Annotated in this window: 53 protein-coding genes (1 of these 53 running past the window's edge); 34 read left to right on the forward strand and 19 right to left on the reverse strand. The window is 64.5% G+C overall.

The window, feature by feature from the left end; translation table 11 throughout:
• The first annotated feature begins 83 nt into the window (after nt 1-83).
• Nucleotides 84-500: a GFA family protein gene (locus QUG01_RS13965; RefSeq protein WP_500830666.1), complete on the forward strand. Its 417-nt coding sequence runs from the start codon at nt 84-86 to the stop codon at nt 498-500.
• Nucleotides 501-575: 75 nt separating this feature from the next.
• Entirely contained in the window at nt 576-1205 is a 630-nt protein-coding gene (locus QUG01_RS13970; RefSeq protein ID WP_500830667.1) for a glutathione S-transferase, read from the forward strand.
• Between the two features lie 48 nt (nt 1206-1253).
• Here the strand turns inward: QUG01_RS13970 and QUG01_RS13975 are convergent, their stop codons facing one another.
• The 3 genes from QUG01_RS13975 to ptsP are packed head-to-tail and all read right to left on the reverse strand — an operon-like array spanning nt 1254 to nt 6404.
• Nucleotides 1254-2921 (reverse strand): PTS fructose transporter subunit IIC, encoded by a 1668-nt coding sequence (locus QUG01_RS13975; protein WP_500830668.1) that lies wholly within the window; start codon nt 2919-2921, stop codon nt 1254-1256.
• Nucleotides 2922-2949: 28 nt separating this feature from the next.
• Entirely contained in the window at nt 2950-3906 is a 957-nt protein-coding gene (gene pfkB, locus QUG01_RS13980) for a 1-phosphofructokinase (RefSeq protein WP_500830669.1), read from the reverse strand.
• Complete coding sequence (gene ptsP / locus QUG01_RS13985; protein WP_500830670.1) at nt 3903-6404, reverse strand: phosphoenolpyruvate--protein phosphotransferase; 2502 nt, start codon at nt 6402-6404, stop codon at nt 3903-3905. The genes pfkB and ptsP overlap by 4 nt, the downstream gene beginning before the upstream one ends.
• A 189-nt stretch (nt 6405-6593) precedes the next feature.
• Between ptsP and QUG01_RS13990 the strand changes: the two genes are divergently transcribed.
• On the forward strand, nt 6594-7580 hold the full coding sequence (locus tag QUG01_RS13990) for a LacI family DNA-binding transcriptional regulator (protein WP_500830671.1): 987 nt from the start codon (nt 6594-6596) through the stop codon (nt 7578-7580).
• 3 nt (nt 7581-7583) lie between these two features.
• Here QUG01_RS13990 and QUG01_RS13995 read toward each other — a convergent pair whose 3' ends face one another.
• The 3 genes from QUG01_RS13995 to aroA form a co-directional block, all read right to left on the reverse strand.
• Nucleotides 7584-8129, reverse strand: a complete 546-nt coding sequence (locus tag QUG01_RS13995; RefSeq protein WP_500830672.1) for a cytochrome b — start codon at nt 8127-8129, stop codon at nt 7584-7586.
• An 83-nt stretch (nt 8130-8212) separates the two neighbouring features.
• On the reverse strand, nt 8213-8641 hold the full coding sequence (locus QUG01_RS14000) for a pyrophosphohydrolase domain-containing protein (protein WP_500830673.1): 429 nt from the start codon (nt 8639-8641) through the stop codon (nt 8213-8215).
• 64 nt (nt 8642-8705) lie between these two features.
• Nucleotides 8706-9995: a 3-phosphoshikimate 1-carboxyvinyltransferase gene (aroA, locus tag QUG01_RS14005; protein WP_500830674.1), complete on the reverse strand. Its 1290-nt coding sequence runs from the start codon at nt 9993-9995 to the stop codon at nt 8706-8708.
• A 191-nt stretch (nt 9996-10186) separates the two neighbouring features.
• On the opposite strand from aroA, the gene cmk reads away from it, so the two are divergent.
• The 10 genes from cmk (at nt 10187) to rfaD (ending at nt 19374) form a co-directional block, all read left to right on the forward strand.
• Nucleotides 10187-10855 carry a (d)CMP kinase gene (gene cmk / locus QUG01_RS14010; RefSeq protein WP_500830727.1) on the forward strand — a complete coding sequence of 223 codons (669 nt, stop codon included), beginning with the start codon at nt 10187-10189 and terminating at the stop codon, nt 10853-10855.
• Between the two features lie 95 nt (nt 10856-10950).
• Nucleotides 10951-12642 (forward strand): 30S ribosomal protein S1, encoded by a 1692-nt coding sequence (gene rpsA / locus QUG01_RS14015; protein WP_500830675.1) that lies wholly within the window; start codon nt 10951-10953, stop codon nt 12640-12642.
• A 7-nt stretch (nt 12643-12649) separates the two neighbouring features.
• Nucleotides 12650-12964, forward strand: coding sequence for an integration host factor subunit beta (locus QUG01_RS14020; protein WP_103316901.1), 315 nt, complete (start codon nt 12650-12652; stop codon nt 12962-12964).
• 130 nt (nt 12965-13094) lie between these two features.
• Nucleotides 13095-13388 carry a LapA family protein gene (locus tag QUG01_RS14025; RefSeq protein WP_103317006.1) on the forward strand — a complete coding sequence of 98 codons (294 nt, stop codon included), beginning with the start codon at nt 13095-13097 and terminating at the stop codon, nt 13386-13388.
• Between the two features lie 56 nt (nt 13389-13444).
• On the forward strand, nt 13445-14602 hold the full coding sequence (lapB, locus tag QUG01_RS14030) for a lipopolysaccharide assembly protein LapB (RefSeq protein ID WP_500830676.1): 1158 nt from the start codon (nt 13445-13447) through the stop codon (nt 14600-14602).
• A 69-nt stretch (nt 14603-14671) separates the two neighbouring features.
• On the forward strand, nt 14672-15409 hold the full coding sequence (gene pyrF / locus QUG01_RS14035) for an orotidine-5'-phosphate decarboxylase (RefSeq protein ID WP_500830677.1): 738 nt from the start codon (nt 14672-14674) through the stop codon (nt 15407-15409).
• Nucleotides 15406-16725, forward strand: coding sequence for a UDP-glucose dehydrogenase family protein (locus QUG01_RS14040; RefSeq protein ID WP_500830678.1), 1320 nt, complete (start codon nt 15406-15408; stop codon nt 16723-16725). The genes pyrF and QUG01_RS14040 overlap by 4 nt, the downstream gene beginning before the upstream one ends.
• Nucleotides 16726-16736: 11 nt before the next feature.
• Nucleotides 16737-17699 (forward strand): D-glycero-beta-D-manno-heptose-7-phosphate kinase, encoded by a 963-nt coding sequence (gene rfaE1 / locus QUG01_RS14045; RefSeq protein WP_500830679.1) that lies wholly within the window; start codon nt 16737-16739, stop codon nt 17697-17699.
• Between the two features lie 31 nt (nt 17700-17730).
• A complete protein-coding gene (locus tag QUG01_RS14050; RefSeq protein ID WP_500830680.1) occupies nt 17731-18321 on the forward strand; it encodes a DUF924 family protein in 591 nt (196 codons plus the stop codon).
• Nucleotides 18322-18372: 51 nt separating this feature from the next.
• Complete coding sequence (gene rfaD / locus QUG01_RS14055) at nt 18373-19374, forward strand: ADP-glyceromanno-heptose 6-epimerase (RefSeq protein WP_500830681.1); 1002 nt, start codon at nt 18373-18375, stop codon at nt 19372-19374.
• Nucleotides 19375-19432: 58 nt separating this feature from the next.
• Here rfaD and QUG01_RS14060 read toward each other — a convergent pair whose 3' ends face one another.
• Nucleotides 19433-20239: an FCD domain-containing protein gene (locus tag QUG01_RS14060; protein ID WP_500830682.1), complete on the reverse strand. Its 807-nt coding sequence runs from the start codon at nt 20237-20239 to the stop codon at nt 19433-19435.
• A 94-nt stretch (nt 20240-20333) separates the two neighbouring features.
• Between QUG01_RS14060 and QUG01_RS14065 the strand changes: the two genes are divergently transcribed.
• From QUG01_RS14065 to zapE, 10 genes are all read left to right on the forward strand, one after another.
• A complete protein-coding gene (locus QUG01_RS14065) occupies nt 20334-21287 on the forward strand; it encodes a chemotaxis protein (RefSeq protein ID WP_043622451.1) in 954 nt (317 codons plus the stop codon).
• A gap of 244 nt (nt 21288-21531) precedes the next feature.
• Nucleotides 21532-22275: a (Fe-S)-binding protein gene (locus QUG01_RS14070; protein ID WP_500830683.1), complete on the forward strand. Its 744-nt coding sequence runs from the start codon at nt 21532-21534 to the stop codon at nt 22273-22275.
• Nucleotides 22272-22970: a LutC/YkgG family protein gene (locus QUG01_RS14075; protein WP_500830684.1), complete on the forward strand. Its 699-nt coding sequence runs from the start codon at nt 22272-22274 to the stop codon at nt 22968-22970. The genes QUG01_RS14070 and QUG01_RS14075 overlap by 4 nt, the downstream gene beginning before the upstream one ends.
• On the forward strand, nt 22967-24424 hold the full coding sequence (locus QUG01_RS14080; protein ID WP_500830685.1) for a LutB/LldF family L-lactate oxidation iron-sulfur protein: 1458 nt from the start codon (nt 22967-22969) through the stop codon (nt 24422-24424). The genes QUG01_RS14075 and QUG01_RS14080 overlap by 4 nt, the downstream gene beginning before the upstream one ends.
• The gene (locus tag QUG01_RS14085) at nt 24421-27237 is read left to right on the forward strand and encodes an FAD-binding and (Fe-S)-binding domain-containing protein (RefSeq protein ID WP_500830686.1); all 2817 of its coding nucleotides are present in this window, start codon (nt 24421-24423) and stop codon (nt 27235-27237) included. Before QUG01_RS14080 ends, QUG01_RS14085 begins: the two co-directional genes overlap by 4 nt.
• A gap of 127 nt (nt 27238-27364) precedes the next feature.
• The gene (locus QUG01_RS14090) at nt 27365-28999 is read left to right on the forward strand and encodes a lactate permease LctP family transporter (protein WP_500830687.1); all 1635 of its coding nucleotides are present in this window, start codon (nt 27365-27367) and stop codon (nt 28997-28999) included.
• A 123-nt stretch (nt 29000-29122) separates the two neighbouring features.
• Nucleotides 29123-30013, forward strand: coding sequence for a cysteine synthase CysM (gene cysM / locus QUG01_RS14095; RefSeq protein WP_500830688.1), 891 nt, complete (start codon nt 29123-29125; stop codon nt 30011-30013).
• Nucleotides 30014-30090: 77 nt separating this feature from the next.
• Nucleotides 30091-30702 carry a glutathione transferase gene (gene yfcF, locus QUG01_RS14100; protein WP_500830689.1) on the forward strand — a complete coding sequence of 204 codons (612 nt, stop codon included), beginning with the start codon at nt 30091-30093 and terminating at the stop codon, nt 30700-30702.
• An 88-nt stretch (nt 30703-30790) separates the two neighbouring features.
• Nucleotides 30791-31534 (forward strand): substrate-binding periplasmic protein, encoded by a 744-nt coding sequence (locus tag QUG01_RS14105; RefSeq protein ID WP_500830690.1) that lies wholly within the window; start codon nt 30791-30793, stop codon nt 31532-31534.
• Nucleotides 31535-31621: 87 nt separating this feature from the next.
• On the forward strand, nt 31622-32785 hold the full coding sequence (gene zapE, locus QUG01_RS14110) for a cell division protein ZapE (RefSeq protein WP_500830691.1): 1164 nt from the start codon (nt 31622-31624) through the stop codon (nt 32783-32785).
• Between the two features lie 15 nt (nt 32786-32800).
• On the opposite strand, the gene QUG01_RS14115 is transcribed toward zapE, so the two are convergent.
• Complete coding sequence (locus QUG01_RS14115) at nt 32801-33550, reverse strand: MgtC/SapB family protein (RefSeq protein ID WP_500830692.1); 750 nt, start codon at nt 33548-33550, stop codon at nt 32801-32803.
• 290 nt (nt 33551-33840) lie between these two features.
• On the opposite strand from QUG01_RS14115, the gene rbsK reads away from it, so the two are divergent.
• The 6 genes from rbsK to QUG01_RS14145 all read left to right on the forward strand — a co-directional run bounded on the left by rbsK (nt 33841) and on the right by QUG01_RS14145 (nt 39661).
• Nucleotides 33841-34731, forward strand: a complete 891-nt coding sequence (gene rbsK, locus QUG01_RS14120) for a ribokinase (protein ID WP_500830693.1) — start codon at nt 33841-33843, stop codon at nt 34729-34731.
• Nucleotides 34728-35126: a D-ribose pyranase gene (gene rbsD / locus QUG01_RS14125; RefSeq protein WP_500830694.1), complete on the forward strand. Its 399-nt coding sequence runs from the start codon at nt 34728-34730 to the stop codon at nt 35124-35126. The genes rbsK and rbsD overlap by 4 nt, the downstream gene beginning before the upstream one ends.
• Nucleotides 35127-35137: 11 nt before the next feature.
• Nucleotides 35138-36646: a sugar ABC transporter ATP-binding protein gene (locus QUG01_RS14130; protein WP_500830695.1), complete on the forward strand. Its 1509-nt coding sequence runs from the start codon at nt 35138-35140 to the stop codon at nt 36644-36646.
• Nucleotides 36643-37581: an ABC transporter permease gene (locus tag QUG01_RS14135; protein WP_500830696.1), complete on the forward strand. Its 939-nt coding sequence runs from the start codon at nt 36643-36645 to the stop codon at nt 37579-37581. The genes QUG01_RS14130 and QUG01_RS14135 overlap by 4 nt, the downstream gene beginning before the upstream one ends.
• A gap of 49 nt (nt 37582-37630) precedes the next feature.
• Complete coding sequence (gene rbsB / locus QUG01_RS14140) at nt 37631-38566, forward strand: ribose ABC transporter substrate-binding protein RbsB (protein WP_500830697.1); 936 nt, start codon at nt 37631-37633, stop codon at nt 38564-38566.
• A gap of 84 nt (nt 38567-38650) precedes the next feature.
• Nucleotides 38651-39661, forward strand: a complete 1011-nt coding sequence (locus tag QUG01_RS14145) for a substrate-binding domain-containing protein (RefSeq protein WP_500830698.1) — start codon at nt 38651-38653, stop codon at nt 39659-39661.
• Here the strand turns inward: QUG01_RS14145 and QUG01_RS14150 are convergent.
• From QUG01_RS14150 to QUG01_RS14160, 3 genes are all read right to left on the reverse strand, one after another.
• Nucleotides 39658-40851, reverse strand: a complete 1194-nt coding sequence (locus QUG01_RS14150; protein WP_500830699.1) for an MFS transporter — start codon at nt 40849-40851, stop codon at nt 39658-39660. The two genes, QUG01_RS14145 and QUG01_RS14150, sit on opposite strands and share 4 nt — an antisense overlap.
• A 65-nt stretch (nt 40852-40916) precedes the next feature.
• Nucleotides 40917-42311, reverse strand: a complete 1395-nt coding sequence (locus tag QUG01_RS14155) for a CoA transferase (RefSeq protein ID WP_500830700.1) — start codon at nt 42309-42311, stop codon at nt 40917-40919.
• A gap of 124 nt (nt 42312-42435) precedes the next feature.
• Nucleotides 42436-43701, reverse strand: a complete 1266-nt coding sequence (locus QUG01_RS14160) for a S10 family serine carboxypeptidase-like protein (RefSeq protein WP_500830701.1) — start codon at nt 43699-43701, stop codon at nt 42436-42438.
• 204 nt (nt 43702-43905) lie between these two features.
• Between QUG01_RS14160 and QUG01_RS14165 the strand changes: the two genes are divergently transcribed.
• The 3 genes from QUG01_RS14165 to QUG01_RS14175 all read left to right on the forward strand — a co-directional run bounded on the left by QUG01_RS14165 (nt 43906) and on the right by QUG01_RS14175 (nt 47201).
• The gene (locus QUG01_RS14165) at nt 43906-44781 is read left to right on the forward strand and encodes a flagellin N-terminal helical domain-containing protein (RefSeq protein ID WP_500830702.1); all 876 of its coding nucleotides are present in this window, start codon (nt 43906-43908) and stop codon (nt 44779-44781) included.
• A 195-nt stretch (nt 44782-44976) separates the two neighbouring features.
• Complete coding sequence (locus QUG01_RS14170) at nt 44977-45471, forward strand: putative pterin-binding protein (protein WP_500830703.1); 495 nt, start codon at nt 44977-44979, stop codon at nt 45469-45471.
• Nucleotides 45468-47201, forward strand: coding sequence for a sensor histidine kinase (locus QUG01_RS14175; RefSeq protein ID WP_500830704.1), 1734 nt, complete (start codon nt 45468-45470; stop codon nt 47199-47201). Before QUG01_RS14170 ends, QUG01_RS14175 begins: the two co-directional genes overlap by 4 nt.
• Nucleotides 47202-47268: 67 nt before the next feature.
• Here QUG01_RS14175 and QUG01_RS14180 read toward each other — a convergent pair whose 3' ends face one another.
• From QUG01_RS14180 to QUG01_RS14215, 8 genes are all read right to left on the reverse strand, one after another.
• The gene (locus tag QUG01_RS14180; protein WP_103317795.1) at nt 47269-48150 is read right to left on the reverse strand and encodes a helix-turn-helix domain-containing protein; all 882 of its coding nucleotides are present in this window, start codon (nt 48148-48150) and stop codon (nt 47269-47271) included.
• Between the two features lie 242 nt (nt 48151-48392).
• The gene (locus QUG01_RS14185; RefSeq protein WP_500830705.1) at nt 48393-50483 is read right to left on the reverse strand and encodes a flagellar biosynthesis protein FlhA; all 2091 of its coding nucleotides are present in this window, start codon (nt 50481-50483) and stop codon (nt 48393-48395) included.
• A complete protein-coding gene (gene flhB, locus QUG01_RS14190) occupies nt 50480-51619 on the reverse strand; it encodes a flagellar type III secretion system protein FlhB (protein WP_500830706.1) in 1140 nt (379 codons plus the stop codon). Before flhB ends, QUG01_RS14185 begins: the two co-directional genes overlap by 4 nt.
• Complete coding sequence (fliR, locus tag QUG01_RS14195; RefSeq protein WP_500830707.1) at nt 51612-52391, reverse strand: flagellar biosynthetic protein FliR; 780 nt, start codon at nt 52389-52391, stop codon at nt 51612-51614. Before fliR ends, flhB begins: the two co-directional genes overlap by 8 nt.
• A complete protein-coding gene (gene fliQ / locus QUG01_RS14200) occupies nt 52392-52664 on the reverse strand; it encodes a flagellar biosynthesis protein FliQ (protein ID WP_011136551.1) in 273 nt (90 codons plus the stop codon). It lies immediately after the preceding gene.
• A gap of 184 nt (nt 52665-52848) precedes the next feature.
• Nucleotides 52849-53595 carry a flagellar type III secretion system pore protein FliP gene (fliP, locus tag QUG01_RS14205; protein WP_500830708.1) on the reverse strand — a complete coding sequence of 249 codons (747 nt, stop codon included), beginning with the start codon at nt 53593-53595 and terminating at the stop codon, nt 52849-52851.
• Nucleotides 53595-53936, reverse strand: a complete 342-nt coding sequence (fliN, locus tag QUG01_RS14210) for a flagellar motor switch protein FliN (protein ID WP_500830709.1) — start codon at nt 53934-53936, stop codon at nt 53595-53597. Before fliN ends, fliP begins: the two co-directional genes overlap by 1 nt.
• Before the next feature lie 17 nt (nt 53937-53953).
• Nucleotides 53954-54793 carry a FliM/FliN family flagellar motor switch protein gene (locus tag QUG01_RS14215; protein ID WP_500830710.1) on the reverse strand — a complete coding sequence of 280 codons (840 nt, stop codon included), beginning with the start codon at nt 54791-54793 and terminating at the stop codon, nt 53954-53956.
• A gap of 233 nt (nt 54794-55026) precedes the next feature.
• Here QUG01_RS14215 and fliE point away from each other — a divergent pair, with 233 nt between their 5' ends.
• The gene (gene fliE / locus QUG01_RS14220; RefSeq protein ID WP_500830711.1) at nt 55027-55368 is read left to right on the forward strand and encodes a flagellar hook-basal body complex protein FliE; all 342 of its coding nucleotides are present in this window, start codon (nt 55027-55029) and stop codon (nt 55366-55368) included.
• A gap of 11 nt (nt 55369-55379) precedes the next feature.
• Nucleotides 55380-56009 carry the beginning of a flagellar basal-body MS-ring/collar protein FliF gene (gene fliF / locus QUG01_RS14225; protein ID WP_500830712.1) on the forward strand. 1044 nt of this gene lie beyond the right edge of the window, so the window shows 630 of its 1674 coding nt (coding positions 1-630); it begins with the start codon at nt 55380-55382; its stop codon lies off the right edge, out of view.

The following is a 56009-nucleotide window of genomic DNA, read 5'->3' on the forward strand; positions in this document are numbered from 1 at the left end:
GCGGACTGTGCGCCTTGCTTCCGGCCCAAATCGGCGCAAACGCGATCCACTCACCAAACGTCAACAGCCCCTAGGGGGTGAGCATGCGAATCCATGGAGCCTGCCATTGCGGCAACCTGTCCTTTGAGCTGGATTGGCCGGATGGGATTGCCATGCCGGCTCGTCGTTGCGGCTGCGGCTTTTGCCGCAAGCATGGCGGCGTGTGGACCGCGGCCCCTGGCGCGCGTTTGACGGTGGCGTTGCGCCAGCCGCAGCGGGTGTCGCGGTATCGTTTCGGCACCGGCGCCGCCGATTTTCACATTTGCTCCGATTGCGGCGTCGTCCCCTTGGCCAGCAGCGAAATCGACGGCAGACTGTACGCCGTGGTCAGCGTCAATGCGTTTGAAACGCCCGGCCTGCCGATCAGCGACGCGCTGGATGTGTCGTTCGAGGGCGAGAGCGAGGCGGATAGGTTGGCGCGGCGGGCGCGCAACTGGATAGCCGATGTTAGCTTTGTCTGACGCTGATCCCCCGCTTGCTGAATTGACGGGGCCGCGGCCGACGGCTGCCGGTTTTTCCCACGCTGGAGAACAATCATGAAACTGATAGGCATGCTGGATTCGCCGTTCGTGCGGCGCGTCGCCATTTCGATGCAATTGCTCGAGCTGCCGTTTGAGCACCAGTCGGTGTCGGTGTTCAGCGGCTTCGACCGTTTTCATGAGATCAATCCTGTGGTGAAGGCGCCGACGCTGGTGTGCGATGACGGCACCATCCTGATGGATTCGACGCTGATTCTCGAGTATGCGGAGGGGCTGTCGTCGCGCTGTCTGATGCCGATGGAGCCGCAAGCCAGGCTGGCGGCCTGGCGCCGCGTAGGTTTGGCCTTGGCGGCTTGCGAAAAGAGCGTGCAGGTGGTGTACGAGCGCCAGTTGCGGCCGGCGCGCAATGTGTACCAGCCCTGGCTGGACCGCATTGGCGGCCAATTGCTGGCCGCCTTCGACGCGCTGGAGAAGGAGCTGGAAGTGCCGCAATCCTTGCGCGGCGACACCATCGACCAGTCCTTGCTGTCGACGGCGGTCGCCTGGCATTTCAGCAGGCAGGTGGTTCCGGACATCGTGCCGGGCGGGCCTTATCCGCGGCTGGATAAATTATCGCGGCAGGCCGAGGAGCTGGATGCGTTCCGCGCCGCGCCGTTTGGCGATGGCGTGTATCCGGTCAGCCAATGAACAATGCGGCGCCTTGGCGCCGCATTGCATTTGCGCCATGGTGTTTCTTTAGGCCGGCACTGCCGGCTTTTTCAATAGCCGCAGCATCAGCGCGGTGACAGCGGTGCCGGCGGCCAGCGCCACCAAATAGCTCAGCAGATGCTCCACCGCATTCGGGATGGGCAGCACGAATACGCCGCCGTGCGGCACTTTCAGCTCGACGCCCATGGTCATGGAGATGGCGCCGGCCAGCGCGGAACCGGTCATCAGCGCAGGGATCACCCGCAGCGGGTCGCGCGCGGCGAACGGGATGGCGCCTTCGCTGATGAAGGCCAGGCCCAGCACGCCGGCTGCCTTGCCGGCTTCCTGCTCGTCCACGGTGAAGCGGTCGCGGAACAGGCGGGTGGCCAGGGCCAGGCCCAGCGGCGGCGTCATGCCGGCGGCCATCACCGCGGCCATCGGCGTGTATACCTGGCTGGCGATCAGGCCGGTGGCGAAGGCGTAAGCCGCCTTGTTGACCGGGCCGCCCATGTCGAAGGCCATCATCGCCCCCAGCAGCGCGCCCAAGGCCAGCGCGCTGCTGCCCTGCATGCCTTTCAGCGCGTCGGTCAGCGCGGACAGCAGCGCGGCGACAGGCTGGCCCACCACGTAGATCATCAGCAGGCCGGTCAGCAGCGAGCCCAGCACCGGCAGGATCAGCACCGGCTTCAGGCCGTCCAGATGCTGGCCCAGCTGGATGCGGCGGTTCAGCTCGCGGGTGCCGTAGCCGGCGATGAAGCCGGCCACGATGCCGCCGAGAAAGCCGGAACCCAGGCTGGCGGCCAGCATGCCGCCCACCATGCCGGGCGCGATGCCTGGGCGGTCGGCGACGGAGTAGGCGATATAGCCGGCCAGTATCGGCACCATCAGCGCAAAGGCGGACTTGGCGCCGATCTGGAACAGCGACCAGGCCAGCGTGCCCTTGTGCGCGTCGTCGAAGGCGTAGATGCCGCCCAGGGCGAAGGCGAGCGCGATCAGGATGCCGCCGGCGGTGACGAAGGGCAGCATGAAGGACACGCCGGTCATCAGGTGGCGGTAAGGGCCGTCTTTGGACTTTTCCGGCGCGGCGGCTTTGGCTGCTGTTGAGCCGCTGTTCGCCTCGCCCCATGGTTGCGCCTCGGCGATGGCGCGGCGGAGCAGGCCCTTGCCGTCGCCGATGGCGGTCTTGGTGCCGCTTTTGAACAGGCGCTTGCCTTGGAAGCGGTCCAGTTGCACCTGGGTATCGGCGGCGATCACCACCAGATCGGCGGCGGCGATCTCGGCGGCGGTCAACGCGCTCTGCGCGCCGACCGAGCCCTGGGTTTCCACCCGGATGGCGTGCCCCAGGGCCTTGGCGGCCTGGGTCAAGCCTTCCGCCGCCATGAAGGTGTGGGCGATGCCGGTGGGGCAGCCGGTGATGGCCACGATCTTCAGCGCTGGGCTAGATGCGGCGGCCGGCAGTTGCGCCGTCGGATCGGCCAGCACTTGGTCCAATGTGGCGTGGCGGACCGGCAATTGGCCGAAGCGGCCGTCGTCCGGGCTGTCCACCAGCAGCACCTGGCGCGCGCCGGTCAGTCGCTCGACAGCCAGGGCGGGGCGGCCGTCGATCTCAATCTCTATGTCTTGACCGTGTTTTTGCGCGGCCTGGCGCAGCGCTTCGGCGGCAAGCCGGGCCTGGGTGCTGCGTTCGCCGGAGCGGATGATGGCGACGATGCTCATGTCTCTCCCCTTTATCGATAGGGCGGCCTCAGGCCGCCTCGAGTTTTTTCAGGCTGACGGCGGCGGCCAGCGCTTGAATTTCTTGCGGCGGCGGCAGATGAGGGCCGACGCGTTGCAGTTTGGCGGCGGCGAAGGCTACCGCCAGCCGCAGGCTGTCTTCCGCGCCCAGCGCCTGATGGCGAGCGGCGGCGAGGCCGGCGACCAAGGCGTCGCCGGCGCCGACCGTGCTCAAGGGGCGCTGCGGCGGCAGACTGGCCAGCAGTGTCTGCCCGCCGTCTGTCAGCAGGGCGCCTTGTTCGCCCAGCGACACGATGACGCGAGCGATGCCAAGTTTGTGCAAGGCCTGGGCGCACTGCGCGACGTCGTTCAGCGCGGGCAGTTTGCGGCCTGCCCATTGCTCCAGTTCCTCGCGGTTCGGTTTGACGCAGTCCGGCAGCGCTTGCGGCGGATGGGCTAAGGCGGCCGCCAGCGCCGGGCCGCTGCTGTCCAGCAACACCCAGGCGCCTTGCCGCTTCAGCTGCGCGCACAACCTGGCCCAGGCGTCCATCGGCAGGCCGGGTGGCAGGCTGCCGGCCAATACGGCGATTTCATCGGCGGCAATATGCGCCAAGCCGGCCGCCAGCGCCGCCAGTTCGGCCTCGCCGGTGGCGGGGCCGGGCAGGTTGATGTCGGTGGTGTCGTTGCGGCTCAGGTCGGCCAGCTTGATATTGGTGCGCGTCGCACCGGCCACGCGCAGCATGCGGTCGTCTATGCGTTTGTCGGCGAATAGCTGTTCGAACGGCGCGGCGTTGTCGCGGCCGAGCAGGCCGTGGGCGCAGGCGCGCAGCCCCCAGTCGGCCAGGCAGCTGGCCACATTGACCCCCTTGCCGCCGGCGTTGACCGAGGCGGCGCGCGCCAGATTGACGGCGCCTATGTTCAAGGCGTCCAGCGTGACGGTCTGATCCAGCGCCGGGTTGGCGGTGACGGTGTGGAGCGCGCCGCTCATGCCAACGCCTCCAGCAATTGCCGCACTTCGTCGGCGCTGTCGCAGGCCAGGGCTTGCTCGGCCAGGTCTTGCAGCCGGACGTGGTGGTGGCGGCGCAGCATGGCTTTGACTGCGGCGATATCGTGCGGACTCATCGACAGCTCGTTGACGCCCAGGCCGGTCAGCACCGCCGCGCCCAGCGGGTCCCCGGCGATGCCGCCGCACACCCCCACCCAGCGGCCGTGCGCCGCGGCGCCCTGCACCGTCTGGCGGATCAGCCGCAATATGGCCGGGTGCAGGCTGTCGGCCTCGGCCGCCAGTTCCGGATGCTGGCGGTCCATGGCCAGGGCGTATTGAGTCAGATCATTGGTGCCGATGGAGAAGAAATCGACGTAGGGCGCCAGTTGATCGGCCAGCAGGGCCGCGGCCGGCACTTCCACCATGATGCCGATGGGCACTTGCGGCGCGTCCAGCTCCTTGCGCAGGCCCTCGCAGATGCCCTTGAGCCGGGTGATCTCCTTCAGCGAGCTGATCATCGGGAACATGATGGACAGCGGCTTGCCGTTTTTGGCGGCGCGGTACAGCGCGCGCAGTTGCGGCTCCAGCAGTTCGCGGCGGGCCAGCAGCAGCCGCGCGCCGCGCATGCCGAGGAAGGGATTGTCCTCGCGCGGCAGGTTCAGATACGGCACCTGCTTGTCGCCGCCTATGTCCAGCGCGCGCACGATCAGCGGCCGGCCTTGCAGCGCCAGCTGCATCGCCTGGTAGGTCTGCAGCTGTTCTTCCTCGTTGGGCGCGGCGTCGCGCTCCAGGAACAGGAACTCGGTGCGCATCAGGCCCACGCCTTCGGCGCCGGCCTCCAGCGCGGCGGCGGTCTGATCCGGGCGATTGATATTGGCCGCGATCTCGATGCGCTTGCCGTCGGCGGTTTGGCCGGGCAGCTGTCGTTCCGCCTGTTGTTTCTCGCGCGCTTCGCGCTGCTGTTGCTGCCAGGCCCGGGCGGAAGCGAGATCGGCTTCGCCTGGGTTCAGGTACAGCCGGCCGCTGTCGCCGTCCAGGATGGCTGGGCTGCCGTCGGCCACGTCCAGCAAGGCCGGCCCGGCGGCGACTAAGGCCGGCAGGCCAAGCGTGCGCGCCAGGATGGCGGTGTGGGCGGTGGGGCCGCCATGGGCGGTGGCCAGGCCCTTGATGCGGGACAGGTCCAGGCTGGCGGTGTCCGATGGCGCCAGATCGGCGGCCAGCAGCAGGGTGTCCGCGCCGAATTCGGCCGGCTCATGGCCCTGCAACGATGGGTCCAGCTGGAACAGCACGCGGCGGCCGACGTCGCGCAGGTCGGCGGCGCGGGCGGCCAGGAGCGGGTTGCCCAGCGCGGAGATTTTTTCCGCCAATCGTTCCACTGCCTGGTGCCAGGCCCATTCCACACCGTGGCCGGCCACCATCAGCTGACAGCTCAGGGTGATCAGATCGGTGTCGTTCAGCAGTTCGGACTGGGCGCGGAAGATGCCGGCCTCCGCCGCGCCCAGCGTGGCCTGGGTGGCGTCGGCCAGTTGCGACAGCTGGCGCCGGGTGGCGGCCAATGCCTCGTGCAGCCGGTCGCCGCCCTCGGCCAGGCTGATCGGCCGATCCGGCACTTGCAGCTGCTGGCTGGCCAGGACGCGCACGGTGCCGATGGCGAGGCCGGGGCTGGCGGCGATGCCGGGCAGCGAGATCAATGGCCCCGCGGGCTGCCAGCCGGCGCGTGGGCGCTGCGCCGCGGCGCGTTGGGCGGCGATGGCGGCGGCGGTCTGCTCCGACAAGCTGGCTTCGCGCATCGCCCGCAGCAATTGGCGCACGCCGTCGTCGGCCTGCGGACCGCGGCCGGACACGGCGACCAGATCGCCTTGGCGCAGGCCCAGCTGCAGCAGCGAGATCAGATTCTTGGCGTCGGCCGTGGCGTTGCCGTGGCGCACCTGCAGTTGCGCCGCGCTGCGCCGCGCGGCCTCCACCCATAGCGCGGCCGGGCGGGCGTGCAGGCCATTCGGGTAGTCCAGCCGCCACTCCTCGCACACGTCCAGATCGCGGGCCTCGGCGTCCGGCGGCAGATTGTCTTCCGGCTGGCGCAGCGCGGCGATCAGGTCGTTGCTGTCCTGCGTGACGAAGAGCGGCAGCAGCTTGGCCTCGTCCTGCAGCAGCCGGGTCAACTGGCGCAGCATGGCCAGATGGTCGTCGGAACGGGCGGCGATGGCGCACAGCAGATGCGTGCGCTGGCCGGGGTTCCACTCCAATCCATCCGGGATTTGCAGAATGGCGATGCCGGTGCGCAGCACCAGCGCGCGGTCTTCCACCATGCCGTGCGGGATGGCGATGCCATTGCCCAGATAGGTATTGGCCACCGCCTCGCGTCTGAGCAGGCTGTCTAGGTAATCGGGGGCGATGCAGCCGGCGTCGGCCAGCATCTGGCCCGCCTCGCGAATGGCGGCCTCCTTGCTGGCGGGGCGGCAGCCCAGGCGGATCAGTTGCGGATTGAGCAGGGCGTCGGACACGGTGGGCCTCGTTCGTGGACTGGATATGGCTGGCATTGAAAACGATTACATTCCGACTGTCAATCCAGAGAGTTTGACCTAAGTCTGAAAAATAAAGGGTTTTTGCAAACCCAAGATCATGGCCGACTTGCCAGCGCTGCAGGACTGGTGCAGCATCGCGGCTATCGATTGAAAACGTTTTCTCATGCCATGACTACCAGCATCAAGGATGTGGCCCTGTTGGCCGGCGTATCGGTGGCCACCGTATCGCGCGCGCTGGGCAACGGGCCGGTCAGCCCGGCCTTGCGCGCCAAGGTGGAGGCGGCTGTCGCTCAGTGCGGCTACCGGCCCAATCTTTCCGCGCGTCGTTTGCGCTCGCAGCACACCCGCACCGTCGGCTTGATCGTGTCGGACATCTGCAATCCGTTTTTCACCGCCGTAGGCCGCGCGGTGGAGGATGTGGCCTATCGCGCCGGGATGCGGGTGATTTTGTGCAATACCGACGAGAACCCGGACAAGGAAGCGATGTACCTCAGGCTGATGCAGGAGGAGAGGGTGAGCGGGGTGATCTTCGCCGCCACCCGTGCCACGGCGGATGCGCTGGATACGGCCGAGCTCGGTTTTCCGGTGGTGATGATAGACCGCGCCGGCGCGGCGGCCCGCTGCGACGCGGTGCTGCTGGACAACCGGCTGGCGGCGGCGCAACTGGTGGAGCATTTGCTGGAGCGCGGCTATCGCCGCATCGGCGGCTTGTTCGGCAATACCAGCAGCACCGGGGCGGAGCGCCATGCCGGCTTCGCCGAGGCCCTGCGGCGAGCGGGGCTGCCGGTGGCGGCGCGCTTTGTCGCGCCCAGCGCCGCTGCTGCCCAGGCCGAGCTGGCGGCGTGGCTGCAGGAAGAGACGGCGCCGGAGGCGCTGGTCGCCAGCAACGGCCTGCTGCTGCTGGGCGCGGCCAAGGCGGTGCGTGCCGCCGGGGTGGCGGTGCCGCAGCGGCTGGCGCTGGCCGGTTTCGACAACGATAGCTGGACGGAGTTGGCCGAGCCGGGCATGACGGTGATCGAGCAGCCGGTGGAGGAGATTGGCCGAGTGGCGATGGAAATGCTGCTGGAGCGGCTGCGGCAGCCGGAGCGGCCGCCGCGCAAGGTGGTGCTGGCCGGCCGGCTGGTGGCGCGCGGCTCCAGCCTGGCGCGTACCTGAGCTTCAGCGCAAGGGGCCGACCAGGCGGGTGACGGTGTTGTCCTTGACCACCGCATGGTGCCAGATGGCGGCGGCGGCGTGCAGAATGCTCAGCCACAACAGCACATTGCCCAGCAGTTCGTGGAACTCCTTCAACTCCTTGCCCAGCGCCGGGTTGTTGGGCATGAGGGTTGGAAGCGCCAAGCCGAAAAAGGCGACCTCGCGGCCATTGGCTTGAATGAAGGCGATGCCCAGGATGGGCAGGGCCAGCATCAGCGCGTACAACGCCCAGTGGCCGGCATGGGCCAGCAGCTTCATCAGGGCGCTCGGCTCGGGGGTGATCGCCGGCGGCGGATTACCCAGGCGCCAGGCCAGCCGCGGGATGACCAGTAGCAGGACGATCAGCCCGGCCTGGATGTGGGCATAGCTCAGATTGCCGCGGGTGGCGCTGCCTTTGGGGAAGTTGCCTTTCAGCTCGATGAAGGCCAGCGCCAGTATCACGGCCAGCGCGCACAGCCAGTGCAAGGCGCGGGCGAAGCGGCCGTAGCTCAGCTCGGAATTGCGCAGCATGTCGACTCCTGTCTAGGTGGAAGATAGGGTCAGCATAGCGCGCCAATCTTAAATTGGACTTAATTCAACTCAAATGGATTGGTTCAGGCTGCGCCGCTTTCGGCGCGCCGGATCACCCCCAGCTTGTCGGCCGGCTGCCAGCCTTCCGGCTTCAGCACCTTGCCGTCGGCGCGGCGCGTCACCTTGCCGTCCACGCACTTGCGCAGATTGGCCTCGTGTATCGCCTGGCACATCGCTTCCAGCGGCAGTCCCTGCGACAGCAGCAGCCCGCATACCACATTGAGCACGTCCACCGCCTCAGCGGCCAGTTCGGCTCGGCTTTGCAATTGTTGCTCGGGCGATTGCGCGGGCAGTTCGCGGTAGTCGGCCAGCGCCTGGCGCAGTTCGGCCAGCTCTTCGTCCAGCATGGTCTGCCACATCGCCAGCTGCGCGGGCTGGAATTCGGGGCGGGAGGGGAAGGGGAGGTCGAAGCGCCGCATGAAATCGCGGCGCATCTGGAACAGGTCGCTCATCGATAGACTCCTTTGTAAGGCCTATATTGTGGAGTCTATCGATTTTTTCATCAATATATTGTGATTACTGCGCCTGCAGCGCCGCCAGCGCCTCGAAGTAATCGGGGAAGGTCTTGGCCACGCATTTCGGATCGTTGATGATGACGGGCGCGCCCAGCAGCGAGACCAGGGAGAAGCACATCGCCATCCGGTGATCGTCGTAGGTGTCGATCTCGGCGTTCGGCGTCAGCTCGGCCGGCGGCGTGACGCGGATATAGTCCGGGCCTTCTTCCACCACGGCGCCCACCTTGCGCAGCTCGGTAGCCATGGCGGACAGGCGGTCGGTTTCTTTCACCCGCCAGCTGGCGATATTGCGCAGCGTAGTAGTGCCGTCGGCGGCCAGCGCGGCCACCGCCAGCGTCATCGCCGCATCCGGGATGTGGTTGCAGTCCAGATCGATCGCCTTGAGCTTGCCCTCGGCGCGGGCCTCGATCCAGTTGTCGCCGCGCTGGATCGATGCGCCCATCCGCTCCAGCGCTTCGGCGAAGCGCACATCGCCTTGGATGCTGGACGAGCCGACGCCTTCCACCCGGATGGGGCCGCCGGCCAGCGCGCCAGCCGCCAGAAAGTAGGATGCGCTGGAGGCGTCGCCTTCGACATAGACTTCGCCCGGCGAGATGTAATGCTGGCCGCCGGCGATGACGAAACGCTGCCAGCCCTCGCGCTGTACCGTCACGCCAAAGCGCGCCATCAGGTTCAGCGTGATTTCGATGTACGGTTTGGAAATCAACTCTCCGGCCACCTCGATGACGGCTTGTTCGCCGGTCAGCGGCAGCGCCATCAACAGGGCAGTGAGAAACTGGCTGGAAACATCGCCCTTGACGCGAATGGGCTCGACGCAGCGCACTTGCGCCGGCTCGATCGCCAGCGGCGGAAAGCCAGGCTGGCCCAGGTACTGGATGCGCGCGCCGGCGGCGTTCAGGGCGTCCACCAGATCGCCGATCGGCCGTTCGTGCATGCGCGGCACGCCGGACAGCTGGTAATGGCCGTTCATCAGCGCCAGCGCGGCGGTCAGGGGGCGGAAGGCCGTGCCTGCGTTGCCGAGGAACAGGTCTGCATTTTTTACCGGGAAGGCGCCGCCGCAGCCGTGCACGCGGAAGTCGCGGCTGTCGCCCTGCTGCTCTATCTTCACGCCCAGCAGCTTCAAGGCCGCCAGCATGTGGCGGATATCGTCCGAATCCAGCAGGTCGCGCACCAGCGTGCTGCCGCCCGACAGCGCCGCCAGCAGCAGCGTGCGGTTGGAAATGCTCTTGGAGCCGGGAAGCTTGATGGTGCCGCAAAGGCGGGGGCGTGGGGAAAGATGCAGTTGTTCCATTGTTTGAAGTTGTGCGCTGTGGACGGAGTAAGCGAACACTGTAACCGCCCGCGCGGGCTGCGCGCAATCGCCGGCCGGCATTCCGGCCGCTCTATGGCGGCTGCTTGGGTTACAATGCGCGGTTTGGCCGTCCGCTCGTTTGTGTTTGGGGCGGCGGCTTCATCAAGATTGCACACAGGATTCAGATTGTCATGACAGTTCCGGTGATAACCATCGACGGTCCTTCCGCATCCGGCAAGGGCACGGTGGCGGCTGAGGTTGCCGCGCGCCTCGCATTTCATTACCTCGATTCCGGCTCGCTGTACCGCCTGCTGGCGTTGTTTGCGCGCCGCCATGGCATCGCCTGGGACAATGAATCGGAACTGGCCGAGGCGGCCATCGCCTTGCCGGTGGAATTCTCCGATGGCGCGGTGTGGCTGGAAGGCAACGATGCCAGCGCGGATATTCGCGCCGAGGAGATCGGCATCGGCGCTTCGAAGGTGGGCGCGCTGCCCAAGGTGCGCGCCGCGCTATTGCAGCGCCAACGCGATTTCCGGCTGGCGCCTGGGCTGGTGACCGATGGCCGCGACATGGGGTCGGTGGTGTTTCCGGACGCCGCGCTGAAGATATTTTTGACGGCCAGCGCCGAAGAACGGGCGCAGCGTCGTTATAAGCAGTTGATCGGCAAGGGGGAATCTGCTAATCTCGCACAGATTATGCAAGACATTATCGATCGGGACGCGCGCGATGCCGCCCGGCCGGTAGCGCCTCTGCGCCAGGAGCCGGACGCCTTTTTGCTCGATACCACGGAGCTGACCATAGACCAGGCGGTCGACAAGGTCCTTGTGTGGTTCGAGGAAAGACAGGTTTCCGGCCATTGATTTTTTTAGCGGCCGTTTTTGCTGCAATGCAAAAGCGGCCGTGTGTTCAACCCTAACCCCGCACGCCGTGAGGCGTGCAACCGAGAGTACGCTTGATGACTACCCTCTCCATGGAAAACTTTGCCCAGCTGTTCGAAGAAAGCTTGACCCTGCACGACATGCGCGTGGGCGAAGTGATCACTGCCGAAGTTGTGGCTGTTGATTCCAACTTTGTAACCGTGAACGCCGGCCTGAAGTCCGAATCCCTGATTCCGGCCGAAGAGTTCAAGAACGACCAAGGCGTGGTCGAAGTGGCTATCGGCGACTTCGTCACCGTCGCCATCGACGCGCTGGAAAACGGCTTCGGCGAGACCAAGCTGTCCCGCGAAAAAGCCAAGCGCATGGCCGCCTGGGTTGAGCTGGAAGAAGCGCTGGAAGCTGGCACCATCCTGTCCGGCCTGATCAGCGGCAAGGTCAAGGGCGGCCTGACCGTCATGGTCAACGGCATCCGCGCCTTCCTGCCGGGCTCCCTGGTTGACGTGCGTCCGGTGAAAGACACCACCCCGTACGAAAACAAGCAGATCGAGTTCAAGGTTATCAAGCTGGATCGCAAGCGCAACAACGTCGTGGTTTCCCGCCGCTCCGTGCTGGAAGAAACCCTGGGCGAAGAGCGCAAGGCTCTGCTGGAAACCCTGAAAGAGGGCGCAGTCATCAAGGGTATCGTCAAGAACATCACCGACTACGGTGCGTTCGTCGACCTGGGCGGCATCGATGGCCTGCTGCACATCACCGACCTGGCATGGCGCCGCGTGAAGCACCCGTCCGAAGTTCTGGCCGTGGGCGACGAAGTGGAAGCCAAGGTACTGAAGTTCGACCAAGAGAAGAACCGCGTATCCCTGGGCCTGAAGCAACTGGGCGAAGATCCGTGGGTGGGCCTGTCCCGCCGCTACCCGTCCGGCACCCGTCTGTTCGGCAAGGTGACCAACCTGACCGACTACGGCGCGTTCGTGGAAATCGAACAAGGCATCGAAGGCCTGGTGCACGTGTCCGAAATGGACTGGACCAACAAGAACGTACACCCGTCCAAGGTGGTTCAGGTTGGCGACGAAGTGGAAGTCATGATCCTGGAAATCGACGAAGACCGTCGTCGCATCTCCCTGGGCATGAAGCAGTGCCTGGCCAACCCGTGGAACGAGTTTGCCGACAACTTCCACAAGGGCGACAAGCTGAAGGGCGCGATCAAGTCCATCACCGACTTCGGTGTGTTCGTTGGTCTGCCGGGCGGCATCGACGGCCTGGTTCACCTGTCCGACCTGTCCTGGAACGAAGCCGGCGAAGAAGCCGTGCGCAAGTTCAAGAAGGGCGACGAAGTTGAAGCCGTTGTTCTGTCCATCGATGTGGAAAAAGAGCGCATCTCCCTGGGCATCAAGCAGCTGGAAGGCGATCCGTTCAACAACTTCGTTGCCATGAACGACAAGGGCGCGCTGGTCAAGGGCACTGTTAAGTCCGTTGACGCCAAGGGTGCCGTCATCGCTCTGGATACCGACGTTGAAGGCTACCTGCGCGCTTCCGAACTGTCCCGCGACCGCGTGGAAGACGCTCGCTCCATCCTGAGGGATGGCGATGCAGTCGAGGCCGTGATCGTTGCCGTGGATCGCAAGTCCCGCAACATCAGCCTGTCGATCAAGGCTAAGGACGCTCAAGAAGACAGCGCCGCTCTGAAGAACCTGTCCGTTGACAGCGCTTCCGCTGGCACCACCAATCTGGGTGCTCTGCTGAAGGCAAAACTGTCCGGTTCTAACGAGTAATCGCGTCATGACCAAATCTGAGCTGATCGCGAGGCTGTCCGAGAGACTCGCCGAGCGCAATTCTCAGTTGGTCTACAAAGATGCTGAGTTGGCCGTCAAGACCATTCTGGACGCGATGGCCAACAACCTGGCGCAGGGCAGCCGGATCGAAATCCGCGGCTTCGGTAGCTTCGACCTGAACTATCGTCCGCCGCGTGTCGGCCGCAACCCCAAGTCGGGCACCAGTGTCTCGGTTCCTGAGAAATACGTGCCTCATTTCAAGGCCGGCAAGGAACTGCGCGAGCGTGTGGATCTTTCCATCGTGGAGCAGACCCAGGTCTGAGCGCAGTTTCCCGGTTTTATGCTGAAAAGCGCCGCATGATGCGGCGCTTTTTTCGTTTTGCGTGTCCGGGCTTGGGTTGTGGCCGGCTATCGTTTAAAATTGCACTCCGGCAAACTCATTGAGCGAATCCATGCGATATTTGTTGCGTATCGTCGAACTGGCGCTGTTGCTGCTGTTGATCGCCGTCACCGTGCAGAACAGCCATGCGGTCGAATTTAAATTGTTCTTCGGCCAATCCTGGTCGGCGCCGCTCATCGTGTTCCTGCTGCTGTTTTTCGTGGCCGGCGCGCTCGTGGGCTTGCTGGCCACCTTCAGCTTCTACCTGAAAACCCGCCGCGAGTTGTCCCAGCTGAAAAAAGAGCTGCGCAACCGCCCGCCTGCCCGCAAGACGGTCAATGACCCCAGCGACGCGCTGGCTGATTGAGCTTGTCCCCCGGGCCGCTCAGCAGGCCTGGATTTCTTATCCCGAAAGGATTGCTGTTGGAACTTGATTTGTGGTGGCTGCTGCTGTTTCCGGCCTTTTTCGGACTCGGCTGGTTTGCGGCGCGCGTCGATATGCGAACCGTGCTGAAGCAGGCGAAGTCGGTGCCGATTGCCTATTTCCGCGGCTTGGACGCGCTGGTCGAGGACAAGACCGATGTCGCGGCCCAGGCGCTGGCCGAGGTGGCGCGTCAACAAGGTTCGGCGTTGGAGTTGCAGCATATCCTGGGCAAGTTGCACCGCAAGCGCGGCGAGAATGACCGCGCGATCCGTTTGCATCAGCAGATGCTGGATTCGTCCGACCTGCCGAGCGAGCAGCGCGATCTGGTGCGCAACGAATTGGCGCAGGACTTCCGCAAGGCTGGTCTGGTGGACCGCGCCGAAGAAATTCTGTTGAAGTTGCTGAACGGCAATATGGCGCTGGCGGCGCGGCGGCAGCTGCTGGACATCTACCAGCAGGACCGCGACTGGAAAAAGGCCATCGAAACCGCGCGCGAACTGCGCAGCGATGCCCACTCGTTTCAGCATGAAGTGGCGCAATTCTATTGCGAGCTGGCGCAGGGCGAGCTGTACCAGTCGCATCACGGCCTGGCCCGTCAGTATGTGGCCGAAGCCATCGCCGCCAACCGCAAATGCGTGCGCGCGAGTCTGATCCTGGGCGACATCGAGTTCGCCGAGGGCAATCTCGATGCTGCGATCGCCGCCTGGCAAAGCATAGAGAAGCAGAACTATGAATATTTGTCGATGGCCGCCGAGCGGCTGTTCGACGCCTACGAGAAGCAGGGCAGGCCGCTGGAAGGCATCGCATTGCTGCGCGGCTATCAGCGCACGTTCCCGCAGCTGGAATTGACCGATCTTTTGTACCAGAAAATCGCCACCTACGAGGGCGAGGCCAAGGCTTTGGAAGGAGTGCGCGAGGCGGTGCATGCGCGGCCCAGCCTGGCTGGCGTATACCGGATGATAGAAGCGCAGATGGACGAGTTGTCGCCGGAAGGGCGGATGGACGCCGAAGTGGCGCGCGCCTTGCTGCTGAAACATTCTCAGCGGCTCAGCGTCCATCGCTGCAAGTGCTGCAACTTCCGCTCCCGCGCCTTCTTCTGGCATTGCCCGGCCTGCGGCGAGTGGGAAAGCTTTACCGCCAACCGCTCGGAAGCCTGATACAGATTGCAGTGCCGCGCCGCCGGCGGGGACCGGCGCGCGCGGAATAGAATAAATAATGGAGCATCGATGAACCCTTTGATTGCAAGCGCGGACGCGCGTGAAGTCTCTCCGGTTGTGGTGGCGCTGGACTTCGCCGACGCCGCCGCCGCTTTGGCCTTTGCCAGCAAGCTGGACCCTGCCGAATGTCGTTTGAAGGTGGGCAAGGAATTGTTCACCTCCAGCGGGCGCAGCCTGGTCGAGTCGCTGGCTGCGCGCGGATTTCAAGTCTTTCTGGACATGAAGTTCCACGACATCCCCAACACCGTGGCGCAGGCTTGCAAGGCCGCGGCCGACTCCGGCGTATGGATGGTCAATGTGCATGCCTCGGGCGGCCGCCGCATGATGGAAGCCGCGCGCGAAGCGCTGGCGGGTTTCAGCCAGCGTCCGCTGCTGATCGCGGTGACGGTGCTGACCAGCATGGAGGCGTCCGACCTGGTTGAGATCGGCATTGACGCCGCGCCGGAGCAGCATGTGTTGCGGCTGGCCACGCTGACCCGAGATTGCGGCCTGGACGGTGTCGTGTGTTCGGCGCAGGAAGCCAAGCTGCTGAAGCAGGCGCTGGGGCAAGATTTCAAACTGGTCACGCCGGGGATTCGCCTGGCCGATGGCGCCAACGACGATCAGCGCCGCGTGATGACCCCGCTGGCGGCCTTGGAGGCCGGCGCCGACTACCTGGTGGTCGGCCGCGCCATCACCCGCGCGCAGGATCCGCTGGCGACGCTGCGCGCCATCAATCAAGATATTTTTCAGGCTAAGCAATCATGAAAATCACCGTCATTGGTTCGGGCTATGTAGGCCTGGTGACCGGCACCTGCCTGGCTGAGACCGGCTATCAGGTCTGCTGTTTGGATGTGGATCCACGCAAGATCGAGATTCTGCAAAACGGCGGCATTCCGATCTTCGAACCTGGTTTGGAAGACATGGTGAAGCGCAACGTCGCCGCTGGCCGCCTGCATTTCACTACCGATGTGGCGGAGTCGGTCGCTTTCGGCGAGGTACAGTTCATCGCCGTCGGCACGCCGCCGGACGAGGATGGCTCGGCTGACCTGCAATATGTTCTGGCCGCGGCGCGCAGCATCGCCCGCCACATGACCGATTATCGCGTGGTGGTGGACAAGTCCACCGTGCCGGTGGGCACCGCCGACAAGGTGCGCGCCGCCATCGCCGAAGAGCTGGCGGCGCGCGGCGCCGATATCCCTTTCAGCGTGGTGTCCAACCCCGAGTTCCTGAAGGAAGGCGCGGCGATCGACGACTTCATGCGACCGGACCGCGTGGTGATTGGCGTTGACGACGAGCGCGCCGCCGAGATCATGGCTCGCCTGTACAAGCCGTTCCAACGCAACCACGAGCGCGTGCTGCTGATGGATGTGCGTTCGGCCGAACTGACCAAGTATGCCGCCAATGCCATGCTGGCTACCCGTATTTCCTTCATGAACGAGTTGGCCAATCTGGCGGAAACCATGGGCGCGGATATCGAGCAGGTGCGGCTGGGCATGGGCTCCGACCCGCGCATCGGCTACCACTTTCTGTATCCCGGCGTCGGCTACGGCGGTTCCTGCTTCCCGAAGGACGTCAAGGCGCTGGTGCAGACGGCCAAGGAAAACGGCCACACGCTGCGCGTGCTGACCGCGGTGGAAGAAGCCAACGAGGTACAGAAGCTGCGCCTGGTCGAAAAAGTCGTCGCGCGTTTCGGCGAAGACTTGTCCGGCCGTCGCTTTGCGCTGTGGGGCCTGGCGTTCAAACCGAATACCGACGATATGCGCGAAGCGCCGAGCCGCGTGGTGGTGGAAGAGTTGAGCCGCCGCGGCGCCAAGGTCACCGCCTTCGATCCGGTGGCCACGCACGAGGCGCAGCGCGTGATGGGCGGCATCGCAGGTCTGTCGTTTGCCGACGATATGATGGGCGCGCTGGATGGCGCGGATGCCTTGCTGATCGTCACCGAGTGGAAGATGTTCCGCGCTCCGGACTTCAATCGTATCCGCAATAGCCTGAAACAGCCGCTGATTTTCGACGGCCGCAATATGTACGATCCGGCCTGGCTGCGCGAGCAGGGCTTTGAATACCACGCCATCGGCCGCTGAAAGATAGAATCATGGGTGTGATGCAAGATCTGGGGCTGAACGCCGCCATGCTGGCCGAAAAACTGGCGGCGGCCCGCGTTTTGGTGGTGGGCGACGTGATGCTGGACCGCTATTGGTTCGGCGACGTATCGCGGATTTCGCCTGAAGCGCCGGTGCCGGTGGCCAAGATCGCGCGCAGCGAGGAGCGGGCCGGAGGCGCGGCCAATGTGGCGCGCAATATCGCCGGGCTGGGCGGCAAGGCCAGCATTCTGTCGGTAGTCGGCGACGACGAGGCGGCCAACGCGCTGGAGGCGTTGCTGGTGCGCGACGGCATCGCCACTTCGCTGAAGCGCGACGCCAATATCTCCACCACGGTGAAGCTGCGGGTGGTGGCGCGCCAGCAGCAACTGATCCGGCTGGATTTTGAGGATGCGCCCAGCCATGAAATCCTGGCCGACAAGCTGCAGGAGTTCGCCGATATCGTGGGCGAGCACGATGTGGTCATCCTGTCGGATTACGGCAAGGGCGGGCTGACGCATGTCGAGGAGATGATCCGGCTGGCCCGCGCGGCCGGCAAGCCGGTGCTGATCGACCCCAAGGGCGACGATTACAGCAAGTACGCCGGCGCCACGCTGCTGACGCCCAATCGAAGCGAGTTCCGGCAGGTGGCCGGCAGCTGGCGCGACGAGGACACGCTGACCCGCAAGGCGCAAGATTTGCGCGAGGAGCTGAATCTGGACGCCCTGTTGGTGACCCGCAGCGAGGAAGGCATGACGCTGTTCCGCGCCGAAGGCGCGCTGCACCAGCCGACCTTGGCGCGCGAGGTGTACGATGTGTCCGGCGCCGGCGACACGGTGATCGGCACGCTGGGCCTGGCGCTGGCCGCGGGAATGACGCTGCCGGTGGCGATGAGCCTGGCCAATGCCGCCGCCGGCGTGGTGGTGGGCAAGCTTGGCACCGCGGTATGCACGCAACAGGAGCTGCTGGCTCTGTAGCGAGCGACTGATGAATCATAAAGAGGCGACGATGGCGAAGTTGACGACGGAGCAGGTGGACGCGGTATTGCAGTTCTGGTTTGGCGGGTGCGACGAAGCCAGCCTGAATACCCGGCGCGGCGCGTGGTTCGCTAAGGACGAGGTGTTCGACGCCGCCATTCGCCGCCATTTTCTCGACAACTGGCAGCGCTTGCATGCCGGAGAGCTGGCCATCGACGCCGAAGATGCCCGCGCCGCGCTGGCCTGGCTGATCGTCGCCGATCAGTTTCCGCGCAATCTGTTCCGCGGCGAGGGTCGGGCTTTCGCCACGGATGCCAAGGCGCGCGACGGCGCCCGTTTAGCCCTGGAGCGCGGGCTGGACATGCAGGTGCCTGCGGTGGCGCGCGTGTTTTTTTATCTGCCGTTCGAGCATAGCGAGGATCTGGCGGACCAGCAGCTGTCGGTCCAGTTGTTCGAGGCGCTGGAGGCGGGACTGCCAGACAGCGGCTATCTGGATTATGCCCGGCGGCACCGGGACGTGATCGTCGAGTTCGGCCGTTTTCCGCATCGCAACGCCGCTTTGGGGCGGATCAGCACGGCGGCGGAGCGGGCGTATCTGTCCCGGCCTGGCGCCGGCTTCTGAATCCATACATTTTCCGGACCTAGTAGTCCGTTGCCGAACAAGGATCAATATATGACTATCGTCGTCACCGGCGCCGCCGGCTTCATCGGTTCCAATCTGGTCAAGGGTCTGAACCAGCGCGGCATCACCGACATCCTGGCCGTGGATAATCTGTCCAGCGGCGACAAATTCCATAATCTGGTCGACTGCGAAATCAGCCATTACCTCGACAAGCACGAGTTTCTGCACCTGTTGCTGGACGGCGAGTACGAGGGAGAACTGACGGCCATTCTGCATCAGGGCGCGTGCTCCGATACGATGAACCATGACGGCAAGTACATGATGGACAACAACTATCAGTACACGCTGGCCTTGTTCGATTATTGTCAGCACGAGGAAATCCAGTTCCTGTACGCCTCCAGCGCCGCCACCTACGGCAAGGGCACCGTGTTCCAGGAGCAGCGCGAATACGAAGGCCCGCTGAATGTCTACGGCTACTCCAAGTTCCAGTTCGACCAGGTGCTGCGCCGCCGCATCAAGGAAGGCCTGTCCGCTCAGGCCGTGGGGTTCCGCTACTTCAATGTCTATGGCCCGCGCGAGCAGCACAAGGGCCGCATGGCTTCGGTCGCTTTCCATCACTTCAATCAGTACCGCGAGCACGGCAAGGTCAAGCTGTTCGGCGGCTGGGATGGCTGGGGCGATGGCATGCAGAGCCGCGATTTCGTTTCGGTCGAGGACGTGGTCAAGGTCAATCTGTACTTCCTGGACCATCCTGAGAAAAGCGGCATCTTCAATCTGGGCAGCGGCCGGTCGCAGCCGTTCAACGATGTGGCCGAGGCCACCGTCAATGCCTGCCGCCGCCACGAGGGCAAGCCGGCGCTGACCTTGGCTGAGATGGTGCAGCAGGGCATTGTCGAATACATCGCGTTCCCGGACGCGCTGAAGGGCAAGTACCAGAGCTTCACCGAGGCTGACATCGCCAAGCTGCGCGAAGCCGGCTATCACGACGCCATGCTGTCCGTCAGCGAGGGCGTCAATCGTTACGTCGATTGGCTGATGAGCCGCCAAGGCTAAGCCTAGCCAACTTGCCATTCGGGCCGCGCCGTCGATAGACGGCGCGGCCTCTTTCATTTCAACGGCCGGAAATGTCCTGCTGCAGCCGCATTTGCGCGCGTGCGTCGCGTTCGGCCTGAACCTGCTGGTTTTGCAGGGTGTCGGCGACAAAATCGATATGCCGTTCCGCCGCCCGTTGCGCGGCGTCCGGCTGGCGGTCGCGTATCGCCTGCCAAATAGCCAAGTGCTGCGCGCGCAGCGCCTCGGCCACTTCGCCGACGGCGAACAGATTGGCGATATTGTCCTTGACGTGTCGTTGCAGCATGGCCAGCAGGCTGCCGGACAGGTGGGCGAACAACACATTGTGCGAAGCCTCGGCCACGGCCTGGTGGAACGCGACGTCGGCCTGCGCCTGCTCGGCCAGGCTGCCGCCGCGATAGGCCTGTTGCAGGCGGTCCACGCAGTGCTGCAGCCGCGCCAGGTCCGCCGTCGTCGCGCGGCTGGCCGCGCAGCGCGCCACCGTGCCTTCCAATACGCGGCGGAACTCCAGCAGGTCGCCATGCAATTCCTGGTGCTGATTCAGCAACGCTTCCCAGGGATCGGAAAACGCCGTTTCCAGGCGGTTCGTCACCCAGGTGCCGCCGCCCTGGCGGCTGGACAGCAGGCCGCGCGATACCAGCTGTTGTATCGCTTCGCGCAAGGAGGGGCGAGACACGCCGAATTCTTCAGCCAGTTGCCGTTCCGGCGGCAACCGGTCGCCAGGTTTGAGCACGCCGTCGAGTATGCGTTTTTCCAATTGCTGCACGATCATGTCGGACAGCTTGGGCAGGGTGACTTTCGGATAGGCCATGGCAGGGATGATTGGTCTGACCAGATGGGCCAGCATAACAAATGCCTTATCCATTGTCATGGCGGAGAGGGCTATCTAATTTTTGAGATTTGCTATAAAGACCTAGTACTTTTATCAGAGGAATGCCGCCATGTCCGACCTTCTGAAGAAGATTGACGCCCGGACCAAGCTGGCAGGCACCAATAAACTGGAAATCCTGCTGTTTTCGCTAGGCAACGATCAGCGTACCGGGCGCAAGGAAGTGTTCGGCATCAATGTGTTCAAGGTGCGGGAAGTGATGCGCACGCCGGAGATTACTTCGGCGCCAGAAATGCCGGCCTCGGTGGAGGGCATGGTCAGCCTGCGCGGCTCGCTGGTGCCGGTGATCGATCTGGGTAAATACACCGGGATCATGTCGGAGAAGCGGCCGGAAATCATGATCATCACCGAATACAACGGCCATACGCAGGGCTTCCTGGTGGAGACGGTGGACACCATTCTGCGGCTGGATTGGGCGGCGATGCGCGTCCCGCCGGACATGATCACCAACCGCATGGCGGGCTTGGTCACGGCGGTTACCGAGCTGGACAACGGCACGCTGGTGATGATGATGGATGTGGAGAAAGTCCTGGCTGAAACCTGCCTGGTGGATGAGGCCCAGAGCTATATCGCTATTGAGCCGGTGAAGGAGGACCGCCATATCTTCTTCGCCGACGACAGCGCGGTGGCGCGCAAACAGATCGAGCGCACGCTGGAGGCGATGCATATCCGCTATACCTCGGCTATCAATGGCATGCGCGGCTGGGAAGATCTGCAAAAGATGGCGCAGCAGGCTGAAGCGGCTGGGCATAAGCTCAATCAAGTCCTGCACCTGATCCTGACCGATGTGGAAATGCCGGAGATGGACGGCTATATGCTGACCAAGATGATCAAGGACGACGCCCGCTTCGCCGGCATTCCGGTGCTGATGCATTCTTCCTTGTCCGGCATGGCCAACAAGAAGCTGGGCGAGTCGGTGGGTGTGGACTCCTATGTCTCCAAGGATGAACCGCAGAAACTGGCCAGCAAGCTGCGCGAGATGCTGTTGTTGGATAAGGCGGCGTAGGCCACTTTTTCGTTTCCAGGCTCTTTGGCAGATTAGCGCCATTCAGCATGGCAGGGTGCGTCAGTCTGACGGCGGCGCACCCTTATTGCTGCCTTCCCGCATGATGAGTCGTGCTTTTCCCGGCCACCGTCATCACATCAGGCCCGCATCTCGACAGCCCTCTTGTCATATTGACGAAATCAAGCATTCACTCTAAAGTGGTTTTCATAAGAATAATTGGTCTTACCAATTTACAAAGGAAGCCATGAAGACGCCTGCCGACGTTTACCTGTTCGGCACCTGTCTGCTCGACCTGTTCCTGCCGGAAGCTGGCCTAGACGCCATCGCCCTGCTGGAAGGCTTGGGCGTGCGGGTGCATTTCCCCCAGGCCCAGAGCTGCTGCGGCCAGCCGGCCTATACCAGCGGCCATCCCAAGGATGCGCTGGCCGTGGCGCGCGCGCAGCTGGCCTGTTTTCCGGAAGACTGGCCCATCGTGGTGCCGTCCGGCTCCTGCGGCGGCATGATCAAGCACCACTGGCCTCGCCTGTTCGCCGGGGAGCCGGACGAAATGCAGGCTTGCGACATCGCGGCGCGGGTAGTGGAATTTTCCGATTTCCTGCTCAACCACCTGGACTGGCAGCCGCAGGACCTGGGCGCGCCGGTCAAGGTGGCGGTGCATACCTCCTGTTCGGCGCGGCGCGAGATGAATGTGCACCAGACCAGCTGGGCGCTGGTGGACAGGCTGCAAAATGTCGAGCGCGTGGTCCATGACCATGAGTCCGAGTGCTGCGGCTTCGGCGGAACCTTCTCCATCAAGCATCCGGATATCGCCGGCGCCATGGTGACGGACAAGGCGCAAGCGCTTGAGGGCAGCGGCGCGGTGGAGTTCGTCACCGCCGATGGCGGCTGCCTGTTGAATATCAACGGCAAGCTGGGACAGTGCGGCAGCGGCTTCCAAGGCCGCCACCTAGCCAGCTTCCTGCTGGCGCGCACCGGAGGCAAGCGATGAGCGCCCGCGCCTCCATCTTGCAAAAGCTGCGCGCCGCGCCGCGGCAGGAACGCGCGCGGCCCGATCTGGCCGGCCATTTTCAGCATTTCTCCAAGCCGGACGATGAAGTCGCCAGGCTGCGCCACTGGGCGGCGATGATGCGCGCGGTGAAAACCGACATCCTGTGGACGTGCGAGGCGGAGTGGGATGCAGACTTGGCCGGCTGGCTGGCCGCGCATCCGCAAGATTCCATCCTGCTGTCGGATACGCCGCATGGCCGCAAGCTGGCGCAGCGCCTTGAGGGCGTGGACAAGGCGCCGCGCATCGTCTGGTTCGACCGTGAGGTGGATGGCTGGAAGCCGGAATTGTTCGACGTGGCCGCCGGCTTCACCGCCGTCCGCTGCGGCATCGCCGCCACCGGCACGCTGGCCTTGTGGCCGGACGAGGCCGAGCCGCGGACGATGAGCCTGGTCCCGCCCTTGCATATCGCCTTGTTCGACGCCGCCACCCTGTACCCGGATTTCTATTCGGCGATGAAGGGAGAAAACTGGGCAGCCGGCATGCCGACTAATGCGCTATTGGTCTCCGGCCCGTCCAAGACCGCCGACATCCAGCAGACGCTGGCCTACGGCGCGCACGGCCCGCGCGAGCTGCTGGTGCTGGCGCTGCTGCCGCCGCATATCGCTATCCATGACGTGGAAGGAGACGGGCGATGAGCGAGCACAAGATCACCGTCTATCCGTCCCGCGCCTTCAAGGAAAATGCCAGGCTGGCGCTGACCGACGGCAAACTCCGGGCCAGCCTGCGCGGCGCGATGGATTTCCTGATGGCCAAGCGGCTGGCGGCGTTTCCGGACGAGGCCGAACTGGCCGCCCTGCGCGCCTTGGGCGAGGGCATACGCCAGCGCTGCCTGTCCAAGTTGCCGGAGCTGCTGGAACAGCTGGAGGAAAAACTGACCGCCAACGGGGTCAGGGTGCATTGGGCGGAGACGGCGGAGGAGGCCAACCGCATCATCCACGGCATCGTCGCCGCCAGGAGCGGCAAGCTGGTGGTGAAGGGCAAGTCCATGGTCAGCGAGGAGATCGAGCTGAATCATTACCTGGCCGGGCAAGGCGTGGAGGCGGTGGAGAGCGATATGGGCGAGTACATCGTCCAACTGGCCGGCGAAAAGCCCACCCACATCATCATGCCGGCCATCCACAAAACCAAGCAGGACATCGCCCAACTGTTCCACGAGCAGTTGCCGGACACGCCCTACACCGAGGACGTGGACGCGCTGATCCAGATCGGCCGCCGCGTGTTGCGGCAGAAGTATCTGGAAGCCGACGTCGGCCTGTCCGGCGTCAACTTCGCGGTGGCCGAAACCGGCACGCTATGCCTGGTGGAGAACGAGGGCAATGGCCGCATGTGCACCACGGTGCCGGATGCGCACATCGCCATCACCGGCATCGAGAAGGTAGTGGAAAAGCTGGAGGACGTGGTCCCGCTGTACAGCCTGCTGACCCGTTCCGCCATCGGCCAGCCCATCACCACCTACTTCAATATGATCAGCGGGCCGCGCAAGAGCGGCGAAAAGGACGGCCCGCGCGAGGTGCACCTGGTGCTGCTGGACAACGGCCGCAGCCAGGCCTACGCCGACGAGCAGTTGCGCAAGACGCTGCAATGCATACGCTGCGGCGCCTGCATGAACCATTGCCCGGTCTACACCCGCATCGGCGGCCACGCCTACGGCACCACGTATCCGGGGCCGATAGGCGAGATCATCTCGCCGCACCTGATGGGGCTGGAAAACACCCGCGACCTGCCGACCGCGTCCAGCCTGTGCGGCGCTTGCGGCGAGGTGTGCCCGGTGCGGATTCCGATTCCGGAAATGCTGATGCGGCTGCGCGAGGAAAGCCAGCGCCCGGCGCATGAGCGGGTGGCGCATCCCTTGCGCGGCCAGGGGGCGGCGGCCGGCGGGGCGGAAGGACTTGCCTGGAAGGGCTGGCGGCTGGTCAACGCCTCGCCTAATTTGTACCGGCTATTCGGTTGGGCGGCGACGCGGCTGCGCAAGCACGCGCCCAAGAACCAGCTGGGCTGGACGCAAAACCACCTGCCATTGACGCCGGCGCGGAAAACCTTGCACGAAATGGTGCGTGAACGAGAGGCGAACAAGGGGAAATCCGCATGACGCCAGCCCACGCCGCTTTTCTGCAGGATCTGCGCCGGACCTTGCCGGACAAGCGGATCTATACCGATCCGCTGTCCACGCTGGCCTATGGCACCGACGCCAGCTTCTACCGGCTGCGGCCGCAGATCGTCGCCAGGGTGGAAAACGAAGGCGAGGTGGCCGAGCTGCTGCGGCTGGCCAGGCTGCACCGCGTTGCCGTCACCTTCCGCGCCGCCGGCACCAGCCTGTCCGGCCAGGCGGTCAGCGATTCGGTGCTGGTTTTGCTGGGCGATGGTTTCAACCATGGCCAAGTGTTGGATGGCGGCGCGCGCATCCGTCTCAAGCCCGGCATGATAGGCGCGCACGCGAACGCGCTGCTGGCGCCGTTCGGCCGCAAGATCGGCCCTGATCCGGCGTCGATCAACACCGCCAAGATAGGCGGCATCGCCGCCAACAACTCCAGCGGCATGTGCTGCGGCACCCGCGACAACAGCTACCACACCATGCGATCGCTGCGGGTGCTGCTGCTGGACGGAACCGCGCTGGATACCGCCGATCCGGCCAGTGTGGCGGCGTTTCGCGAATCTCACGCCGGCTTGCTGGGCGGCTTGGCGCAGCTGTCGCGCGAGCTGGCCGGCGATGCCGAGCTGGCCGAGCGAGTGCGCCGCAAGTACCGGCTGAAGAACACCACCGGCTACGGCATTAACGCGCTGCTGGACTTCACCGATCCGGTGGATATGCTGGCTCACCTGATGATCGGCTCCGAAGGCACGCTGGGCTTCATCTCCGAGATCACTTTCCACACCGTGGCCGAGCATCCGCACAAGGCGTCGGCGCTGGTGTTGTTCGACGACCTGGAACATTGCTGCCGCGCGGTGTCGGCCTTGAGCGCGATGCGCGATGCCTGCGGCGTGTCCGCGGTGGAGCTGATAGACAGCCGCAGCCTGCGCGCGGTGCAGGGCAAGCCGGGGCTGCCGGATTTCCTGTATCAGCCGGTGGGGCCGGGCAGCGCCTGCCTATTGATCGAGCTGCGGGCGGAGAGCGAGGCCCGGCTCGACGAATGCTCGGCCCAGATCGAAACGCTGCTGGCTGGCTTCCAGCCCAAAGTCTCCAGCGGCTTCAGCCGCGACGCGCGCGAGTGCGAAACCTACTGGGCTTTGCGCAAGGGCCTGTTCCCGGCAGTGGGCGCGGCGCGGCCGGTGGGGACTACGGTGGTGATCGAGGACGTGGCCTTTCCGATACCCCAACTGGCCGACGGCGTGGCCAAGTTGAGCGCGCTGTTCGACAAGCACGGCTACCGCGAGGCGCTGCTGTTCGGCCATGCGCTGGACGGCAATCTGCACTTCGTGTTCGCGCCGGGCTTTGAAAGCCCGGCCGAAGTCGCCCGCTACGATGCCTTTATGCAGGACGTCAGTAGCCTGGTGGCCGGCGAGTACGACGGCTCCTTAAAGGCCGAACACGGCACCGGCCGCAATGTCGCGCCTTTTGTGCGCCAGGAATGGGGCGACGCCGCCTGGCACATCATGCGTCGCATCAAGGCGCTATTCGATCCAGACGGCCTGCTCAATCCCGGGGTGATCATCACCGACAACGACCGCCTGCATCTGGAAAACTTGAAGGCGATGCCGGTGGCGGACGATTTGGTGGACGGCTGCACCGAGTGCGGCTTCTGCGAGCCGGCCTGTCCCTCGCACGGGCTGACGCTGAGCCCGCGCCAGCGCATCGTCGCCTGGCGGCGCATCCGCCAACTGGAGCGGGAAGGCGAGGGCGCGATGGAGCTGGCGGCTTTGAAGGCCGGCTACCGCTACCGCGCCATAGCTACCTGCGCCGCCACCGGCATGTGCGCCACGCGCTGCCCGGTGGGCATCAACACCGGCCTGCTGATGAAGAAGCTGCAAGGCCCGAGCCGGCGTCCCGCCCTGGCCGGCTTCGCCGCGCGGCATATGCAGTGGATGACCGCGGCGGCGCGGACCGGCTTGCGGCTGGCTCACGGCCTGGGAGCACAGCGGCTGCATGACATGACCCGACGCCAACCGGGCGAGCGCAAGGTGATTCCGCTGATCCCGGCCAGCCTGCCGCGCGCCGCCGCGCCGTTGCCTCGGCCATCTGCCGGCGGCGAGCCGGTGGTGCTGTTCGTCAGCTGCGTCAACCGAACGCTGGCCGAGGACCAGGGCGGCGAGTCGGTGGCCGCGCATACGATCAATCTGCTGCGCCGCGCCGGCTTCGCACCCATCTATCCGCCCGGCCATGACGGCCTGTGTTGCGGCCAGCCTTTCGCCTCGGCCAATGCAGCGGATGCCTTGGCTACCAGCCAGGCCTCGCTGAATGAGGCGCTGCTGCAGGCCAGCGGTCAAGGCCGTTACCCGGTGTATCTCGACAACAGCCCGTGCGCGGCGCGCGTCAAACAGGCGCAGGCCGAAGGCCTGCTCGATGCACGCTTGCAGCTGTTCGACGCCGCCGGCTTCCTGGCAGAGAAGGTTCTGCCAAGGCTGGAAATCGCGCAGCGGCTGCCGCAATTGGCCTTGCACATCCCGTGCAGCGCCACCGCCATGGGCGCGGCGGGCAGCCTGAAGCGCCTGGCCGCCAGCTGCTGCGACGAGCTGACCGTGCCGGACATCGCCTGCTGCGGCTTCGCCGGCGACAAGGGTTTCACCGTGCCGGAGCTGAACGCCCACAGCCTGAGGAGATTGAAACCCGCCTTGCCCGCTAGCTGCCGCCATGGCGTGTCGATGAGCCGCACCTGCCAGATCGGCCTGACCGAACATGGCGGCATTCCGTACCACAGCATCGAGGCGCTGCTGGATTTCTGCACCACCCCGAGCGGCCTGTCATGAAGGCCGCCTTTTCAATGCTGATGTAAACCCAAGAAACGCAAGCCAGCCCTACCATGCCGCCGCGCGACCAGCCCATCGGCAGGGGAGCGGCTGCGCCTGCGAAACCAGGAATGAGGAGAAGCCACCCATGCAAGCAATCTGGACGCAACACTATTTCCCATCCGGCAGCCTCGCGCTGTCGGCGCTGATGGCCGCGCTGCCCATCGCTTTTTTCTTCGTCGCCTTGGCGGTGCTGCGGCTGAAGGGACACGTCGCCGGCACCTTGACGGTGCTGATCGCGCTGGCGGTGGCCATCCTGTTTTACGGCATGCCGGCGCAGATGGCGTTGGCGGCCGCCGCCTTCGGTTTCGGCTACGGCCTGTGGCCGATCGCCTGGATCATCATCGCCGCGGTATTCCTGTACAAGATCACGGTCAAGACCGGGCAGTTCGACATCATCCGCGCTTCCGTATTGTCCGTGACCGAGGACCAGCGGCTGCAGATGCTGTTGGTGGGCTTTTCCTTCGGCGCCTTTTTGGAGGGCGCGGCCGGCTTCGGCGCGCCGGTGGCCATCACCGCCGCGCTGCTGGTGGGGCTGGGCTTCAATCCGCTGTACGCGGCCGGGCTGTGCCTGATCGCCAACACCGCGCCGGTGGCCTTCGGCGCGATGGGCATTCCCATCATCGTGGCCGGGCAGGTAACCGGGCTGGATCCGTTCCTGATCGGCGCCAAGGCCGGCCATCAACTGCCCATCTTGTCAGTGATCGTGCCGTTCTGGCTGGTCATGATGATGGACGGCCTCAAGGGCGTGCGCCAGACCTGGCCGGCGATTCTGGTGGCCGGGGTGTCGTTTGCCGTCACCCAGTTTTTCACCTCCAACTACATTGGGCCGGAGCTGCCGGACATTACCTCGGCGCTGGTCAGCCTGATTTGCCTGACGCTGTTCCTGAAGGTGTGGCAGCCGAGCGAGATCTTCACGTTCAACGGCCGCCGCGCGCCGACGGCCAGACTGGCCAGCGGTTTCAGCCTGTCGCAGATCGTCCGCGCGTGGAGCCCGTTTCTGATCCTGACCGCGCTGGTGACGGTGTGGAGCGTCAAGCCATTCAAGGCCTTGTTCGGCAAGGGAGGCGCACTGGAGGGCTGGGTGTGGAAGCTGCATGTGCCGGGGCTGGACAAGTTGGTAGTCAAGACTGCGCCCATCGTTGCGCATGACACGCCGTACGAGGCCTTGTACAAGTTCGACATCGTTTCCGCCGTCGGCAGCGCCATCTTCTTGGCCGCGCTGCTGTCCATGGCCTTGCTGAAGTTCCGCCCGGCCGATGGCGCGCGCGCCTTCGCCGAGACCCTGGCCGAGTTGCGCCGGCCGATTCTGTCTATCGGCATGGTGCTGGCCTTCGCCTTTGTCGCCAATTATTCCGGCATGTCCAGCACGCTGGCCTTGTGCCTGGCCAATACCGGACAGGCTTTCCCGTTTTTCTCGCCATTCCTGGGCTGGCTTGGCGTGTTCCTGACCGGTTCCGACACCTCGTCCAACGCCTTGTTTTCCGCTTTGCAGGCGGCCACCGCGCACCAGTTGGGCGTATCGGACGTACTGCTGGTGGCGGCCAACACCACCGGCGGCGTCACCGGCAAGATGATTTCGCCGCAGTCCATCGCCGTGGCTTGCGCGGCGGTGGGGCTGATAGGGAAGGAGGCGGACCTGTTCCGCTTTACGCTGAAGCACAGCCTGATTTTCTGCAGCTTTGTCGGTGCGCTGACTTGGCTGATGGCGTATATGCCCTGAGCGGCATGTGGCTTCTCCCAAACCTTGCCGGCCCCGTTACCGACGGTTATTAGATTAGAAATAACGATTTCGCATGCGCTGATAGCTAATCGATATAATGGGGCCAGCTTTGGGAGAGTCACCGTGTACAAACATCTGGAAGATTTCGTCGGCGGCACGCCGTTGGTCAAACTGAAACGTCTGCCATCCGGCAACGGCAACGTGGTATTGCTGAAGCTGGAGGGCAACAATCCGGCTGGCTCGGTCAAGGACAGGCCGGCCTTGTCGATGATCCGCCGCGCCGAGCAGCGCGGCGACATCCAGCCCGGCGACACGCTGATCGAACCCACCAGCGGCAATACCGGCATCGCGCTGGCGATGGCGGCGGCCATGATGGGCTACCGCATGGTGCTGATCATGCCGGAAAACTCCAGCGCGGAGCGGGTGCAGGCGATGCGCGCCTACGGCGCCGAGGTGATCCTGACGCCGGCGGCCGGTTCGATGCCGGCGGCGATAGACCTGGCGCGCAGCATGGAGGCGGCAGGCGAGGGCCGCATCCTGGACCAGTTCTCCAACCCGGACAATCCACAGGCGCATTACGAGGGCACCGGCCCGGAAATCTGGGAGCAGACCGGCGGCCGGATCACCCATTTCGTCTCCAGCATGGGCACCACCGGCACCATCATGGGCACCAGCCGCTTCCTGAAAGAAAAAAATCCGGCCATCCGCATCGTCGGCGTGCATCCGGAGCCGGGCAGCCAGATCGCCGGCATCCGTAAATGGGAAGATCCGTATGTGCCCAAGATCTGCGACTTCTCCCGCGTCGATGAAATCCAGCATGTCGGCCAGCAGGAAGCCGAAGACACCGCCCGCTTGCTGGCGCGGCGCGAAGGCATCCTAGCCGGGCCGTCGTCTGGCGGCGCGCTGGCGGTCGCCCTGCGCCTGGATGCCCAACTGAAGGACGCGGTCATCGTGTCCATCGTCTGCGACCGCGGCGACCGTTACCTTTCCACCGGATTGTTCGACCACGCTTGACGCTGTGTCGACAGCGGCCGGCTTGGCGGCGATCGAAGGGTTGATTAGCATGTGGGCTTTGCCAATGGAATGCCATCATGCTGCGACTGTATGTTGATCACGATTTCCTCAGCCCCTATGCCATGGCGGCTTTTGTCGCGTTGACCGAGAAGGGCCTGCCCTTTACCGTCCTCACCCGCAATCTGGACGGCGGCGAGCAGTTCGAGCCCGGTTATCGCGCGCAGTCTCTGACTTCGCGCGTTCCCATGCTGGTGGACGGGGATTTTCATCTCAGCGAGTCGTCCGCCATCATCGAATACCTGGAGGACGCCTATCCCGACACCGCCCGCGTATTGCCTATGGATTTGCAGGCCCGCGCCCGCGCGCGCCAGTTGCAGGCCTGGCTGCGCAGCGACCTCTTGCCGTTGCGCGACGAACGTACCACCGCCACCGTATTCGGACGCAAACCGGCATTGCAACTCTCGCCAGCCGCGCAAGCTGCCGCTGACAAGCTGGTCTCCGTGGCCGAGGCGGTGGTGCCGGCCGATGGCGGCAATCTGTTCGGCGACTGGTGCGTGGCTGATGCCGAGCTGGCCTTGTTGCTGCGGCGTTTGACGCAGGACGAGCTGCCGGCCCGCTTGGCGGCGTATGCAGATGTTCAGTGGCTGCGGCCATCGTTTGCGGCTTGGCGGGCGCGCCAGCCCCGGTAGTCAGTCGCATATTTTCTATAATGCCTTGATGACAAGGCAGGGAATGGCGATGGCGCGATCACGGATCTGCAGGCGGCTGGCCTGTATCATGTTGGCCTGGGCTTGCGCGCAGCCAGCATGGGCGGCGCCTCGCGATCTGTTTTTCGTCACGCAGCTGTTCCCCCCCTTTATTACTGAGGATGCGGCGGGCAAGCCGGATGGCGGGCTGGTTGCTGTGCTGCAGGAGGCCTGCCGGCGCTTGTCCTGGCGTTGCACGGTGCAGGTGATGGTATGGAAGCGCGCCTTGCTGATGATCAGCCTGGGCGAGGCCGATGGCCTGGTCCTGGCGCAGGATGCGCCGGAGCGGCGCGCGGTGATGGAGCTGTCCCGGCCTGTCTTGCTCAGCAGTTATGGCCTGTATGCGCGCAATGGCAATCCTTTGCGCTATCGGCAGCCGGCCGATCTGTCTGGGCGGCGGCTGGCAGTGTACGGGCCGTCTTTGTCGCAGACCAATTGCGAAAAGCTGGTGCATGGCGTGCCGGGTGTCGAACTGGCCGTGGAGCTCGATCCGCAAACCGTATTGCGCAAGCTGTCTGCTGGCCGTTACGGCAACGAGGGGCTGGCTTTTTCCAATGATGATGTGGCGCGCTACTGGATCCGTCGCGATGGCTTATCCAATTTGCATCAGGCGGCTGAGGTGAAGACGCTGGCCTATCTGTACGGCTTTACGCGCAGCCGCGTGCAGCCCGGCATGCTGGATGAATTCAACCGCGCGCTGGATGAGATGTGCCGCGATGGCAGCTTGCAGAAGCTGGCCGCGCCTTACGGCATCCGCCCTGCTGCCTGCCGCTGAATGCGCGTTGAGCGGGCAAAGCGGTTATCATAAGGGCACATTCCGCCGCCACCACGGCGTCCCACGCAGCGCAGAACAAGCAAAACCATGTCGCAACATACATTTTCCCCGGACGAGAATGTCCATTGCAGCCCCAAGGGTTGGTATCAGTTGGCCAGCGAGCGGCCAGGCTTCATTCACGACGCGGCGCAGGCCGCCGCCATCGAACAATTGGACCGGCTGTGGCACCAATTGGTGGATTTCAAGGCCAAGCGCAATCGCTTTCTAGGCCGCAGCTTGCGCAGCCCGGAAGTGCCGCGCGGCCTGTATTTCTGGGGCGGCGTCGGGCGCGGAAAAAGTTTTCTGATGGATGCCTTCTACGCCTGCGTGCCTTACCGCCGCAAGCGCCGCATCCATTTCCACCACTTCATGGCGGAGACGCATCGCGAGCTGCGGAAGTTCGCCGGCAACAAGGACCCGCTGCTGGCGTACGCCGACCAGATCGCCAAAGCCACCCGGCTGCTGTGTTTCGATGAATTCCATGTGTCCGACATCGCCGACGCGATGATACTGGGCCGACTGCTGGGGGCCTTGCTGGAGCGCGGCGTGGTGGTGGTGACCACCTCCAATTACGCGCCGGACGATCTGTACCCTAACGGTCTGCAACGGCAGAACTTTCTGCCGACGATCGCGCTGATCAAGCGCGAGCTGGACGTGCTGAACGTGGACGGCGGCCATGATTACCGTCTGCGCGAGCTGACGCGCGAGCCGCTGTTCATGGTGCCGGCGGATGAGGCCAACGAGCGGCGGATGGAGCAGTTGTTTGTCAAAGTCGGCACCGGCGCCGAACTGCCGCAAAAATCCATCACCGTGCTGGACAGAGAGATCGCGGTGAAGCGGATGTCGCCCGGCGTGATCTGGTTCGATTTCATGGCGCTGTGCGACGGCCCGCGCGCGCAGACCGACTATCTGGAAATCGCCAGCGAATACCACACCGTGTTCCTGTCCGGCATACCCAAGCTCACTGCCAAGCAGGCGTCCATCGCCCGCCGCTTCACCTGGTTGGTGGACGTGTTCTACGATAATCGTGTCAAGTTGATCGCTTCGGCCGAGGCTCTGCCGGAGGACATCTATACCGAAGGCCTGCAATCCGGTGAATTCTTCCGCACCGCCAGCCGGCTGACCGAGATGCAGTCCAAGAGCTACCTGGAACTGCCGCACCAGTCGATGGCGCAAAGCCACGACCAGCCGCCGCCGGGCGTGGCCCTGTAAGGGGCCCGCGCGCGCTCAGTTGCGCGCCGGCTGCAGGTCCAGCTCTAGGATGTGGTCGGCGATCATGATGTCGCGGGCCAGATCCACCACGCTGATGTAGCTGCGGCGGTCCTGGGCGGACACCAGGAAGCTCCAGCTGGCGCCGGACTGGTCCGCGCGGACGCTGATGCTTTCCTCGTGCAGTCTCAGCCCGGACGGCGCCAGCCGCTCCGCCAGCCGCTCCACCGTCCAGTCGTGCTCCGGGCTCAGCTTGACGCTGACGAACAGACTGACCCGGCGCGGCAGCATGCTTTCAATCCGATTGACCACGGTGACGAAGACCATGCACAGCACGGTCAGCGCGATGGCGGCCGCGTAAAAGCCCACGCCGATCAGGATGCCGATGACCGACGACATCCACACCGAGGCGGCCGACGTCAGGCCGCTGATGCTCAGGCCTTCCTTCATGATCATGCCGGCGCCCAGAAAGCCGATGCCGGTCAATACCCCCTGCGCCACCCTTGTCATATCGGGGTGGACGGCGTCAGGCGACGCGCCGCCGTACCAGTAGCCGGAATAGCCGATGATGGTGATCGCCGCGGCCGATGCCATGCACACCAGGCCGTAGGTGCGCATGCCGGCGGCGCGGCCGTTGTACCAGCGCTCGTAGCCGAGCAGGCTGCCCAGACACAAACCGCCCAGCAGATTGCCGATCACCAGCAGATTGATCTGCCATTTGGACGCGCTCCAGTACAGATCCGACAATTGCGACCAGCTCCACTCCATGCATGCCTCCATGAGAGCCGCGCAAGCCGGCGCGGCGCAATGGCTTAAATCTCGCATGATGGCATATCCGCTGTCTTTGCCCAAGCATGCGTCCACGCAGGGCTGGCGCGCGAAGTGCTTACGCAGCGTTATTTCTTCACGTGAAAATATGTAGTGTGTGGACTACATATTTGCGTTTTCCCCCTTCCCCTATGCGGTGGCACTCTGCTATAAATCGATGCTGATCACGTTTTAGCAGGCATTCAGCGATTTTTGCGCTGCAATGTAGCAAAGGTACACAAGGAGAGCGCATGACTCGGGTACTGGTAGTCGGCAGTATCAATATGGATCTGGTGACCTCGGCCAGGCGCCTGCCGCAGCTCGGGGAAACGCTGCTAGGGGAAGGCTTCGCCACCTACCCGGGCGGCAAGGGCGCCAACCAGGCCGTCGCCGCCGCGCGCCTGGGCGCGCAAGTGGCCTTGCTGGGCTGCGTGGGCAATGACGCGTTTGGCCGCGAACTGCTGGCGCATCTGGCGGGAGAGGGGGTGGACATCCGCCGGGTGGCGACCGTGGACGGCCCGACCGGCATCGCCGCCATCACCGTCAGCGGCGGCGACAACGCCATCGTGGTGGTGCCGGGCGCCAACCACCAGCTGACGCCATCGCATCTGGATGCCGCCGAGCAGGCGTTTGCAGAAGCCGATGTGGTGCTGACCCAGCTGGAAATCCCGCTGGAGACGGTGCGCCATGCCGCGCTGCTGGCCCAGCGCCATGGCAAGCCGCTGCTGCTGAATCCCGCGCCGGCCGTGGCGCTGCCGGAAGCGCTGCTGCAAAGCGTCTCCTTGCTGACGCCCAACGAACATGAATTCCTTACCCTGCTGGCCCAGCCCGACGCCGACTGGCGTGCCCAACTGGCGGAGCGGCCGGGCAAGCTGGTGATGACGCATGGCAAACATGGCGCCTACTTCGCGCTGAAGCGCGGCGAGCTGCGCCACCAGGCTGGCTTCGAGGTGCAGGCGGTAGACAGCACCGGCGCCGGCGACACTTTCAATGGTGCGCTCGCCACCTTCCTGCCGCTGGGCCTGGAAGAGGCGGTGCGCCGCGCCAATGCCGCCGGCGCGCTGTCGGTCACCCGGCCCGGCGCCCAGGGCGGCATGCCCACGCAGGCCGAGCTGGAAGCCTTCCTGGAGAGCAAAGCATGAAGAAGCATGGCCATCTGAACCGCGACATCGCGCGCATTCTGGCATCCATGGGCCATACCGACAGCCTGGTGATCGCCGACTGCGGCCTGCCCATCCCGCCCGGCGTCGAATGCGTGGACCTGTCGCTGCAACTGGGCCGGCCCGGATTTCTGGAAACGCTGGACAGCGTGCTGGCGGATTTCCAGTGCGAGCGCGCGGTGTTTGCCAGCGAATGCCAAGATCGCAATCCGCCGGTAGCCGCCAGGGCCGCCGCCATGGCGCAGGATGGCGTGGCGCTGGAGTTCGTCAGCCATGAAACATTCAAGGCGCGCTGCCAGGCCGCGCGCGCGGTGATCCGCACCGGCGAATGCACGCCCTACGCCAATGTGATCCTGCACTCCGGCGTGATTTTCTGAGGACCCGCACCATGCAAGTAACCATGCGCGGCATCAGCAAGGCCTTTGGCCCGGTGAAGGTGCTGCAGAACGTGGAGTTCACGCTGCGCGGCGGCGAGATCCACGCGCTGATGGGCGAGAACGGCGCCGGCAAGTCCACGCTGATGAAGATACTCAGCGGCGTGCACCGCGCCGACGAGGGCGAGATACTGCTGGACGGCCGCAAGGCCGAACTGAGGAGCACCGCCGCCGCGGAAGCGGCCGGCATCGCCATCATCCACCAGGAACTGAACCTGATTCCGCAACTGTCGGTGATGGAGAACCTGTTTCTCGGCCGCGAGCCGTCCCGCTTCGGCGTCATCGACTTTGCCGCGATGCGTCGGCAGGCCAGGGCGCAGCTGGCGGCGCTGGGCGCGGAGGGCATCGATCCGGATGCCGAAGCCGGCAGCCTGTCCATCGGCCAGCAGCAGATGGTGGAAATCGCCAAGGCCTTGGCGCTCAACGCCCGCGTGCTGATCATGGACGAGCCGACGGCCGCGCTGACCGAGCGTGAGATTGATCGGCTGTTCGGCCTGATGGCTCAACTGAAAGCCGATGGCGTGGCCATCGTTTATGTCTCGCACCGCATGGAAGAGATCTTCCGCGTCTGCGACAAGATCAGCGTGCTGCGCGATGGCTGTTTTGTGGGCGAGCGCGCAATCGAGCGCACCGATTTCGACGAAGTGGTGCGCATGATGGTGGGGCGCGAGATCGGCGAGCGCTATCCGCGGCGCGATGTCGCGCCCGGCGCGGTGCGCCTGAAGGTGGAGAATCTGGCCGACGAGGACATGATCGCCGGCATCGGCTTCGAGGTGCGCGCCGGCGAGGTGCTGGGCATTGCCGGCCTGATGGGTTCCGGCCGCAGCGATATTCTGAAAACGCTGTTCGGCGCCAAGCGCCGCACCGCCGGCCGCGTCGAGCTGGACGGCGAGGCGCTGCGCGTGGCCGCGCCTGGGGATGCCATCGCCGCCGGCTTCGGTTTTGTGCCGGAAGACCGCAAGAGCAAGGGCCTGGTGCTGGGCATGTCGCTGCGCGAGAACGCGACGCTGGTGCACCTGGACCAGTACGCTCGGCTGGGAGTGGTGAACGCCGGCGAGGAGAGGCGGGCGGTGGACGGCATGATAGAACAGTTGCGCATCCGCACGCGCGACGCCGAGCTGGACGTCAAGTCATTGTCCGGCGGCAACCAGCAGAAAGTGGTATTCGCCAAATGGCTGGCGAATCCGCCCAAGGTACTGCTGCTGGACGAGCCGACGCGCGGCGTCGACGTCGGCGGCAAGGCCGAGATCTACCACATCGTCAACCAGCTGGCCGCGGCCGGCGCCGCCATCGTCATGGTGTCGTCCGAGCTGCCAGAAGTGCTGGCTTTGAGCAACCGCATCCTGGTGCTGCACGAAGGCCGCCAAGCCGGCATCTTCGACGCCGCCGGCTGCAGCCAGGAAACCCTGATGGCCGCCGCGACCGGCGGCGCCGTTCACTCCGAAACCAGGAAGCAAGCATGACCCCGCAACAGAAAGCCAATTTGCAACGCCTCGGCCCCTTCATCGCCCTGGTGCTGGTGGCCGTCGGCCTGTCCGTGATGAGCCCGGACTTTCTCACCGTCAACAACCTGCTGAACGTGATGCGGCAGGTGTCGATCAACGCGCTGATCGCCTTCGGCATGACCCTGGTGATCTTGCTGGGCGGCATCGACCTGTCGGTCGGCTCCATCCTGGCGCTGTCCTCGGTGCTGACCGCCACCCTGCTGCGCGCAGGCGTGGATCCGATGCTGTCCACCCTGCTGGGTATTCTGGCCGGCGCGGCGATGGGCTTGGTCAACGGGCTAGTGATCAGCAAGGGCAAAGTGGCGCCGTTCATCGCCACCTTGGCGACGATGACTATTCTGCGCGGCCTGGCGCTGGTGTTTTCCAACGGCAGCCCGATCACCGGCTTCGACAGCGAGTTCTTTTCCATGCTGGGCGGCGGCTATGTGGCCGGCCTGGTGCCGGTGCCGGTGGTATGGATGCTGCTGCTGTTTGCCGGCTTCTGGTTCCTGCTGAAGAAGACGGTGTTTGGCCGCCACCTGTACGCCACCGGCGGCAACGAGGAAGCGGCGCGGCTGTCCGGCGTCAAGGTGGACCGCGTCAAGCTGTGGGTGTATACGGCTTCGGGCGCCATGTCGGCCATGGCCGGCGTGGTGCTGACTTCGCGCCTGAATTCGGCGCAGCCGACGGCCGGCACCGGTTACGAACTGGATGCCATCGCCGCGGTGGTGCTGGGCGGCACCAGCCTCAGCGGCGGCCGCGGCTGGATTTTCGGCACCCTGATCGGCGCGCTGCTGATCGGCGTGCTCAACAATGGCCTTAACCTGCTGGGCGTGTCCTCGTTCTACCAGCAGGTGATCAAGGGCGCGGTCATCCTGCTGGCCGTTTTGCTGGATAGAAGCAACAAGAAGTGAGTCCGCGCGGCGCAAGCCGCCATCCGTTCATTTTTCTGGGAGTCTCAGCATGAATCGTATTCTCACCCCGCTGCTGGCCGGCGCGCTGGCATTCGGCATCGCCGCCTGCTCCAAACAGGGTCCGGGCGCCGCGCCGGCCGCCGAGGCCAGCGCCGCCGCGGCTGATGGCAAGATCACTGTCGGCCTGGCGGTGTCTACTCTGAATAACCCGTTCTTCGTCGAGCTGCGCGACGGCGCCGCGGCCGAAGCCAAGAAGCAGGGCGTCAACCTGATCACGGTGGACGCGCAGGACGACCCGGCCAAGCAGCAGTCCAGCGTGGAAGACCTGATCCAGAAAAAGGTCAATGTGATCCTCATCAACCCGACCGATTCCTCCGCCGTGGCCAATGTGGTGAAGGAAGCGACGTCCAAGGGCATCAAGGTGGTGTCGCTGGACCGCAGCGTCAACGGCGCCGAAGTCAGCGCCCATATCGCCTCCGACAATATCGCGGGCGGCATGATGGCCGGCAAGTACCTGCTGGACAAGCTGGGCGGCAAGGGCCGCATCGTCGAGCTGGAAGGCATAGCCGGCTCTTCCGCCGCCCGCGAGCGCGGCGAGGGTTTCCACCAGGTGGTGGACAAGAAGGAGGGCGTGAAGCTGCTGGCCAAGCAGCCGGCCGACTTCGACCGCGCCAAGGGCCTGTCGGTGATGGAAAACATCATCCAGGGCAACAAGGACATCCAGGGCGTGTTCGCGCACAACGACGAAATGGCGCTGGGCGCGGTGAAGGCGATCCAGACCGCCGGCCTGAAGAATGTGGTGGTGGTGGGCTTCGACGCCACGCCGGACGCCGTGGCCGCGGTCAAGGCCGGCACGCTGTCCGCCACCGTGCAGCAGCAGCCGGCGCTGATCGGCCAGTACGGCGTGCAGACCGCCAAGAAGCTGGCAGACGGCCAGAAGGTGGACAAGTTCATCCCGGTGCCGCTTAACCTGATCAAGCAGTAAACGTTCGACGGGCCGGCCGGCATGGCCGGCCCTGGTTCTTCCGTTTATCATCCCTGGCGTCGCCCACCTCAACCATCCTGATCCATGAGCAGTTTCAAGCGTCTCACCATAGACGACATCGCCGCCCTGGCCGGCGTGTCGCGCACCACCGCCAGCATGGTGCTGAACGGCCATGCCGAGCGTTACCGCATCTCGCCGGCCACGGTGGAGCGAGTGCGCCAGGTGGCGAGCGCGCATCATTTCAAGCCTTCGCAGCAGGCGCGCAGCCTGCGCAGCCGCAGCAGCAATAGCATAGGACTGGTGATTCCCGATCTGACCAACTCCACGCACGCCGAGTTGGCCCAGGCGCTGGAAAACGGCTGCCGCGCGCGGGATTACCAACTGCTGATGGTGACGAGCGACGAGGATCCGGAGCGCGAGAGCGCAGGCATCGGGCAACTGGCGGCGCGCCAGGTGGATGGGATGATCGTGGTGCCGTGCAGCGGCGACGCCGCACGCTACCAGCCCTGGACCGAACGGCTGCCGTTTGTTTTTGCCGACCGGCATATCCCAGGCAGCGGCATTCCGTCAGCCGTGACTGACGCCGAAGACAGCGTCCAGCGCTTGCTGGCCCCGGTGCTGGAAACCGGCGTGGACGAGCTGGTGTATTTCGGCGGCCAGCCGCAGTTGTCGGCCAGCCGGGAACGTCTGGCCGGCTTCCGCCGTGCTCTGGCGGCGGCGGGACTGGCAGAGGAGGAGGACTGGGTGGCGGAGCGCGATTTTCAGCGCGAGTCCGGCTACCGCATGCTGGCGGACTGGCATGCGCGGCGAGGCCGCTATCCGCGCGCGCTGTTCACCGCCTCCATCACCCTGCTGGAAGGCGTGCTCTCCTTCCTAAGGGAGCGTCACAAGCTGCGCGAGGCGCCGCAATACCTGCTGACGTTTGACGATCATACCTTGCTGGACTGTCTGCCGCTGCCGGTGGATGCCATATGCCAGGACAGCCGCGCGCTGGCCGAGGCCAGCCTGGGCCAGGTGCTGGCGCTGTTGCAGGGCGAAACGCTGGCCGAGCGCGATCTGCGCGTGCCGGCCAGCCTCAACTTGCGCCGGGTCTAAATGCCCTGCGTTGCCTGGCGCGCGGCGGGTTCGCGCGCATCGCGCATCAGCAGCGAGCCGATGAGGAAGGTGGACGACAGCAGCGCGGCGAACGCCGTCGCCAGCCCGTAATCGCCGCCGCGCAGGTCCACCAGTTTGCCGAACACATAGGGCGCCACCGTGGCCAGCAGATAGCTGAGAAACCAGAACAGGCTGAAGGTGACCGCCGCCTTGTCCGGCGTCATGCCCGGCTGTTCCTGCGCCAGCGTCACCAGGCTGGTGATGGGCAGGAAGATGAAGAAGCCGGCCACCAGCGCCGCGGCGGTGACCAGCCCCGCGTCGTCGCTCCATCCCCAAACCTGGGCATGCAGGCCGATCACCGCCAGCAGTTGCAGCAGCCCGGACAGCCGCAGCAGCGGCAGCCGGCGCGTCATGCGCCTGGCCAGCCAGATGCCGGCCACCGTGCCGGCCAGTCCGGCGAGCACCACGTATTTCGCCTGCTGGATGCCGGCGTTCTGGTAGAAGCTGAACAGGATCACGTAGAAGGACAGCGTGCCGCTGTAGGTGAAGGCCAGCAGCCAGTTGAAGCGCTCCTTCAGGCCCTGTCCCAGCGTGTGGCGCGGCCCTGAATCGGCCTGCTTCGCCTCCGCCGCGCCGTCCGCGCCGAAAACCAGCCACAGCGCCAGGCACAGCACGCTGCCCAGCGAAACGGCGAGCAGCGTGGTCTGCCAGTCATGAAACCAGCCCAGCATGACCGGCAGCCCGAACAGGATGGCGGCGGTGCCGATGTTGAAGGCCACCGAATTCAAGCCATTGACGAATGGGCGTTCGCTTGGCGCGAACCATTGCATGACGATGGGCGAGAAATAGACGATGACCAGCGCACCGCCCAGGCCCATCAAAAAACGCACCAAGAGCAGCCAGGGATAGCTGTGGACGAAGGGCGTCAGCGCGCCCAGCGCCATCAGCGCCATCGCCAGCGTGACGGCTTTTTTGGCCAGCAGGCGCGACAGGATGCCGGCGGCGATAAAGGTGCCCAGCAGTTTGGCGGCGGCCACGGCGTTGCTGATGTGGGAGCCGGCCGCCAGGTCGTGCACGCCCAGTTCGCGCATGATTTGCGGAATGAAGGCGCTGCCGCCGGCCCAGCTCATGCCAAACAGAACGTAGCTGGAGAACAGCAGCGTTTCAATCAGGTATTTGTTGGTTCGCATAGCGCTCTCGACCGAGATCAAAACCGCCAGTGTCAGCGAGCGCTTTGGCGATGAAACCTGTCCTTTCAGACAGTCCAGCTGGCGGCATGGCTGCCCAGGGGCATCGCCGGCAGCGGCCAGCGCGCAGGCGTCAGCGATAGTTCGGCCGCATGGCGCACGGCGAGCAATCGGCCAAAGCCCGAGTCGGTTTCCTCCAGCCAGGGGCGGACGTCTTCCAGCGTGGGCACGCGTAGGTCGATCGCGCCTTCGACCCTGCCGAGGCCGCGCAACCAGTGCGCGGCCTGCGCCAGCGACACTTCCACATGCCAACTGCCGCCTTGCTGCCGCTGGTGGTGCAGCGCGGCCATCGCGCCCAGCGCCGCCAGATAGCCGGCGATATGGTCCAGCGCCTGCGCCGGAAAGGCGCGCGGCGTCTCGGAGCCGGCGGCCTCGGCTTCGGCCAGGTTGAAGCCGCTGGCGGTTTGCGTCAGCGAATCGAAACCGCGTCGCCCGGCCCATGGGCCTTGATTGCCGTAGGCGCTGAGCGAGACATAGACGATGCCGGGCCGCATCCGGGCCGCGTCGTTTGGCGAGAAGCCAAGTCCGGCCAGCCCGCCTGGACGATAGCCTTGGATGAAGACATGCGCGTCGGCCAGCAGTCGGCGCAGTATGTCGCGATCCGACTCGCGCGTCAGATCCAGCTGCGCATTGCGTTTGCCGCGTCCCATGTCCATGTCCAGCGTGGGAATGGTCGGCAGTCTGGGCGAAGTGATGTGCAACACGTCCGCGCCATGCGCCGCCAGCACGCGCCCGCCCACCGGGCCGGCGATGATGCGCGTCAGGTCCAGCACTCGCACGCCGCCAAGGGGGCGGTCCGCATCCGTCAGCGCCTGCGCTTGGGCATGGTCCAGGCGGGTCAGCGAAAAAACAGCTTGCGCCGCCACCGCCCGGCCCTGAGGGTGGGTATCCCATTCCGCGAAGCTGCGCAGCGCGGTGGCCACCAGGCCGCGGGCGGCGGCGGCATCTTCAAAATCAAAGGCTGTCCATTTTTGCAGCGCCGCCGTTACCGCGGCCTTGTCGTACTCGCATTGCAACAGCTGCAGCACGCCCTGGCAGTGATGCGGGAAGTTGGTGTGGATGCGCAGCCAGCGGCCGTCGCCGCAGCGATAGATGCCGGCGATTTTGTCCCATGGGTCGCTCGGTTGAACGCCATCGACCCGCAGATAATGCTCGCTGCGAAATTCCGCGACGGCATGATGCAGATTGACGCTGACCGTTTGCCGTTCCCCGCCTCTTGCGTGCCAGAACGCCGCCGCGGCCAGACCGCTTGCGGCGAGGCAGGCCTGGGCAGCGGCATCCAGCGCAAAGGAAGAGGGCAGCACGGGGCCCTGGCCTTGGAGGCGCAATTGGCCGAGCCAGGCGGGATCCAGCAGGCTGTGCCGCCATAGTTGTCGAATGGCCTGCCCTGCAATGCGGTTCATGGCGCTTCTCTTGATTGAAAATGACATTTAAATGCAGCGGCCAGAAAAGGTCAATTTATAGCCGTTACTGTAGCTGGTTGGCATGGGGAAACTTCGCTGTCGCCGTCATGCTAAAGAGGAGGGCTTACCGTGCTTGGGATTCGCTGGCCTCTGTCGCCGCCAAGTGTTGCTGCAGCATGGCCAGGGAACAGGCCGGCTGGGTGCGCGCGACATGCAGACCGGCATCATGGATGATCAGATGGGATAGCTGATTGAGGCGGCGAAACTGGCCTGCGGGCAGGCCGTAAGGCTGCCAGGTTTCGCGCTTTTGCTGGCGGAATACTGCTGCATCGCTCCAGTAGAGAGTATTGAGCCACGCCTCCATGCCGTGGTGGTTCCCCTGCAAGCTGTACTCACCATGAAAGAACAGCAGCTTCAGCTTTTCCATCAGTCTTGGAAACAGGTGGGAAGAGGATTCCTGCCATGCCGCCTGTTGCATGGCGAATGGCGAGGGCGGCTTGAGCGCGCGCGGGTCGATATGCAGAGCTTGCTGTACCGCAGGTTTGGCCAGGTAATCGTCAAGCTGCGGGAAAGCAGGATTGGGAGGGAGGCGGATGTCTTTCGAATCTCGGCCGCTGCATTGCTCGATATAAAGCTCCAACTCCCTCGCCAACTGATTTGCGCGCTGGCGCTGCAGCGGCGACGGCGAGGCCTGGGCCTGGCGAAAATCCTGTAGCAAGGCTTCGGCATGGCTCTTTTCTTCGGTATGGATCAGCCGGTGCTGGCTGGCAAATTCGATGTGGCTCTGCAACTGGATCTCGGGCGCGATCAGCGCATTGCCCAAACCCAGCCCTCGCAAGCGGATCTCGGGCTGGCCGCCATGGTTGCCATCGAGGATGCGATGGGCCAGATGCGCTTGCGTGTGGCAAGCCTGGCCAACGCCGAACAGATAGCAGTCAAGCTGCCGGTAGCGGGGCCAGCGCAACAGGAACTCCTGCAGCGCGTGATAGGTTTGCTGACTGCTTTCCTCGTAGTTTGCCGGCTGGTAGCGCGGATGGCTCAGGAAGGACAATCCATGGCCTAGCGGCTGATCGATGATCAGATAGTTGGCGTGGAGGTGCCAGCTGAACGGATTGGCGTGCACGCAGCCGGATTCGTCCAGCAGATACGGGCCGTGTCCATCGAACAGGCATGCCAGGGCATTCTGTTCCGTTGCTTGATTGATCCAGACCAGCAGCGGCGCCTGTTCTGGATTGCTGGCGGCTTCGCTGAACCAGAAGTACAGCCAGCCGCCGGCATCATCGCCTATGGAAAGATAGCCGGACAGCTGGTGGGCGCGGGCGGGGCCGAAGCCGGGGAATTGGCTTATCACGGCGCTTTGGTCGAGAAACGGGTTTGCCTGAGTATTCATCGCTGATGCCCCATCCGTTGAATGACATTGGACTGGATTGCGCATCTTCTTTATAGACTTGCTATGGCTTGATGGAATAGAGCTTGCGAAAAATGCCGTGATTTTTCACATTCTGTTGCGGTTTAAGTTGTATCGACGCTTGGCCGCCTTGTTCGGGTAGGGCAGCGATGCCGATTCACGACCCAACCAAGACGGAGCTTTTCCATGCTGAGCCTGTACACCAATATCGCAGCACTGAACACCAAGTCCAATATGAACAGCACCCAAGGCGCGCTGTCGACATCGATGACGCGTCTGGGCACCGGCCTGCGCATCAACTCGGCCATGGACGACGCCGCCGGCCTGCAGATCGCCACCCGTCTGGACGCGCAAAGCCGCGGCATGACCGTCGCCATGAAGAACGCCCAGAACGGCATCTCCATGCTGCAGACCGCCGAAGGCGCGCTGGGCGAAGTGACTAACATCCTGCAGCGCATGAAGGACTTGGCCACCGAAGGCACCAACGCCACCACTACCACCGATGACAAAACCGCCATGCAGGCCGAGTATGACGCACTGGGCAAGGAATTGAAGAACATCATGGGTAACACCACGTTTGGTGGTCAGAAGCTATTGGACAAGACCACCGGCACATTGGGTAACGGCGACAAAGTGACCTTCCAGATTGGCGCGTCCAAGGACGAGCAGATGGTAATCGATACCAAGACATCGCTGACAGCACTGGACACCGCGCTAGCTGCTGCAGCCTCCACTTACGGCGCTGCTGCGGGTGGCGGCGCGCCGGCTGCAGGTACCGAGGTCGGCATTGCCGACACCATCGACAAGTTGAACACTGCGATCGCCAATGTCGGCACCTCCCGATCGGTGATGGGCGCCGCCGCCAACCGCCTGGACCACGTCGTCAACAACCTGAATAACGTGAACAACAACACCCTGGCCGCCAAGGGCCGCATCATGGATACCGACTACGCAGTCGAAAGCTCCAGCATGACCGCCAAGCAGATGCTGATGCAGGCCAGCACCTCCATGCTGAAGCAAAGCGGCAGCATGAACAGCCTGGCCATGTCCCTGCTGCAGTAATCATCAGGATGGCGGCGTATTTTGCCGCGGGAAAAGCCAGTGGCTATGCCGCTGGCTTTTTTATTATGTATTGGCAACGCCATGCGGCATGAGGGTGGGGGATAATGTGACTGACCGTATGCAATTGCCGCGCAAAGCTGGTTGTTCCACTGTTGTGGCGAATATAATTGCGCTTTTGTGTGTTGGACGATGAGGATGGCTATGCGAAAGGCCTGGTGGGTATGGTTAGGCCTGTGTCTGAGCGCTTGCGCTCTGGCTGATGCCGATCCGGTGGTGCTGACGGTGTCGGGCAAGATCGGACGCTTCACCGATGCCAAGCGGGGGGTTTATCAATTCCGCGACAGCGATTTGGCGAAGCTGCGGCAGCTGAGTTTTCGCACCGCTACCAGCTGGACGCCGGTGGTGACCTTCAGCGGTCCGCTGGTGAAAGATATCCTGGCCAAGGTGGAGGCCAGGGGCAGTGCGGTCAGAGTGTTGGCGATCAACTATTATCGCTACGATATTGCCGTTCCCGAATTGAATAGCCGCAATGTAGTGCTGGCGCGCCGCATAGACAACAAGCCGTTCGATGTCGCCCATTACGGACCATTGTGGCTGATGTACCCCTTGCCCGAGATGCCCGATGCCGAAAAAGGACCGCCGCTTGACGCCAAACTGGTATGGCAGGTCGAAGCGCTGGAGGTGATGTGACGCTGGCCAAGCTCAAAAAAACGCTGCGCATGCCGTGGTGGCTGATGTTGCCGCTGCTGGTACTGCTGTTCGCCGCGGTGTGGAACTTTTACCGCATCGACCGCGCCAGCCAGGCTTTGATTGATGGCGGCAAGAGCGAGCAGCTGTACTGGAATGTCGCGCAGTTGCATATCGAGCTGGAAAAGACCCGCGCCGAACTGATCGGCTATGCAGCCGCGCCGCAGAACCTGCCGGCGATGAAACAGCAATATCAATTGTTGCTCAGTCGCTATCAGGTGTTCGAGGCGCCTGACACCGTGCTGGTGCATCGCCAGCTCAAGGCCGTGTCCGGCTTCGATGAGCTGAAAGCCGCGCTCAGCCCGATGTTGAAAGCCCGTGACTGGCAATACATGACGCCGCAGGCGGCGCGCAAGATGGTGTCGCGCATCGATGCGCTGCGCCCGGTGCTGGCGAATTTCGCTGTACAGAGCCGCGAAGCCGAGGTGGCGGCGCGGATGGCGCGCACTCGCGCGCTGTCCAGTCAGCGCTCGCAGATGCTGGCCCTGCAGCTGGTGTTGTGCGGCGGCATCTGCGGCATCTTGTTGATGCTGATGCGTTTCCAGGAGGTGAAGACCCTGGCCGAAGCTCGTCAGTCGTTGCTGGATCAGGAGCGCGACGCCCATCAGGCGACAGTGGCGCTGGAGTTGGATCGCACCACCTTTCTGGGCGCGCTGGGGCATGAGATTCGCTCCCCTTTGCAGTCGATGCAGATGTGCATGGAGCTGGTGGAGCCGGCCATTTTGCCGGAACCGGCCGCGCAACTGGCGCTGAAGCGGATGAAGGCCGGCATGGCGCAGCTGACCAGCCAAGTGCACGACATCATGGACGTGTCGGCGATCAAGAACATGCAGCTGCGGCTGAATCCTGGGCGGATGAGCCTGAGCGGCGTGCTGCGCACGGTGGTGGACGTGATGCAGCCGCTGGCCGACGCCAAGGGACTGAAGCTGCTATGCGAGACTTCGGATCTGCCGGACATGGTGATGATGGACGAAATCCGTCTGCGCCAGATCGTCGGCAATCTGGTGTCCAACGCCATCCGCTATACCGACCAGGGCGAAGTCAAGATCCGCGCGCGCGGCCTGCGCAGCGAGGAGCAGCTGGAGTTGTGGCTGGAAGTCAGCGATACCGGCATCGGCATCGCCGAGGAAGACCGGCAGCGCATCTTCCAGCCGTTCAGCCAGGGGCGCAATCGCCGTCCCGGCAGCAGCGGCCTGGGCCTTTCCATCGTCAAGGAGCTGGTGCGATTGTTCGGCGGCCATATCGAGATGGACAGCGAAGTGGGTAAGGGATCGGTCTTCACGGTGCGGCTGCCGCTGCGCGAGGTGTTGGCGGGCCGAGGCGGGCGCAGCCTGCTGCTGGTGGACGACGACGCCCAGATTCGTTCGTCGGTGGCGGAATGGCTGGCTCAGGATGGTTTCCAGGTGCGCAGCGCCGCCACTTTGACGCAGGCGGCGGATTGCCTGTCGCAGCAGCGTTTCGACATCTTGCTGTTGGACATGCAACTGGGCGGCGACAGTGGCTATCTGTTGGCGGAGCTGGCGCGCAAGCAGCCGCAAAGACCGTTGATGCTGGCCATGAGCGCCGATCCGACCGAATTTGCCGATTCCCGCGCCAGCTGGTTTTCCGCCCGGCTGGGCAAGCCTTTCGATGGCCAGCAGCTGCGCGCGGCGCTGGCGGTGTTGCCGGCGTAATCCGCGTCATCTTATGGCATGCAAACAGGCTCCTTGCGGAGCCTGTTTGTTTTTGCGCGGATGCGGTTCAGTTCAATCCGGCCGGTTCCAGCGCGTTGGTGACCATGTTCTTGATCTGCAGCGCCAGGATGGAGCCGGGGGCCGGCTTGCCGATGTAATAGACGCCGTGCGTCTGCAGCGCCTGGGACAGCTCATTCTCGTGCTCCAGCGCGTAGCCGGTCAGCACGATGATGGGCACATTCGGCGAATGGCGGCGGATGGTTTCGATCACTTGCATGCAGCTACCGGGCTCGTCCAGCACCCAGTCCAGCACGAAAGCGTCGAAATCTTCCTGCGGCAGCGCCTGCAGCAGCGCTTGCGACTGGTAGTAAGGCAGCGCGAACAGACCTTGCTGCACCAGGATGGCGGACAACAGGTCGGCGTCCTTGTCGTCCAGCACCGCGACCAGCAGGCGCTTGCTGTTGGCGCGCTTGGGCGGACGGATGGTCAGGTAAGTGACTTCATGGCCGCCCTCTCCGTCGAACTGCGTGCCGGGGAAGACATGCCAACAGTCGTGCAGCCGTTTGGCCAGCAGCAGCGGGGCGCAGGAGTCGTCCGCCAGTTCTTCGCCCAGCTGGATCCAGCAATGCGCTTCGCCGCTCTGGTTGTTCAGATGCAGAATGGCCGGAATCAGTTCCTGCTCATTGGCGGCGGGCGTGGCCGGGGCATCCGGCTGCGCGCGGTTCACCAGCAGGGTGGAGGTGGGGATGTTCAGATATTGGGCAAGCTTTTCCACCTGGGCCAGCTGCCATGGGCTGCTGCCGTTCAGCTTGCGGTAGGCCTGGGAGGTGCTCAATCCCAGAATTTGTTCGATCAGACCGGCTTGCTGGGCTTCCGGCCAGTGGAAGTGTTCCAGCTGGGCGCGGATGTTGTCGCAGATGATCTGATTGGCGCACTTGGCATCGGACATGGTGAAGTACCTTCACATCAAATTCATGCTCTGCATGCTAGCACCCATCTTCTCGTCATGCCACTGTAATGTGCATTAAATGATAAAATTTCCTTATTTTGCAAACCATGCAATTGCATTTTCACAACATGCAAAAAAATCCAATGGCATTTATCCTTTTCTGGCAAGGGTTTCAGTCATTCTAGCGGCATGGCGCCGCATTACACGCGAAATGCCGCCCTTGCGCATGAAATGCAACAAGGTCAGCCCAGCGTACCCGTCAGGCTGACCTGGCGGTTTTCCGGCACCTCGTTGTACGACAGCACGTTCAGGCCGGGCGCGAACAGCCGGCCGTAGCGCGCCAGCAGCGGCCGGATCTGCGGCATCACCAGCAGCACCGGAGGCTGGCCCATCTGTTTCATCTGGTCGCGGATCACCGGCATATTGGCTTGCAGCTGCTGCAGCACGTTCGGGTCCACCGGGAAGCTGTCCAGCTGCGGCTTGCCGGTTTGCTGCGCTTGCGACAGCGCGGAGAGCAGCAGGTTTTCCAGCTCGGCCGACAGATTGAAGGCGCGGATCTCGTCGCGCGGGCCGGCGATGGCCTGCACGATCTGGCGCCTCAGCGCGCAGCGCACCTCGGCGGCCAGCATGATGGCATCCTTGGTGGTGTCGCTGGCTTCCAGCAGGGCCGTGGCGACAGGCACGATGTCTTTCAGCGAGATGCCGTCTTGCAGCAGCTGGCGGTAGGCGCGCAGTTGCTGCACCGGCGTCAGCGCCTGGCCCAGCGCGGTTGCCAGCTTGGGGGCGAGCGCCGACAGCCGCTCGGTCAGCGCCGCCACGTCGTCATGGCGGAACAGCTCGGGCAGGTTTTCGCGCATCACCTTGTTCAGGTGGGTGGCCATCACGCTGGCGCAGTCCACCACCTGATAACCGAGGCCCAGCGCCTTGCTCTTGTCGGTCAGCGCGATCCACGTCACCGGCATGCCGTAGGCCGGGTCGATGCCGGGGATGCCGTCGATGTCGCCGTAGACCTCCGGCGAGGGAATGGCCATCAGGCGGTCGGCGTAGACCTCCGCCTCCGCCACGGTGGCGCCGGAGATCTGGATGGCGTATTGCGAGGGTTTGAGCCGCAGGTCGTCGCGCAGGCTGATGGCCGGCAGCAAGAGACCCATCTGTTCGGACAGGCTTTGCCGCACGCCCTTGACCCGCTTGGCCAGCGGCGCGCCCTGGCCGGCATCCAGCAGCGCCACCAGCCGGTAGCCCAGCGTGACGCCCAAAACATCGGAATAGGGCAGCGTGCTCCATTCCAGCTCGATTTCCGCCTCGCCCTGAATGGCGGATTTGACCGCGGTTTGATTCAGCGCGGCGGCGGCCGGCGGCTGGCGCGCGTGCATGCGCCAGGCCACATAGGCCAGCAGCGCGGCGAAGCCCAGGAAGGTGGGCCAGGGCATGCCGGGGATGATGGCCAGGATCAGCATCATGCCGGCTGCGCTCATCAGCACCGTCGGCGAGGCCAGCATCTGTTTGCCCACCTGGGCCGGCATGTCGCCGTCGTCGCTGATGCGGGTGACGATGATGGCGGCGGCGGAAGACAAGAGCAGCGCCGGAATCTGCGCCACCAGGCCGTCGCCTATGGTCATCAGCGCGTACTGGCGGAAGGCGTCGCCGGCGGACAGGCCGTGCATCAGCGCGCCGATGGCCACGCCGCCGAACAGGTTGATGATCAGGATCAGGATGCCGGCGATGGCGTCGCCGCGCACGAATTTGGACGCGCCGTCCATCGCGCCGTAGAAGTCTGCCTCGGTGGCGATGTCGCGGCGCCGCTGCTGCGCCTGCTCCTGATTGATCAGGCCGGCGTTCAGATCGGCGTCGATTGCCATTTGCTTGCCCGGCAGCGCGTCCAGCGTGAAGCGGGCCGACACCTCGGAGATTCGCTCGGCGCCCTTGGTCACTACCATGAAGTTGATGATCATCAGGATGACGAACACCACCATGCCGACCACGAAGTTGCCGCCTATCACCACATTGCCGAAGGCCTCGATCACCCGGCCGGCGGCATGCGTGCCCTCGTGGCCGTGCAGCAGCACCACGCGGGTGGAGGCCACGTTCAGCGACAGCCGAAGCAGCGTAGTGGCCAGGATGATGGTGGGGAACACCGAGAAATCCAGCGGCCGCCGCGCCGACACGCTGACCAGGATCACAATGATGGCCAGCACGATGTTGAAGGTGAACAGCATGTCCAGCGCCAAGGGCGGCAGGGGCAGCATCACCATGGCCAGAATGGCCAGGAGGAATAGCGGGGCGGCCAGTTTGTGGCGGCCGATATCGGCAAGCAGTTTGGTCAGCGAGTTCATGATGCGGCTTCGGGGTCGGACAGTTCGCGGGGGACCGACAGGTCCGGCAGGGTGGGGAGGTTGCGGCGGTTGCCCGCCTGGAACGCTTTCAGTTGCAGAACATAGGTCAGCACCTGCGCCACCGCGCGGTACAGCGGCGCGGGAATCTGCTGGTTGACCTGGGTGGTGTGGTAGACGGCGCGCGCCAGGGGCGGCAGCGGCAACACCGTCAGTTTCAGCTCGTCGGCCAGCTGGCGGATGTACAGCGCCATCTCGTCCACGCCCTTGGCGACGATGAACGGCGCTTCGGCCCGATCTTCGTCGTACTTCAGCGCCACCGCGTAGTGGCTGGGGTTGACGATGATGACATCGGCGCCCGGCAGCGCCTTGCGCACGCCGCGCTGCGCCAGTTGGCGCTGCAGCTGGCGGATGCGCTGGCGCACTTCCGGCCGGCCTTCGGTGTTTTTGTACTCTTCCTTGATTTCCTGCTTGCTCATTCTTTGTTGTTTCAAGAACAGGAAAACCTGCAGCGGCAAGTCGGCCAGCGCGAACAACAGGAATACGGCGGAGAGCTTGAGCAGGCAGCCCAGCAGCAGATCGGCCGCGCCGGCCAGCGTGGGCAGCAGCGGCATGCTGTGCAGAGCGAAAAAGTCATGCAGCGAATCGCTGGCGATGCGATACAGCAGCCAGCCCAGGATCAGCGCCTTGGCGATGGATTTGCCGATCTCGCTGGCGTGCTTGGGCGAGGCCAGCCGGGAGAGGTGCGCCAGCGGGTTCATGCGCTCGAACTTGGGGCTGAGCTGCGACAGCACAAAGACCCAGCCGCCGGGAAACAGGCTGAGCAAGAGCATGGTCAGTGGGATGACGGCCAGCGGCGCCAGCATTTTCAGGATCAGCAGCAGGGTGCCGGCAAACAGCTTGGACCAGCTGTTCTCCAGCGCGCCCTGGCCGGCCAATGAGGCGAAGGCCAGCGCGAACAGCCGGCGAAAATCGTCCAGCCAGTCCGGCGCCAGCCAGAAAACCAGCTTCAAGGCCAGGATCAGGCCCAGCGCGGCGGCCAGGTCTTTGGAGCGCGGCACCTGGCCTTGTTCGCGCGCTTTGCGCAGCCGCTGCGGCGTGGCCTTTTCGGTCTTGTCGCCCTGGCGCGCCTCAGCCATGGCCCATCCCCAACAATTGGTCCAGCAGGCGCAGCGTCTGCCCGCTCAGGCTCAAGTATTGCGGTGGCAGCACCTGCATCAGCAGGGTCAGCGTGCCGAGGCCGAACAGCGTCACTACCGGGAAGCCCAAGGAAAACAGGTTCAGCGCCGGCGCCACGCGGTTGATCATGCCGAAACCGGCCTGCACCACAAAGGTGGCGAACACCACCGGCAACGCCAGCACCACCGCGGCCGACATCACCCAGCCCACGCTGGCCGCCAGCACCGGCAGCGACGCCTGCGGAATGCCGCTGCCCAGCGGCCAGGCGCGGAAGCTGGCGTACACCACCTGCACCAGGACCAGATGACCGTCCATGGCGAAGAACAGCAGGGCGGCCAGCAGGTAGAGCAGGCTGGAGACCACGTCGGAGCTGTTGCCGTTGCCGGGATCGTTCATCACCGCCATCGACAGCCCCATCTGCGACGACAGCAGGAAACCCAACAGCGACAGAATGGACATGGTCAATTGGAAGGCCAGGCCGAACAGCAGGCCGATGATGACCTGTTCGACGCTGGCGGCCACGCCGTGCATGGAGAACGGATCAATCGGCGAGTGAGCCGGGATGATAGGCAGGCAGGCGACGGCCAGCGCCAGTGCCAGGCCGATGCGCGCCGGCATCGGCACCATGGCGTCGCCGACGAAGGGCGCGATGCTGAACGCCGCCAGCAGCCGGCAAAACGGCCACCAGACGGCGGGGATGATATCCAGCAGCTGGGCGTACAGGCCCTGCATCTAGCCCACCTGGCTCGCGGCGCGCTGGAACATGGCGACGCAGAAGTCCATCAGATAGCCGGTGATCCAGTGGCCAGCCAGCGCGATGGTCAGCAATACGATCAGCAATCGAGGCAGGAAGGACAGCGTCTGTTCGTTGATCTGGGTGGCGGCCTGGATCAGGCTGACCACCACGCCGACGATCAGGCTGGGCAGCACCAAGAGCACCACCAGCGTCACCACCACGCGCAGGCTGTCGTTGACGATGTCGACCGCGATATCGGGCGTCAGCATAACTGTCCTTGCGAAATGGCAGAACTAGCCATGAAAACGCACGAAAAGGCACGGACGGGCCGGCTAAGGTTTGCCGCGCATGGCGTGAGAAAAAACGCGTGCAGATAATCGAAAGCCGGAGTCGGGTATAAAAAGGACATGCAGTGTTTCCGTGTCGTTCCTTGTGTTTCCGTGGCCATTTTCTTCAATAAGCCTGGATGGACGTGACCAGGGTGTTGACGGTCAGCGACCAGCCATCCACCAGCACGAACAAGAGCAGTTTCAGCGGCAGCGAAATCACCAGCGGCGACAGCATCATCATGCCCATCGCCATCAGCACGCTGGACACCACCAGGTCTATCACCAGGAAGGGGATGAACAGCATGCAGCCGATCTGGAACGCCGTTTTCAGCTCCGACAGCACGAAGGCCGCCAGCTTGACGGTAAAGGCGTGGTCTTCCGGATGGGCGATGTCGCCCTCGCCGGACAGCTTGGCCACCTGGGCCAGCGCGGTCTTGCTGGTTTGCGCCAGCATGAAGCGGCTGACCGGCTTGGCGGCGATCTCCAGCGCCTGCTGCATGGTGATCTTGTCCTGATCGAACGGCACCATGGCCTCGTTCCACACCTGCAGGCCCACCGGCCGCATCACCAGCAGGGTCAGGATCAGCGCCATGCCGGTGATCAGGCGATTGGGCAGGCCTTGCTGCAGGCCCAAGGCCTGGCGCAGCAGGGACAGCACGATGACGAAGCGGGTGAAGCTGGTCATCATCAGCGCCAGGATGGGCAACAGGCCCAGCGCCGTCATCAGGATCAGGATCTGGGTCTTGATCGTGAAATCGACCGGCATGCCGCCGGCGCTGCCGGACAGCAGCTTCAGCGGCTCGGCCCAGGCGGGCGCGGCGCAGAGCAGGCTGGCGGCGAGCAGCGCCAGCAGGGTAAGGACGCGCTTCATCAGGCCAGGCTGTCCAGCTGCAGGTCGTTCAGTTCCACCACGCGCAGGCCGTAGTTGTCGCCGGACACCACGACTTCGGCGCGGCCTATGGTCGTGCCGTTGACCTTGATGTCCAGCGGCTCGCCGGCCACCTTGTCCAGTTCCACCACCGAACCGGGGCCAATGCGGCACAGGTCGGCCAGCGAGATGTCGGCGCCGCCGACTTCCAGCGTGAGCTTGACCGGAATCTTGCGCAGAAACGGCGTCATGTCGCGGGCGGGCGCGGCCGGCTCGGCTGTCGGCGCCGGCATGTCCAGTCCGTCCAGAATGCCGTCCAGGTCGAAATCTTGGTTGTGATCCATCGGGTTTCCTTCGGTGCTCATTCGATATCGGCGAAGCCGCTCAGGCACAGCTTGCCCTGGCGCTCCGCCACCTGGGCCGAAAACAGCGGCGTCTCGCGCACGCAGACCTCGGCGCGCGGCGGCAGCGATACCGGCAGCACGCTGCCGGGTTTCAAATCGAGGATGGCGCCCAGCGGCAGCTCTTGCTGCAGCAGGCGCGCGTTCAGCCGCAGCTGCAGCGTCTCGTCGAAGCGGGCGTGTTCGGCCGGGCCGGGCAGGCGCGGCCGCTGGCCGGACAGGCTTTGCAGCAGCGCGTCGAAGGCGGCATGGTCCAGGCGCAGCCGCAGCGCGCCCAGCGGCCGGTCGCCGTCTGCGACGTCCAGTTCCAGTTGCCAGGCCGGCTGCGGCGCGAAGCCTTGCGGGCGGACGGCGATGGCTGGAGCGTCGCGGCCAGCCAGGCGGTGGATGACGCCGGCCAGCCGCGGCAGCAGCCGTTCGGCCAAGGTTCTCGCCAGCCTGCGCTCGGTTTCCGTCTCCGCCGGCAGCTCGCCTTCCGCCGCGGCGCCGTCGGCGCCGAAGCGGTAATCGAGTATGCCCAGCAGCAGGCCGCGGTCGAAGTGGCTGCCCAGCTGCCAGTCGTCCAGCGCATGCCATTGCCAGCGCAGCTCGTCGGCGGCGGGCAAATGCTGGTTGAGCGCAGACAGGCGGAAGCCGGCGTGATAGCGCCGGTTCAGCTCGCGCTCGAAGAAATCGCCCAGATCTTGCCGCAGCGCGCGGGCGAACAAGGGCAGCAGGTGGGTCGGCCGGCCCAGGGTGCGCAGATCCAAGGCCTGCAGGCGGGCGCCGTCCTCCGGCGCAACGATTTTGGCTTTGGGCATGACGGTGTGTCGTTCGTGGGGAGGCTGCGGACAACCCCCGGCTATTACTGGGAGTGTGCATCTTACTGGTTGGCCGCTTGTGGTAAAGGGGGAAAATTCACGCTAACCGTTGTGAAAAATACCGGCATTTAAATAAATCATTGAGTTTAAAATCCGGCAGCCTGCATCAAGACTTGTTAGCGCAGTCAATAAACGGCGCGGGCTTCAAACGATTTGAACTCTAAGGATGGGATATGGCCGCCAATCTCGGTTTGATGATTCATGCCGACCGCAACCAGCTGCTGGGCGAGATGCACGCGCTTGGCCAAGGCGCCGTAGCGGCGCCTAAGCCCTCGCTGGACGAGACGCCGGCCGCGCACAGCTTCGGCCAGGCGATGGTGGCGGCGGTGCGCGACGTCGATCAGCAGAACCGTCTGGCGTCGGAAAAGATGACCGAGGTGGATAGCGGCCAGAGCGACGATCTGGTCGGCGCCATGCTGATGAGCCAGGAAGCCAGCCTGTCCTTCTCCATGCTGATGCAGGTGCGTAACAAAGTGGTCGGCGCGGTGGACGAGCTGATCAAGATGCAGCTGTAAGGGGCGGGCAAGTGGTCAAACAACTGCGCAGCGGCTTCGCCGCGGTACAACAAAGAATGGCCGGCCGCCGTTTGCTGCCGGACAACGCCTGGCGCACGCTGCTGCCCATCGTGCTCTTGGCCATAGGCGTCAGCGTAGCGGCCACCTTGTGGCTGTGGCGCGACGATGCCAGCTACAAGCCGGTGTTCGGCGCCCAGGAGAAAGTCAACAGCGCCGACATGATGGCGGCGCTGGACGCCGACAAGATTCCGTACCGCATCCATCCGCAAACCGGCCAAGTGCTGGTGCCGGATGCGGATCTTGCCCGTGCGCGCATGCAGCTGGCGGCCAAGGGAGTGGCGGCGCAGTTGCCGGCCGGTTTGGAGCTGCTGGACAAGAATGACCCCTTGGGCGTCAGCCAGTTTGTGCAGGACGTGCGCTTCCGCCGCGGCCTGGAAGGCGAGCTGGCGCAGAGCATCATGGCGCTGGAACCGGTGCGCGCCGCCCGCGTGCATTTGTCGCTGCCGCGCAGCACTTCCTTCGTCACTGCCGGCAGCGAGAAAGGCTCCGCCTCGGTGGTGGTGACGCTGAAGCCGGGCCAGCAGTTGTCGAATGAGCAGATCGCGGCGGTGGTCAAGCTGGTGGCGGGCAGCGTGTCCACG

This window comes from Chromobacterium sp. CCUG 76385 (assembly GCF_059916625.1).

Bases quoted from the DNA above. Each gene is read 5' to 3' on its own strand.
- pyrF (WP_500830677.1), top strand. From the start codon at position 14,672: ATGAACCCTTTGATTGCAAGCGCGGACGCGCGTGAAGTCTCTCCGGTT.
- fliE (WP_500830711.1), top strand. From the start codon at position 55,027: ATGGCCGCCAATCTCGGTTTGATGATTCATGCCGACCGCAACCAGCTG.
- QUG01_RS14075 (WP_500830684.1), top strand. From the start codon at position 22,272: ATGAGCGCCCGCGCCTCCATCTTGCAAAAGCTGCGCGCCGCGCCGCGG.
- QUG01_RS14085 (WP_500830686.1), top strand. From the start codon at position 24,421: ATGACGCCAGCCCACGCCGCTTTTCTGCAGGATCTGCGCCGGACCTTG.
- fliQ (WP_011136551.1), bottom strand. From the start codon at position 52,664: ATGCTGACGCCCGATATCGCGGTCGACATCGTCAACGACAGCCTGCGC.
- fliP (WP_500830708.1), bottom strand. From the start codon at position 53,595: ATGAAGCGCGTCCTTACCCTGCTGGCGCTGCTCGCCGCCAGCCTGCTC.
- QUG01_RS14080 (WP_500830685.1), top strand. From the start codon at position 22,967: ATGAGCGAGCACAAGATCACCGTCTATCCGTCCCGCGCCTTCAAGGAA.
- QUG01_RS13965 (WP_500830666.1), top strand. From the start codon at position 84: ATGCGAATCCATGGAGCCTGCCATTGCGGCAACCTGTCCTTTGAGCTG.
- QUG01_RS14090 (WP_500830687.1), top strand. From the start codon at position 27,365: ATGCAAGCAATCTGGACGCAACACTATTTCCCATCCGGCAGCCTCGCG.
- QUG01_RS14050 (WP_500830680.1), top strand. From the start codon at position 17,731: ATGGCGAAGTTGACGACGGAGCAGGTGGACGCGGTATTGCAGTTCTGG.
- QUG01_RS14020 (WP_103316901.1), top strand. From the start codon at position 12,650: ATGACCAAATCTGAGCTGATCGCGAGGCTGTCCGAGAGACTCGCCGAG.
- fliN (WP_500830709.1), bottom strand. From the start codon at position 53,936: ATGGATCACAACCAAGATTTCGACCTGGACGGCATTCTGGACGGACTG.
- QUG01_RS14185 (WP_500830705.1), bottom strand. From the start codon at position 50,483: ATGAACTCGCTGACCAAACTGCTTGCCGATATCGGCCGCCACAAACTG.
- rbsB (WP_500830697.1), top strand. From the start codon at position 37,631: ATGAATCGTATTCTCACCCCGCTGCTGGCCGGCGCGCTGGCATTCGGC.
- QUG01_RS14155 (WP_500830700.1), bottom strand. From the start codon at position 42,311: ATGAACCGCATTGCAGGGCAGGCCATTCGACAACTATGGCGGCACAGC.
- QUG01_RS14105 (WP_500830690.1), top strand. From the start codon at position 30,791: ATGTTGGCCTGGGCTTGCGCGCAGCCAGCATGGGCGGCGCCTCGCGAT.
- rbsD (WP_500830694.1), top strand. From the start codon at position 34,728: ATGAAGAAGCATGGCCATCTGAACCGCGACATCGCGCGCATTCTGGCA.
- QUG01_RS13990 (WP_500830671.1), top strand. From the start codon at position 6,594: ATGACTACCAGCATCAAGGATGTGGCCCTGTTGGCCGGCGTATCGGTG.
- QUG01_RS14115 (WP_500830692.1), bottom strand. From the start codon at position 33,550: ATGGAGTGGAGCTGGTCGCAATTGTCGGATCTGTACTGGAGCGCGTCC.
- aroA (WP_500830674.1), bottom strand. From the start codon at position 9,995: ATGGAACAACTGCATCTTTCCCCACGCCCCCGCCTTTGCGGCACCATC.
- QUG01_RS14000 (WP_500830673.1), bottom strand. From the start codon at position 8,641: ATGAGCGACCTGTTCCAGATGCGCCGCGATTTCATGCGGCGCTTCGAC.
- QUG01_RS14070 (WP_500830683.1), top strand. From the start codon at position 21,532: ATGAAGACGCCTGCCGACGTTTACCTGTTCGGCACCTGTCTGCTCGAC.
- pfkB (WP_500830669.1), bottom strand. From the start codon at position 3,906: ATGAGCGGCGCGCTCCACACCGTCACCGCCAACCCGGCGCTGGATCAG.
- QUG01_RS14025 (WP_103317006.1), top strand. From the start codon at position 13,095: ATGCGATATTTGTTGCGTATCGTCGAACTGGCGCTGTTGCTGCTGTTG.
- QUG01_RS14040 (WP_500830678.1), top strand. From the start codon at position 15,406: ATGAAAATCACCGTCATTGGTTCGGGCTATGTAGGCCTGGTGACCGGC.
- QUG01_RS14160 (WP_500830701.1), bottom strand. From the start codon at position 43,701: ATGAATACTCAGGCAAACCCGTTTCTCGACCAAAGCGCCGTGATAAGC.
- rfaD (WP_500830681.1), top strand. From the start codon at position 18,373: ATGACTATCGTCGTCACCGGCGCCGCCGGCTTCATCGGTTCCAATCTG.
- rpsA (WP_500830675.1), top strand. From the start codon at position 10,951: ATGACTACCCTCTCCATGGAAAACTTTGCCCAGCTGTTCGAAGAAAGC.
- QUG01_RS14065 (WP_043622451.1), top strand. From the start codon at position 20,334: ATGTCCGACCTTCTGAAGAAGATTGACGCCCGGACCAAGCTGGCAGGC.
- flhB (WP_500830706.1), bottom strand. From the start codon at position 51,619: ATGGCTGAGGCGCGCCAGGGCGACAAGACCGAAAAGGCCACGCCGCAG.
- QUG01_RS14130 (WP_500830695.1), top strand. From the start codon at position 35,138: ATGCAAGTAACCATGCGCGGCATCAGCAAGGCCTTTGGCCCGGTGAAG.
- fliR (WP_500830707.1), bottom strand. From the start codon at position 52,391: ATGCAGGGCCTGTACGCCCAGCTGCTGGATATCATCCCCGCCGTCTGG.
- QUG01_RS14215 (WP_500830710.1), bottom strand. From the start codon at position 54,793: ATGCCCAAAGCCAAAATCGTTGCGCCGGAGGACGGCGCCCGCCTGCAG.
- QUG01_RS13975 (WP_500830668.1), bottom strand. From the start codon at position 2,921: ATGAGCATCGTCGCCATCATCCGCTCCGGCGAACGCAGCACCCAGGCC.
- zapE (WP_500830691.1), top strand. From the start codon at position 31,622: ATGTCGCAACATACATTTTCCCCGGACGAGAATGTCCATTGCAGCCCC.
- QUG01_RS14145 (WP_500830698.1), top strand. From the start codon at position 38,651: ATGAGCAGTTTCAAGCGTCTCACCATAGACGACATCGCCGCCCTGGCC.
- QUG01_RS14170 (WP_500830703.1), top strand. From the start codon at position 44,977: ATGGCTATGCGAAAGGCCTGGTGGGTATGGTTAGGCCTGTGTCTGAGC.
- QUG01_RS14060 (WP_500830682.1), bottom strand. From the start codon at position 20,239: ATGCTGGCCCATCTGGTCAGACCAATCATCCCTGCCATGGCCTATCCG.
- yfcF (WP_500830689.1), top strand. From the start codon at position 30,091: ATGCTGCGACTGTATGTTGATCACGATTTCCTCAGCCCCTATGCCATG.
- cmk (WP_500830727.1), top strand. From the start codon at position 10,187: ATGACAGTTCCGGTGATAACCATCGACGGTCCTTCCGCATCCGGCAAG.
- rbsK (WP_500830693.1), top strand. From the start codon at position 33,841: ATGACTCGGGTACTGGTAGTCGGCAGTATCAATATGGATCTGGTGACC.
- QUG01_RS14150 (WP_500830699.1), bottom strand. From the start codon at position 40,851: ATGCGAACCAACAAATACCTGATTGAAACGCTGCTGTTCTCCAGCTAC.
- QUG01_RS14135 (WP_500830696.1), top strand. From the start codon at position 36,643: ATGACCCCGCAACAGAAAGCCAATTTGCAACGCCTCGGCCCCTTCATC.
- rfaE1 (WP_500830679.1), top strand. From the start codon at position 16,737: ATGGGTGTGATGCAAGATCTGGGGCTGAACGCCGCCATGCTGGCCGAA.
- QUG01_RS14180 (WP_103317795.1), bottom strand. From the start codon at position 48,150: ATGTCCGATGCCAAGTGCGCCAATCAGATCATCTGCGACAACATCCGC.
- QUG01_RS13995 (WP_500830672.1), bottom strand. From the start codon at position 8,129: ATGCTGCGCAATTCCGAGCTGAGCTACGGCCGCTTCGCCCGCGCCTTG.
- QUG01_RS14165 (WP_500830702.1), top strand. From the start codon at position 43,906: ATGCTGAGCCTGTACACCAATATCGCAGCACTGAACACCAAGTCCAAT.
- QUG01_RS13970 (WP_500830667.1), top strand. From the start codon at position 576: ATGAAACTGATAGGCATGCTGGATTCGCCGTTCGTGCGGCGCGTCGCC.